This window comes from Mycetohabitans sp. B3, assembly GCF_021498065.1.
Lineage (GTDB): Bacteria > Pseudomonadota > Gammaproteobacteria > Burkholderiales > Burkholderiaceae > Mycetohabitans.
Genome location: NZ_JAHLKN010000010.1, coordinates 1 through 56,360, shown reverse-complemented (window position 1 = coordinate 56,360; position 56,360 = coordinate 1). Strand labels below are relative to the sequence as shown.

Here is a 56,360-nt window from a genome sequence, read left to right as displayed (position 1 = left end):
ATTCAAGTCACCGGCGTCGGACCGGCAAAGATTGCGCGGTTGCAGGCGGCCACGGAGATCGCACGACGCGCACTGGGCGAGCAGTCGCGCGAGCAGGCGACGCTGGATCGCCCCGAGATCGTCGAAGACTATCTGCGACTGATGATTGGCACCCGGCCCTATGAGGTGTTTGTTTGCTTGTTCCTCGACACCCGACTGCGTATGATCCATGCGGAAGAACTCTCTCGCGGCTCGTTGTCGCATGCTGCGGTCTATCCGCGCGAAGTCGTCAGACGCGCGCTGCAGACCAACGCCGCCGCGTTGATCATCGCGCATAACCATCCATCCGGCGCGGCGCAGCCCAGTGCGGCGGACCTGTCGATGACACGCACGCTCAAGGATGCGTTGTGCTTAATGGACGTCAAGCTGCTCGATCATTTCATCGTGACATCGGACACTATTTTGTCACTCGCGCGCCACGGACTGCTATAGCCGGGCGCGCGCGGCAGTCAGTGCGGATGACACAAACAGGTTGATTTTTCTTGTCTTTTTCTGCTAGGATTGCGGTTTGCCCGTACCACCCCTTTCGTATCACCCGAATTTAAGCGTATTAGGAGTGCTCTGATGGCACGCAAATGTCAAGTTACTGGGAAAGCGCCGATGGTCGGCAATAACGTTTCCCACGCGAACAACAAGACCAAGCGTCGCTTCCTCCCGAACTTGCAAAGCCGCCGGTTCTGGGTGGAAAGCGAAAATCGCTGGGTGCGACTGCGCGTTTCGAACGCGGGCCTGCGCCTGATCGACAAGAATGGCATCGATCCCGTGCTCGCAGACCTGCGTGCGCGCGGTGAAGCTTAAGGAGCTGCGACATGGCCAAAGGCGCTCGCGACAAGATCAAGCTGGAATCGACGGCCGGAACCGGTCACTTCTACACCACGACGAAGAACAAGCGCACGATGCCCGAAAAGATGGCGATCATGAAGTTCGACCCGGTCGCGCGCAAGCACGTCGAATACAAGGAAACGAAGATCAAATAATGGATCTATGGGGCCTCCGATTGGTCCGCCGATCGGAAGTTCAATGTCTCTCGAGACTGTAGAGCCTGACGAAGAGCAAAAGACCCCGAACTCCGGGGTCTTTTGCTTTTTGCACGTCGTGTCGCATCGGGGTATGCTCCTTCGTTTCGGCGTATGGGTCCGGACCCGTCACGTAGGGTATGAGGAGATTATCCCAATGAATTTCGACGTCGTCATCGTCGGTAGTGGACTGGCCGGGCTAAGTGTGGCGCTGAACCTGGCGCCCACTTGTCGGGTCGCCGTCATCGCAAAGCGAGCCCTGTCCGACGGTGCTAGCGACTGGGCGCAAGGTGGCATCGCAGCCGTGCTGGACTCGGCAGACAGCATCGACAGCCATGTCCGCGATACGCTAGTCGCCGGCGCAGGCCTATGCGACGAACCCGCGACGCGCTTCATCGTCGAGAACGCACGCGCGGCGATCGAATGGTTGATCGGCGAAGGCGTGCCGTTCACCCAGGACGATAACGCCGAATTGGGGTTTCACCTGACGCGCGAAGGCGGACACAGCCATCGGCGCATCATTCACGCGGCTGATGCCACCGGCCATGCGGTGCTGTCGACACTCATCGAACAAGCCCGTCAACGCCCGAACATTGCCCTGCTTGAGCATCACTGCGCGATTGACCTGGTCACGTCCGACCGGCTCGGGTTGCCGGGCCGGCATTGCTTCGGGCTGTACGTGCTCGACATTGACAGCGGCAAGACACTGACGATCGAGACACCGCACACCGTGCTAGCCACCGGCGGCGCCGGCAAAGTCTATTTATACACGACGAACCCAGATACCGCGACCGGCGACGGCATTGCGATGGCCTGGCGGGCTGGTGCACGGGTGGCGAACATGGAGTTCATCCAATTCCATCCGACCTGCCTGTACCATCCGTATGCCGGCTCATTTCTCATTTCCGAGGCGGTGCGCGGCGAAGGCGGATTGCTGAAGTTGCCGGACGGCACCCGCTTCATGCCGCAGTATGATGAGCGCGCGGAATTGGCACCACGCGACATCGTCGCCCGTGCAATTGACTTCGAAATCAAGAAGCGCGGTATCGATTGCGTCTATCTCGATATCAGTCACCAACCGGCTGCATTCCTGCGTGAGCACTTTCCGACAATCCTCGCCCGATGCCAGCAGTTCGGCATCGATATCACGCGTGCCCCGATCCCCGTCGTGCCGGCTGCCCACTACACGTGCGGCGGCGTCGTGACCGACCTGGCCGGCCGAACCGATCTCACCGGACTCTACGCAGTCGGCGAAACCGCCTATACGGGCTTGCATGGCGCCAACCGGCTTGCAAGCAATTCGCTGCTGGAGTGCCTGGTGATCGGCAGGGCCGCGGCGCGAGCCATCGAAAACGTGGGGTTTCATGCCGCGCACCCTCTCACATTGCCGCAGTGGGACGAGAGCCGCGTGTCCGATGCTGACGAAGAGGTCGTCGTGGCTCACAACTGGGACGAGGTGCGGCGGCTGATGTGGAACTATGTCGGCATCGTGCGAACCGACAAGCGGCTGGCACGGGCGAAGCACCGACTGGCGCTGCTGCGCGATGAGATCCACGAGTACTATGCGAATTTTCGTATCAGCCGTGACCTGCTCGAGTTGCGCAACCTGGTCGATGTTGCATTGCTGATCGTCGACAGCGCCCGCTCCCGGCTCGAAAGCCGCGGTTTGCATTTCAGCCGCGACTGGGAGCAGGCATTGCCTAAAGCGCTGCCAACGGTGCTGAGCCCGAAGCGATTCCGCCACCGCTCAATCTGATCGCCCGCGGCTACGTCCGCCGCAGTCCGGCGCCGAGTGCTACGCGCGATCGAGGATTCGCATCGAATAGTCGCTCGCGCGCACATCCTTGGTCAGTGCGCCAATCGATATTCGATCCACGCCGGTCGCCGCGATATCGCGCACCGTGTCCAAGCCGACGCCCCCAGAGACCTCAAGCAGAGCCCGATGATCGTTCAGTGCAACCGCATCACGCATCATGTCCAGCGTGAAGTTGTCCAGCAACACCGATTGAGCACGATGTGCCAGCGCCACCTGCAGCTGTTCGAGCGTCTCAACCTCGATCTGCACCGGCACACTCGCCTGCAACGCATGCGCGGCCTGCAACGCGGCGGCGACACCGCCCGCGGCTGCAATATGATTTTCCTTAATGAGGATGCCGTCATACAGCGCCAGCCGCTGGTTGTCGCCGCCGCCGACCCGAACGGCATATTTTTGCGCCAGCCGCAGGCCAGGCAGCGTCTTGCGCGTATCGAGAATCCGCGCCCGGGTGCCGGCTATCGCCTCGACATATCGACGCGTGGCCGTCGCGACGCCGGACAGCAACTGCAGAAAATTCAAGCCACTGCGCTCGGCCGTCAGCAGCGCGCGCGCGGGGCCTCGCAACGAGCACACTGGCGTATCGGCGTGCATCCATTCGCCTTCACGATAATGCCATGACAGTTCGATGCGGGCATCGACACTGCGCATCACTTCGACAAACCAAAGTACACCGCATAGCACGGCGGGCTCACGCACGATGATCCGGGCGTCGAACACGTCATTGGCGGGCACGAGCAAGCCCGTCCAGTCGCACGCGCCAACATCCTCGGCCAGCGCGTCTTGCACGTTTCGGCGCAGCGCGGCCGTGAACGCGTCGCCATAGTGCTGACGGATTGGCTCATAGCCGTCCCACTGCGGCGCCGCCACCGTGCGGATCTCGCGGCTTGTCCCGGTAACGCCCATCACGCCGCCCCCACATGTCGAAACAACGCATCATCGCTCGCCAGGTCGCCGCTCGCCCGTACATTGCGCTTTTTTTGCGCCGCGAAGTCCAGCATGCGGTCAATCGGCATCCGAGCACGCTGAGCGATGACCGGATCGACAAATATCTCGTTTGCACCGGACTGCAGCACGGCGGCGAGATTGGTCAGGCCGTTCATCGCCATCCATGGACAATGCGCACAGCTTTTACACGTTGCGCTGTTGCCCGCGGTCGGCGCGGCGATGAACGTCTTACCCGGCGCCGCCGCCTGCATTTTGTACAGGATGCCCAAGTCGGTGGCCACGATAAAGCGAGTCGCGTCAAGCGCCTTCGCCGCGTCGATCAGTTGCGTGGTTGAACCGACCACGTCGGCCTGCGCAACGACTGATTCTGGCGACTCCGGATGCACGAGTACCTTGGCGTCCGGATGCTCGGCGCGCAACAAGTCAAGCTCGATCCCCTTGAATTCGTCGTGCACGAGACACGAGCCTTGCCACATCAGCATATCGGCGCCAGTCTTGCGCTGGATGTAGCTGCCCAGATGGCGGTCCGGCGCCCATAAGATCTTCTCGCCGCGCGCATGCAGCGCGGCGACGATATCCAGCCCAATTGATGAAGTCACCATCCAGTGCGCACGGGCCTTGACCGCCGCGCTCGTGTTCGCGTACACGACGACGGTTCGGTCGGGATGAGCGTCGCAGAACGCGGCAAACTGGTCGGCAGGACAACCCAGATCGAGCGAGCACGTCGCATCCAGGTCCGGCATCAACACGCGCTTTTCGGGGCTCAGAATCTTCGCGGTCTCGCCCATGAAACGCACACCGGCCACGACCAGTGTACGGGCGTCGTGATCGCGGCCGAACCGGGCCATTTCCAGCGAATCGGCGACACACCCTCCGGTCTCCTCCGCGAGCGACTGCAGCTCCGGGTCGACATAATAATGAGCGACCAGCACGGCCTGCTGCTGCGCCAGCAACTCGCGGATACGCACACGTAACTCGGCGCGCTCGGCCACCGATAGGCTGTGCGGCACGCGCGCCCATGCTTGCCCGACGCTGCAAGCTCCGTCGGGCATCACCGGCTTGTCGAACTCGACCATCCTAATCGAACGCTGGTTCATTGTCATCCTCCCGCTGCTCAGTACTCAGTATGACCGCCCGCGCCACCACCCGCGAATCCCAATTGACGCACGCTGGTGGCCGCATCGTGCGCCGAAATAAAAAACCCCGCCTATGCGGGGTTTTTGCGGCAAGACGGACTCCAAGTGTAACGGAATTTACCGATGCCCGCCTTTACGCGTAGCGGCGCAGGCGCAGTGCGAACTCCTGCAATGCCTTGATGCCGCTTTGCTCCGCGCGATGGCACCAGTCCTGCAAGTGCGACAGCAACTGCTCGCGTGACGCGTTCGAGCGCTCCCATATCTGCGCCAACTCCGCCCGCAACTGGTAATACGTGCGCAGGCGCTGGCTGCTGGCGAAGATCTGCATCAGTTGCCTTTTTTGCGGCTCGTCCAGACCGGCCTCATCCTTGTGGATCCACTCGCGCGCGCCCTTGATCAGCGCGTACTTCTCACGCGCGCCCAATTCCTTCAAGTGCGCCAACTCCTGCCGGTACGCCCGCTTGACCGTTTTCGCGTAGCGCGCCATCACCTCATAACGATTGGCTAGCACCGCGTGCAATGTGTCCAGGTCGGGCACCGCCTTGCGCGCCGCCAGCTTCGGCGTCGGCGCAATTTTTTTCACCTTCGCGAGCCGGCATGCTGACATGAGTCGGATGTACATCCAGCCGATGTCGAACTCGTACCACTTGTTCGACAGCTTTGCCGACGTCGCATAGGTATGGTGATTGTTGTGCAGCTCCTCGCCCCCAATCAAAATGCCCCATGGGAACAGGTTCGTGCTTGCATCCGCACAGTTGAAATTGCGGTAGCCCCAGAAATGACCGAGGCCGTTGACCACGCCAGCGGCCCAGAACGGAATCCACACCATCTGGATAGCCCACACCGAAATGCCGACGATGCCGAACAGCGCCAGGTCGATCAACGCCATGATCGTCACGCCAAGCACCGCATGCTTCGCGTAGACATGCCGCTCGAGCCAATCGTCCGGCGTGCCGTGCCCGTATTTCTTCAGCGTTTGCTCGTTCTTCGCCTCGGCGCGGTACAGTTCGGCGCCTTCGAGCAGCACTTTCCATATCCCACGCGTCTGCGGACTGTGCGGATCCTCATCAGTCTCGCATTTCGCATGATGCTTGCGATGGATCGCCGCCCACTGACCCGTGACCATGCCCGTGGTCAGCCATAGCCAGAAGCGGAAGAAATGACTGGCGATCGGATGCAAGTCCAGCGCGCGATGCGCCTGGTGCCGATGCAGATAGACGGTGACACCAATGATCGTGATGTGCGTCATCACGAGCGTGTACAGCACGATTTGCCACCAAGACCAGTTCAACAGGCCATGGGCAACGAAATCAAGCGCGAAATTCAGCAAATTAATACCCGGAAAACAAAATCGGAAAAAAGCCCGATTGAAGTATCGGACGTGACCTGCCGCGGCGGCCGCGAAAGGGCTGAGTCAAGATTCTACCCGATCAGCCGCAATTGCCTGTCACAAAAATGATTCCCTGTTGCGCGGCACACAGTCGCAGCCTCTGACGCGCAACATACTCTAGTGCATGGCATAGGAAAAGGGGGAGGAATGCAGCTAATTTTCTCTTTTGACTGCGGCGACCGGCATCGGTTCAATAGCAGCGGACAACGGTTCGATGGCCGCGGCATTGAGGATCCGCACCTCGCGGCGCTGCGCGAGTGGAACGCGGATACCGTGCGCATTGAACCCGGCCCAGATATTGTAGTTGACGGCCGAGCGCACCGACGCGATACCGAGCGCCGCGTCGGCAATCCAGAAACCTAGCTCCAGGTCGATCCCGTTGGCACCGAATCCGGCAAAATAAGGGCGAGGCGCCGGATCCTGTAACACGCGTTCTACGCCCTGCGTAGCTTGGACGAGCACGCGCATCGCGAGGTCCACGTCCGTACTATACGCCACTTGGACCGACACCTTGGTCCAGCCGCGCGTGAGGAACGACGACTGGTTCTGCACAATGTCGGTGATTAACTTTTCGTTCGGCACCAGCGTCTCGACGCCATCCAGCCCGCGCACCACCGTGTAGCGGGTGCGGATCTGCGTGACCCGGCCTTGCAGACCACCCACGCAAATCGTATCCCCGAGCCGCAGCGAGCGGTCCAGCAGGATGATAAACCCCGACACGTAGTTGCTGGCAATCTTCTGCAATCCGAAGCCCAGCCCGACGCCGAGTGCGCCGCCGAATACGCCAAGCACGGTGATATCGATGCCAACGATCGACAGGCTCACGAGCACCGCGGCCAGGATCAACGCCGCACGACCGATGCGCGACAGCACGACCTGCAGGTTCGCATCGAGTGAGTTGGCCCGCAGCAGCCGCTCGTCCAGCGCGCGGCCCGCCCATAGCGCGCCGATCAATGCGATCATGACCCACAGCAGGCCGTTGCACAGCGACAATAGGCTCACGTGCGCGGTGGCCACGTGAAATTGCACGCTGGCCATCCAGTGCAGCACGTCGTCCTGAATGCCCATCACGGTCAGCACCATGCCGGCCCATACCAGCACGGTGACGATTTTCTCAACCAGGTACGCGAGCCCGTGCAAGTGCCCGTCCCGGGAAAACACCCGGCGCATCAGGTACAACGCCACATAGATCAGCGCAATACCGAACAGCGGTACCCGCGCGAGTTCCAATAGCGGCGTTTTCATCGCCTGGCCCAGCACAAGCCCCGTGCCGCCCACAATCAACCAGCCGAGGAACGGAAACAACGCCTTATTCAGTCCATCCGCGCCGAAGCGCACCGCCGCGTTGCGGGCGCGTCGATATGCATCCAGTCGCTGGCGGGCATAACCGGCGAGCCCCCATGCCAGCGCTAGCGCGCCGATCAGCGCAACGACTTGCCAGAGCATCGCCGGCTGGCCAAGGTCGCGCACCAAGTCGCCGAACCGGTGGGTCAGTATCCGATCCTGCATGTCACGCCACCCGTTGCATCACTGCCGCAAAGAAGCCGTCGGTGCTGTGCCGGTGCGGCCACAGCGTCAGGTCATCGCCGGTATCGAGCGCGATCTTTTGATCGGCCAGCACCCGGCTCGCCGGCACGCGTTCGAACATCGGGTGAGCCGCGATGAATGACTCGACAATGCCCTCGTTCTCGTCACCCAGCAAGCTGCACGTCGCGTAGACGAGCCGTCCGCCCGGCTTGAGCAGTCGCGCGGCGGCGGCGAGGATCGATGCCTGTTTCACCGTCAACTCAACGACCGATTGCGGCGTTTGACGCCACTTGAGATCCGGATTGCGGCGCAGCGTACCTAGGCCACTACAGGGCGCATCGACCAGCACGCGATCGATCTTGCCGGCCAACCGCTTGATCTTCACATCATGCTCGCTATCGATGACGACTGGGTGCACGTTCGACAAGCCGCTACGCGCGAGCCTGGGCTTGAGTTTGCCTAACCGCTTGTCGGACACATCGAACGCGTACAGCCGTCCGGATGAGCGCATCATCGCACCCAACGCGAGCGTCTTGCCGCCCGCTCCGGCGCAAAAATCGACAATCATCTCGCCGCGGCGCGGCGCGACCAGCTGGCACAACAGCTGGCTGCCCTCGTCCTGTACCTCGAACCAGCCTTGCTGGAAAGCGGCCAACGTATGGATCGCAGGCTTGCCGGCCACCCGGATACCCAGCGGCGCATACGGCGTCGGCTCCGCCTGCACGCCAGCCTCCGCCAGCGCGGCGAGCACCGTATCGCGATTGGCGCGGATCGGGTTGGCGCGCAGATCCAGCGGCGCCGGATAGTTCAGCGCCGCGGCGAGCCGCACCAGCTCCTGCGCCACCGCATCCGGCCCGGCATCGGTGGTGGCCAGACGGACGCCCAGCGCGGCCTCGATCCATGGCGGCAGGTTCGTGCGCACGCGCGCCGGCAAGCTCGCCGGATCGATCTTCGACACATGGTCGAGCCACGCGAATTCCTGTTGCGACACATGCGGGCGCAACGCGTTCAGGCCAGCGGTCTGCATCAAGCCAAGCAGCGCCAGCCGACGTGCTGGCGTGCCGCTGCCGCTCTCGGCCAAATGTCCATATTCCATCTTGCGGCGCAGCACCGCAAATACCGCCTCGGCAATCACCCCACGCTCGGCGTGGCCAAGCTTCGGATGCGCCCGAAAGAATCGGCTCGTGGCCGCGTCGGCCGGACCGGTAAACTTCAGTACGTCGGCGAGCAACGTCTCGGTCTGGCCGATCAAAAATCCATGTAGCTTCATACCGCGTCCCCGCCAAACAGCAGCCGTGGCTCGGCAGCCGCCAACTCCACCCGGCCGTCACGCACGCGCAGCCGGTCCTCGACAAACCAGCGCACCGCGCGCGGATAAAGCTCGTGTTCCAAGCGCAGCACCCGTGCAGCAAGCGCAGCGGCATCGTCGCCGGCGAGCACCGGCACCACGCCCTGCGCAATGATCGGGCCATGGTCCAGTGCGGCGGTCACGAAATGGACCGTGGCACCGTGCACCGCGACGCCCGCGTCCAATGCGCGCTGATGCGTATACAGACCCGTGAAGCTCGGTAGCAACGATGGATGCACATTCATCATGCGAGCCGCATAGCGCTCGACAAACGCCGGCGTTAGCACGCGCATGAAGCCGGCCAGCACGACGAGGTCCGGCTCATGCGCGTCCAGCACCTGCGCCAGCGCCGCATCGAATGCATCGCGCCCGTCGAACTGTGTGTGGTCGACGACCGCCGTGGCGATGCCGTGCGCAGCCGCGAACGCCAAGCCTGCGGCGTCGGGGCGATTGGACACCACTGCGGCAACGCGCGCCGGCCAGCGTTGCGCAGCGCACGCGCGTACGATCGCCTCCATGTTGGAGCCGCGTCCGGAAATCAGGATGACGAGTTTTTTCATCCATGGATTTTATCATCGGCGCCCTTGCTGCCTACGTCGATCCGCCGGTTCCCGCCGAAACCGGGTGCGAGCGTTTATAATCGTGGGCTTTGCGGCAACGTGCCGGCGCAATGCGTCGGCGCGGCGATCGAACGCCGCAGCCCGACCGGCCAATCATCGTGAGAGTCTTCAGGGGTCTTCCAAATGCCGAGAGCCGCGCGCCCTGCGCGTTGACGATCGGCAACTTCGACGGCGTGCATCGCGGCCACCAGGCGTTGCTGGCGCGGGTTCGCGCCGCCGCCAACGCGCGCGCGCTGCCGGTCTGCGTGATGACGTTCGAACCGCACCCCCGCGAGTTCTTCGACCCGGCCGGCGCACCGCCGCGCATCGCGATGCTGCGCGATAAGCTCGAAGCATTGCAGCGCAACGGCGTGGACCGGGTCGTGGTCGAGCATTTCAATCACACGTTCGCCAGCCAGTCGCCGGCCGCGTTCGTCGAGCACATCCTCGTCAACGGATTGCACGCGCGCTGGGTGATGATCGGCGACGACTTCCGGTACGGGGCAAAGCGCGCCGGTGACTTTCTGTCGCTGAAGGCAGCCGGCGCACAGTATGGCTTCGAGGTCGAGCAGATGCCCACTGTGGCGGACCCATCCGGCGCGCGCATCTCCAGCTCGGCCGTGCGCGCCTCGCTCGTTGCGGGCGACCTCGCGGCGGCTCGCACCGCGCTCGGCCGGGCGATTGTCATCAGCGGCCACGTCGTGCATGGCATGAAACTGGGACGCGACCTGGGCTTTCCGACGCTGAATCTGCCGATCTCGCACAAGCGCCCCGCGCTGGCCGGCATCTTTATTGTGCAGGTGCACGGCATTGAGGCGGGCCCGTTACCTGGCGTAGCCAGCCTGGGCTGGCGCCCGACCGTGGACGATTCCGGCCGCGTCCTATTGGAAGTGCATCTGCTGGACTGGCATGGCGACGCGTACAGCAAGCTGGTGCGGGTCGAATTTCTTGAGAAATTGCGCGACGAACAGAAGTTTGTGGACCTGGAGGCGCTCGGCCGAGCGATCGCGTGCGATGTTGCCGCCGCCCGTGAATACTTCGCCGCGCAAGGCGACCGGGCACCAGCCGACCCCGACCGGACGTCGGCGTCGGTCCACCCCGACTGGGCGGCGGTGCCGACCCATCCCGCCAAGCAGCCCGAGCAACGAGGCGGCCCCAGCCCGGGCGGCGATTTTGCGACGTCCGCCACCGACCGAATTAGATAGCGCTGGGTCGCTGCGTACCGGCAAGGTGCGCAGTGACGCGTGTTGGGGCTGACGATATGTGCCCCACGCCCGCGCGACATGCCGTGCTTCGCCGATGCGGCCTGCATGCGCAGTCAGCGGCCGCCGAACTTCTCTACCATCCCAATCATGAGTGACAAGAAAGCCGATTCCAAGCAGCCTTCCAAGTACCCCGTCAACTTGCTTGACACACCGTTTCCAATGCGCGGCGACCTGCCCAAGCGCGAACCGCAATGGGTCCAGCAATGGCAACAGAACAAGGTGTACGAAGCGATTCGAGAAGCCAGCCGGGGGCGGCCGAAGTTCGTACTGCACGACGGCCCGCCCTATGCGAACGGGGATATTCATATCGGACACGCCGTCAACAAGGTCCTGAAAGACATCATCGTCAAGGCACGCAATATGGCCGGCTTTGACGCGGACTATGTACCCGGATGGGATTGTCACGGCATGCCGATCGAAATCCAGATCGAAAAGCGCTTCGGCAAGTCGCTGCCGGTCGAGCAGGTGCAACGTAACGCACGCGAGTATGCGGCCGAGCAGATTGAGCGCCAGAAGGCCGATTTCCGCCGGCTTGGGTTGATCGGCAATTGGGACAACCCGTATCGCACGATGGACTTCGCGAACGAGGCGAATGAAATCCGTGCGCTCGCGCGCATCCTCGAGAAGGGCTATGTGTTCCGCGGCCTGAAGCCAGTGAACTGGTGCTTTGACTGCGGTTCGGCACTGGCCGAGGCAGAAGTCGAATATAAGGACCGTGTCGATCCCGCCGTAGACGTCGCGTTTCCCTTTGCCGAGCCTGACCGGATTGCCGAGGCGTTCGGGATGCCATCGTTGCCCGGTGCCGACGGCGCGATCGTGATCTGGACCACCACGCCGTGGACCATTCCCGCGAACCAGGCGCTGAACGTCAATCCAGAGCTGTCGTACAGCCTCGTGGACACGCGGCGCGGATTGCTGATCCTGGCTTCCGAGCGCGTCGAGCCGTGCCTAACCACATACGGTCTAGACGGCACGGTGATCGCGTCGGCGCCGGGTGCCGCGCTGGGCGGGATCCGCTTCCACCATCCGCTCGCCAACCTGCACCCGGGCTACAAGCGTACTGCGCCGGTCTATTTCGGCGACTACGTGACCCTCGACTCGGGCACCGGCGTCGTACATTCGTCGCCGGCCTACGGCATTGAGGACTTCCAGTCGTGCAAGGCGCATGGCATCGGCGATGACGACATCCTGAGCCCAGTCATGGGCGACGGCCGTTATATCGAATCGTTGCCGCTGTTCGGCGGCCTGTCGATCTGGGAGGCGAACCCGAAGATCGTCGACGCGTTGCGCGATGCTGGCTCGTTGCTACACACGAACCATTACGCGCACAGCTATATGCATTGCTGGCGGCACAAAACGCCAATCATCTACCGCGCGACGTCGCAATGGTTTGCCGGCATGGACCTGACACCCGTCGGTGGCGGCAAGACGCTGCGCGAAACCGCGCTCGACGGCATCGAAGCCACTGCGTTCTATCCAGCGTGGGGCAAGCAGCGACTGCACAACATGATCGCGCATCGACCCGACTGGACATTGTCGCGCCAGCGCCAGTGGGGCGTGCCGATGGCCTTCTTCGTGCACAAGGAGACGGGCCAGTTGCATCCTCGCACGCTGGAATTGCTCGAACACGTTGCGCAACGCGTCGAACAACATGGCATCGAAGCATGGCAATCGCTCGATGCGCGCGAGTTGCTCGGCGACGACGCCGACCTGTATGAAAAGAACCGCGACACGCTGGACGTCTGGTTTGACTCCGGTACGACGCACTGGCATGTGCTGCGCGGCTCGCACGCCCAGCAGCTGCAGTGGCCCGCCGACCTGTACCTCGAAGGCTCGGATCAGCACCGCGGATGGTTCCATTCGTCGCTGCTCACCGGCTCGATGCTCGATGGCCGGCCACCCTACAAGGCGCTGCTGACGCACGGCTTCACGGTCGACGGACAAGGCCGGAAGATGTCGAAATCAGTCGGCAACGTGATCGCGCCGCAGGAAGTCTCGAACAAGCTCGGCGCCGAGATCATTCGCCTGTGGGTGGCCTCGACCGACTACTCTGGCGAACTGTCGATCTCCGATGAGATCCTGAAGCGCGTGGTCGAAAGCTACCGCCGAATCCGCAACACGCTGCGCTTTCTGCTGGCGAATCTGTCGGACTTCGACCCGAGCCGGAACACGGTGCTGCCCGAACAGTGGCTCGAGATCGACCGCTACGCACTCGCACGCGCCGCAGCGCTGCAAAAGGAGGCGCTCGATCACTACGACGCGTACGAATTCCACCCAGTCGTGGCCAAGCTGCAGACCTTCTGCTCAGAAGATCTCGGTGGCTTCTATCTCGATGTGCTCAAGGACCGGTTGTACACGTCGGCAGTCGACTCGCACGCGCGGCGCAGCGCACAGTCGACGCTGTACCACATCACGCAAGGGTTGCTGCGGCTGATCGCGCCCTTCCTGTCGTTTACCGCGGAGGAAGCGTGGAAGATCTTCCAGCCGGGGCGCACGACGATCTTCACTGAAACGTACTACGTCTATCCGCTGCTGCCCGACGGCGCGGCGTTGTTAGATAAATGGGCGCTCGTGCGCCAATTGCGCGGCGATGTCACCAAGGCGCTCGAAGCGGCGCGCGAAGCCGGCCGGATCGGCTCGTCGCTGCAGGCCGAAGTCGAGATCCGCGCGCATGGCGCACGCTACGATACCCTTGCGAGCCTGGGTGACGACTTGAAATTCGTGCTGATCACCTCTGCGGCTCGGCTGATCAAGGTTGACAATGAGGCCGACGAGGCAATCGACGTGATCGCGTCCCGGTACCCGAAGTGCGAGCGCTGCTGGCATTATCGCGAGGAAGTGGGCACGAACACCGAGCATCCGACGCTGTGCGGGCGTTGCACGGCGAACCTATTCGGGGATGGCGAACACCGGAGCATGGCATAAATGGCGAAGACCTCATCTCACAACGCCGCCCGTTCGGCAACGCTGATGCCGTGGCTAGGCATGTCGTTGATCGTGATCCTGCTCGACCAATTGTCCAAAATCGCGGTGTCGCGCCTGTTCGTGTACGGTGACCCGCATCCGGTTGCGTCATTCTTCAATCTGCTGCTGATCTACAACCGTGGTGCCGCGTTCAGTTTTCTGGCGACTGCCGGTGGCTGGCAGCGCTGGGCGTTCACCGCATTGGGCATCGTCGCCGCGCTAGTGATCACCTGGTTACTCAAGCGCCACAGCGGGCAGAAACTGTTTTGCACCGCTCTGGCATTCATTCTCGGTGGCGCGCTGGGCAACGTCATTGACCGGCTGGTGCACGGCCATGTGATCGACTTCCTTGATTTTCACATTGGCGGCTGGCATTGGCCGGCGTTCAACATTGCCGACAGCGGCATCACGATCGGTGCGATGCTGCTAGTGCTCGACGAGCTTAGGCGCGTGCGCGCGGTGCGCTGAAAACCTAGATCGGGGGACAATCCCGGCACTGGACACACGCAATAGCGGAAGGAACGATATGGATCTTGCGGGCAAACATCTGGTGCTTGGACTGACAGGGGGCATCGCATGCTACAAGTCGGCCGAGCTTACGCGCATGCTGACCCAAGCCGGTGCCACCGTCCAAGTGGCGATGACGGAAGCGGCCACGCAATTTATCACGCCGGTTACGATGCAGGCACTGTCCGGCCATCCAGTCTACACCAGCCAGTGGGACACACGGATCGATAACAACATGCCACACATCGACCTGTCGCGCCGCGCGGACGCGATCGTGATCGCTCCCGCGTCGACTGACTTCATCGCCAAGCTAGCCAATGGGCTGTGCGACGATTTGTTGTCCACGCTGGTCGTGGCGCGTGATTGCCCGTTGCTGGTCGTGCCGGCGATGAACCGCCAGATGTGGCAAAACCCGGCGACACAACGCAACGTCGCCCAGTTGCGCGCAGATGGCATCACGGTGCTCGGTCCGGACGCCGGCCCGCAGGCGTGCGGCGAGATCGGCGACGGCCGCATGCTCGAACCCGCAGCGGTGTACGAGGCCATCGTCGCGTTCTTTCAGCCGAAGAAGCTGGCGGGACAGCGCGTACTGATCACGGCGGGTCCCACTTTTGAGCCGATCGATCCGGTCCGCGGCATCACCAATCGTTCGAGCGGCAAGATGGGATTCGCGCTCGCGCGCGCCGCGGCGCAGGCCGGTGCGCGCGTGCACCTGATCGCCGGCCCGGTCGCGCTCGCCACGCCATGGGGCGTGAGCCGGGAGGACGTACAAACCGCGCAGCAAATGTACGATGCGGTCATGGCGACCATCGCCGACACCGACATTTTCATCGCCGTTGCCGCGGTCGCCGACTGGCGTACCATTCAAGTGTCCGATCACAAGCTGAAGAAGGCCGCCGGTCAGCCGGCGCCACCGCTGGACTTCGTCGAGAACCCGGATATCCTTGCCAGTGTCGCCGCTTTGCCCTCGCCGCCTTACTGCGTCGGCTTCGCGGCGGAAAGCGGCGAGCTGGGCGCAAACGGTGAAGCGAAGCGGCGGCGCAAGAACGTCCCGCTGCTGATTGGCAACCTGGGGCCGAAGACATTCGGCAAGGATGACAACGAAGTCGTACTATTCGACACAACTGGCTCGACACCGTTGCCGCGCGCGGACAAACAATCACTCGCGCGCACATTGGTCGACGAGATTGCGCAGCGCGTGCCGGGCAGTCTTTTCGCGTAAATCACGTCCGCGCACACGGCGCCCCTCGGCTCGCCACACGTACGGCACGCTATCCGGTCCTCCTATGACTCGACTGTCAGTACTCGATCAAACGCCGGTGATTGACGGCCATTCGGTCGCCGACGCCATTGCCGCCACTGTCGAACTCGCGCAGCTTGCCGACCAACTGGGCTATACCCGCTTCTGGTGCGCGGAGCATCACGGCTTGCGCTCGGTGGCGAATCCCGCACCGGAAGTGATGCTCGCGCGCCTGGGCAGCGTTACGCAACGCATCCGAATCGGCTCGGGCGGCATCATGCTGCCCTACTATAGTGCGTTCAAGGTCGCTGAGCAGTTCATGATGCTCGAGGCGTTGTTCCCGGGGCGTGTCGATCTCGCTGTGGGCCGCGCGCCCGGCGGCGATATGCGCACCGCGCAGGCCGTCGCGTCCGGCTCGTATAATCGTGGCGAGCTTTTCCCGCAGCAAGTGACCGAACTGTCGGGACTGTTTCGCGGGCAACTCGCCGAGGACTCGCTCGCACAAGACGTGCTGCTACAACCCCATGTCGCAACGCGGCCGCAGTTGTGGGTACTCGGATCGAGCGACTTCGGCGGTGCGCTGGCCGCGCAACTCGGCATCCGGTTCGCGTTCGCGCACTTCATCAACGCGTTCTTCGGCCATACGGTTGCGCAAGCATACCGGACGCAATTCAAACCCGGGTTTGAAATTCACCCCTATTTGGCCGCCGCGGTTTTTGTGATTTGCGCGGATACCGAGCAACAGGCCAGCGCGCTGGAAAAGGCCGTTGATCTGCGCCGCTTACAAATGGCGTATGGCTTGAACGAACCGATCCCGACCGTTGAGCAAGCGTCCGAGCAGACATATGGCGAGCGCGAACAGCTTATCATTGAGCGCGAACGGCCGCGCAGCATCATCGGCACACCAGAGTCGGTGGTACCGCGTATGCTGGAGATTCAGCAACAGTTCAACGCCGACGAGTTGATTGTCCTGACCGTTGCGGCTAGCTACAAGGCGCGCCTGCGTTCATATGAATTGCTTGCGCAGGCATTCAATCTAGCCGCGTAAACGCCCAAGACGGCATAATCGAGCCTTTTACGGGCTTGTCGTGCCATCGCGTCGTACCGCCCCGGCACCGCGACGGCATGTCATAGAGCATGCCGCGATGCCAGCACGCCCCGCTATTCCCACTACCGACTGATTGATGAACATCGACCTGAAGATTCTCGACCCGCGCATGCAGGACGCCCTGCCCGCCTATGCCACTGCCGGCAGCGCCGGTCTGGACCTGCGCGCCTGCCTGGACGAACCGCTGGTTCTGCAACCTGGCGCGACCGCGCTGGTGCCGACCGGCCTGGCCATCCATATCGGTACGCCAGGTTATGCGGCATTGATCTTGCCGCGCTCCGGATTGGGCCACAAGCACGGCATCGTGCTCGGCAACCTGGTAGGATTGATCGATTCCGATTACCAGGGCCAGTTGATGATCTCCACATGGAACCGCGGCGGGAGCGCGTTCACGCTGAACCCGATGGAGCGGCTCGCGCAACTCGTGGTCGTACCGGTGGCGCATGTGCAATTCAACGTGGTTAACGATTTCTCGCACAGCGAACGCGGTGCCGGCGGCTTCGGCAGCACCGGCCGGCACTGAGCGACAAAAAAGCGCGGGGCGTCGCCCGCGCCTTGTTATGACGCGATCGCCGCGGTCACTCGACTTCGGCCGTTTCCGGGTTTGTCGGATTGCGCGGCGCCGCGTTCTCATCGAACGTGAGTTGCACGTTGCCGTTGTCGTCGACGTTGACTGTCACGCGCCCACCGTTCATCAGCTTGCCGAACAACAGTTCGTCCGCCAACGCGCGGCGGATTGTATCCTGGATCAGCCGCTGCATCGGCCGCGCGCCCATCAACGGGTCGAAACCGTGCTTGGCTAAATGCTTGCGCAACGCATCGGTAAATAACGCATCGACCTTCTTCTCGTGCAACTGATCCTCCAATTGCATTAGGAACTTGTCGACCACGCGCATAATGATTTCTTCATCGAGCGAGCGGAAGCTGATAATCGCGTCGAGCCGGTTGCGGAACTCCGGCGTGAACATCCGCTTGATGTCCGCCATCTCGTCGCCGGTCTCGCGACGCGTCGTAAATCCGATCGTCGCCTTATTCATCGCCTCGGCGCCCGCGTTCGTTGTCATGATGATGATAACGTTACGGAAATCCGACTTGCGGCCGTTGTTGTCCGTCAACGTGCCATGGTCCATCACTTGCAGCAGCACGTTAAAGATGTCCGGGTGCGCTTTTTCGATCTCGTCGAGCAGCAGCACACAATGCGGCTTCTTCGTGACCGCCTCCGTCAGCAGTCCGCCCTGGTCGAACCCGACATAGCCGGGCGGCGCACCGATCAGCCGGCTCACCGCGTGGCGCTCCATATATTCGGACATATCGAAGCGCACTAACTCGATGCCCAGCGTAAAGGCCAGTTGACGCGCCACCTCTGTCTTGCCGACGCCGGTCGGCCCGGAGAACAGGAATGCACCGATCGGTTTGTCCGTCTTGCCGAGCCCGGCCCGCGCCATCTTGATGGCCGCGGCCAACGCATCGATGGCCGGATCCTGCCCAAACACCACGCTCTTCAAATCACGGTCTAGCGTCTGCAGCTTGCTGCGGTCGTCCTGCGATACACTTTGCGCCGGCACCCGCGCGATCTTGGAAATAATGTCCTCGATCTCTGTCTTGCCGATCGTCTTCTTTTGCTTGGACTTGGGCAGGATCCGCTGTGCCGCCCCCGCCTCATCAATCACGTCGATCGCCTTGTCCGGCAAATGTCGGTCGGTGATGAACCGTGCGGACAACTCGGCCGCCGCCGACAGCGCGCCGGACGAGTACTTGACGCCGTGGTGCTCCTCGAAGCGGGACTTCAGGCCCCGCAGAATCGCCACCGTCTGCTCGACTGTCGGCTCGGTCACGTCGATTTTCTGGAAACGCCGCGACAACGCCGCATCCTTTTCGAAGATGCCCCGGAATTCGGTGAAGGTCGTGGCCCCGATGCACTTGAGTTGGCCAGAGGACAGCGCCGGCTTGAGCAGGTTCGACGCATCGAGCGTGCCGCCCGAGGCGGCGCCCGCGCCGATCAGCGTATGGATCTCATCGATGAACAGGATCGCGTGCGGACGGTCCTTCAACTCTTTGAGCACCGTCTTGAGTCGCTGCTCAAAGTCGCCCCGGTACTTCGTGCCCGCCAGCAGCGCCCCCATGTCGAGGGAATACACTTGCCCATCCGCCAAGATATCGGGCACCTCGCCGCGCACGATCCGCCATGCCAGCCCTTCAACGATGGCCGTCTTGCCCACGCCGGCCTCGCCCACCATCAAAGGATTGTTCTTACGGCGCCGGCACAGCACCTGCACCATCCGTTCGACCTCGGGTTCCCGCCCGATCAATGGGTCAATCTTGCCGTCGCGCGCCTGCTGATTCAGGTTTTGCGTGAATTGCGCCAGTGGCGTTTCCCGCTGCGCGCTGGCCTCGTCACCGTCGACCGGCGACTCACCAGCCTTCGCCCCATCCGGCCCCGCGGTCTTCGCGATGCCGTGCGAAATGAAGTTGACCACGTCCAACCGGGTCACGCCCTGCTGCTGCAGGTAGTACACCGCGTGCGAGTCCTTCTCGCCAAAGATCGCAACCAGCACGTTCGCGCCAGTCACCTCCTTCTTGCCGCTGGAGGTCGACTGCACATGCATGATCGCGCGCTGGATCACACGTTGGAAGCCCAACGTTGGCTGCGTGTCGACGTCGTCGGCCCCCGGCACGATCGGCGTGTTATCGTGAATAAAGTTGCGCAGGTTCTGGCGCAGATCCTCGATGTTCGCGGCGCACGCGCGAAGCACCTCCGCCGCCGTCGGGTTGTCCAACAGCGCGAGCAACAAGTGTTCGACGGTGATGAACTCATGCCTCGCCTGGCGCGCTTCCATGAACGCCATATGAAGGCTGACTTCCAGTTCCTGGGCAATCATGTTTCCTCCATCACACACTGCAGCGGGTGTCCCGCTTGCCGCGCGTGCGTTACAACCAGCTCAACCTTGGTCGACGCGATGTCCCGCGTATAGACCCCGCAAACTCCGCGCCCCTCGAGATGCACTTTCAACATAATCTGCGTCGCAGTATCGCGATCCTTGTTGAAGTATTGCTGTATTACCATCACGACAAATTCCATTGGCGTGAAATCGTCGTTCAGCAAAACCACGCGATACATCGACGGCGGCTTCGCCTTTTGCTCCTGCCGCTCCAGTACTGTACTGTCCTGCTTGTCCGGGATAATGGCCATATACCCATTCTAAACAACTCGGCCACGCAAGCAATCCCGCCAAAAACCCCAACGGGCACCCGATACGGCGCGGCACACATCCTTTCGTCACCAGAGCGCAACAGCCTCTCCGGCACCCTGCCAACAGTAATCGCCCGCCCTGCAGCGAGGCACACAACGTTGCGCTGACCTTGCTTACGCAAACATCGTTCCTTGGTTATCTCGGTGCATTATGCGACTTTTCAAGCCCCCGTGCTGCATGGGCATCGGACAGAGCATGTTGATATGACGTCAAGATGACTATCGCGCGTTGTGCAGCCCTGCATTGGGGGCTCATAGAATGGGTTTTCGAGCGTTTCAAAATTTTCTTGACACTAATTTTTAGACCACCAACAATCAAGCTGGCACTTTTTTCGGTCGTGCACGAAGAAAAATGCCGGGTGAGCTGGTGAGAGGGATCCGGCCGCATGGCATGGCGCTTTTCGAACGGGCTCGTGTAGCAAGGGCAAGAGTGACAGGGGAAGTAGAATGGCGACTGGTACGGTCAAATGGTTTAATGACGCCAAAGGTTACGGATTCATCACGCCGGACGAAGGCGGTGAGGATCTGTTCGCGCATTTTTCGGCTATCCAGATGAACGGCTTCAAGACCCTCAAGGAAGGTCAGAAAGTCAGCTTCGAAGTCGTGCAGGGACCGAAAGGCAAACAAGCTTCGAATATCCAGGCGGCAGCCTGATCGTTCGAATCGCTTGCTCGTGAAGCAGAAAAAACCCGGTTGCGAGCCGGGTTTTTTTCTCTTTTAGCGCTGTTACAGTTTAACGCCGAGACGCAACCACACCGTGCGGCCGGACTCCATCACCGGTGAATTGGCCGGGTAACCAAAACCCGCGTTGCCCGCCAGGTTCAGATGTTCGGTGTACGCGTTGTCGAACAGGTTGTCCACGCCCAGCGTCAGCGTGGCCGCCTTGCCGAACGCGTACTGCGCATGCAATGACGCGACGCCGAAGCCGGCGCTCGGCCCGAAATCCTTGCCCACCACGTTTCCTTCATTGGGCACGTACCGGCGCTGCGCCGCCACTACGCGCCACAGCGCCCCGACCGACCACGTCCCGTGCTGGTAGTGTGCGCCAACGCGCGCCTCCAGCGGTGGAATCTGCGGCAACGGCCCACCCGTGGCGTTGTTGCGCCCCCACGTGTACGCGAGCGCGGTCTCGAACCGCCACGCCGGCGTGACGCGCCATGCGGCCCCCAATTCGCCGCCGAGGATCCGTGCACCCACCTGCGTCGCGCGATTGGCCGGCCCCATCGGGCCGGACACGTAGTCAAATAGGATGAAATCCCGCACGCTGCCAGCATACGCCGAAACCCAGGCGTCAAGGCGCTCGTCGCTGTACTGCGTGCCAATATCCAGTTGTGTGGTCTTTTCGGGACGCAACGACGAAAACGCGTTAACTGAACCCTCCGGACCGAGTTTCGGCGAGAACAGCTCCCAGTAATCCGGGAAACGCTCGGCATGCCCAATTCCGATGTACCACATCGCGGGCAACATGGCGAGATCGTGCTCGTAACGCACGAAGCCGCTGGGCAAAGTGTGCTCGCGTTGCACGTTGGCCGTCGGATTCGGCGCTTGCATCGCGCCGGAGCCGACGTTGACGCGCCGGTCGCGTGCCGCAGCGCGGTCTACCCGCAGCCCCGTCACCATCCGCTCGGACTGCGTCGCGTACCAGGTCAGTTCGCCAAATCCGCCCATGCTCCACAAGGTTGCGGACGGCTTCCATGAACCGTTGCCGTTGACGGTGGCCCGCTGCAACGATCGATTGTCGAGCGCATGGTGTTGCCCATCCACCCCGGCCACTAACTTGAACCGGTCTGTAAATCGCAGCGTCGCGGCGCTGCGAGCACCGAACGTGCGCCGCCGCACCTCGGATGCCATCGGCATGGACCTGCCGCCACCTGCCGGCGAGCGCAGCGTGAAGTTATCCATCACATGGTCGAAATCATTGTAGTAGACCTGTGCCTCGACGCGGTCCAGAACCTCGCCCAAATGCGAGCGCTCGGCACGCAAACCATAGCTTTCACGACGAAACCGTGCACCATCCATGCCGCGGCCGGCGTAGCGTGCATAGCCGTCGCCGGTACCGGCACTCGCTTCGATGCGGGTATGCTCGTTCGGTGTCCAGCCCAGTGACGTATCGACGTTCCATTTGTCCCACTGCGATGGCACCGTCTTGCCGTTGCCGTCGCGATAGTCTTGTTGATGCGCGTGATTCGCCATCACGCGCGCATAGCCTTCGCGCACGCCCGCGCTTAAATCGACATTCTGGTCGTTGCGGCCGAATGAACCGCCAACCAGGCTCCCATCGAAGCGCATGCCCGGCGCGTCGAAGCGGCGGGTCGTGCGCTCGAACAGCACCGTGCCGGCCGATGCGCCCGGCCCGTAGAGTACCGATTGCGGCCCCTTGACGACGGTCACCTTATCGTAGCTCTCCGGCGCGATATACGAGGTTGGAGCGTCCATGCGGCCCGGACAGGCACCCAGCATCGGCGCGCCATTGCTCAACAGGCTCAGCCGCGATCCGGACATGCCGCGAAACACCGTGTCTGCATTGGTGCCGCCGCTGCGGATCGCCGAAAAGCCCGGCACCGTCTTTAGATAGTCGGCGCCGTCGCTCGCAGGCAGCGGCTGGCGCGGCTGCTTCGGATCGGTCACTACGACCAGCGGATTCTTCGGCGCATTGGCGATGACCTCGATCGGCACGAGCACCGACGCGGCGCCCGCCGGGGGCGCGTCAGGCGGCGACGCATCAGCTTGCGCGTGAGCGCTCACTGTTCCCAACAGGCCCGCCACTGCGGCAAACACCGAAGGCGCCCAACGCCGACAGCGGTTGCTTTTCAATACAAGATACGCGTTGAACAGGCGACGCGACGCCGCCTGATCCAGGAAGGTGAATTTCATGCATACAACCCATGGCATGCCGTCCAGGTCGGCTGTGGATGGCCGGCCCGGCAGGCGTCGGTTACGAAACGAGCAAATGAACAGCCGTCAAACCGCGCCCGGAGGAGCCCGCGGGTAGGAAACAAGATGCCGCAACGCGGGCCGGGGTACGCCATCAATCACCGGCAGCGCGGCCGCACGCTGGCACTGCAGCATGAGCGTCGCGACCTGTGGTGCGCCGATTGCCGGACTGTGGGCGAGCAAGCTGCAATAGCCGCATGCATCCAGGTGCCCACCCACGTACGCCGCTCCGTGGGCCGGGGCCCGTTCGCCCATCGTGGCCGCACTGCATAGTACCGTGTCGATGCCGCCCCTAGCGTGGCTGAGCCACTGCGAGGCGAGCGGCATCGCGACGATCAGCCAGATCGCCGTCAGGCCGAGCCAGGCGGTCAGTTTTCGGGTGCGACGATCGGACATCGGACAACAGCGACACAAGCGTCGCAGACGCGACGGTGAAGAACGGACCGGTCGGCATTATCCGTCGCCCACGCCATTCTTTCAATTAAGTTTCAGCCACCGCCATGGATCAGTGGCGAATTGCCACAGCCCGCCATGCCTTCGGTGCCACGCCGTGAAAGGCTGGCGAATGACCGGCGCCACACCGTGAAAGGTCGACGCGAATGGCTGGCGCTATACCGTGACGGGCCGACGCGAATGGTTGGCGCTGCGCCGTGAAAGGCCGATGAATGGTCGGCGCAGCGCCGACGTAAAAACCCCCTGTGGCACATCACCTGCGCCACAGGGGTCCTGTCTTCCGGCGCGATACGCCGGCCCGTGCGAAGTGCCGTTACATATTTTCGATCAATACCTGACCGAAGCCGGAGCACGATACCTGCGTCGCACCTTCCATCAGGCGCGCGAAGTCATACGTAACGCGCTTTTGCAAGATCGACTTCTCCATCGCGGAAATGATCACGTCAGCCGCGTCGGTCCAGCCCAGGTGGCGCAGCATCATCTCGGCCGACAGGATTTCCGAACCCGGGTTCACGTAGTCCTTGCCAGCGTATTTCGGCGCGGTCCCGTGGGTCGCCTCGAACATCGCCACCGAATCCGACAGGTTGGCGCCCGGCGCGATGCCGATGCCGCCGACCTGCGCCGCTAACGCGTCCGAAATGTAGTCGCCGTTCAAATTCAACGTCGCGATCACGTCGTATTCGGCCGGACGCAGCAAGATTTGCTGCAGGAACGCGTCGGCGATCACATCCTTGATCACGATCTCGGCACCGCTCTTCGGATGCTTGATCTTCATCCACGGGCCACCGTCGATCAGCTCCGCGCCGAACTCCTTCTGGGCGAGCGCATAGCCGAAGTCGCGGAACGCGCCTTCGGTGAACTTCATGATGTTGCCCTTGTGCACCAGCGTGACCGACTTGCGGTTATTGTCGATCGCGTACTGGATGGCCTTGCGCACCAGCCGCTCCGTGCCTTCGCGCGACACCGGCTTGATGCCGATCCCTGATGTTTCCGGGAAACGGATCTTCTTGACACCCATTTCCTCACGCAGGAACTGGATCACCTTCTTGGCCTGCTCAGACTGGGCGGCCCATTCGATGCCCGCATAGATATCTTCCGAATTCTCGCGGAAGATCACCATGTTGGTCTTCTCGGGCTCGCGCACCGGCGAAGGTACGCCCTTGAAATACTGCACCGGACGCAGGCACACGTACAGGTCCAACTCCTGGCGCAGCGCCACGTTCAGCGAGCGGATGCCGCCGCCAACCGGCGTGGTCAGCGGCCCCTTGATCGAGACGACGTACTCCTTCAGGATCTGCAGCGTTTCTTCCGGAAGCCACACATCCGGCCCGTAGACTTTGGTCGCCTTTTCGCCAGCGAAGATCTCCATCCATGCGATCTTCTTCTTGCCGCCATAGGCCTTCTCGACCGCCGCGTCGACCACCTTGATCATCACCGGCGTAATGTCGAAGCCGATGCCATCGCCTTCGATGTACGGAATGATCGGCTGATCCGGGACGTTGAGCGAAAAGTCCGGGTTAACGGTGATCTTCTCACCGGCCGGAACCTTGATGTGCTGATACGGCATGTTCGACTCCAATGGTATGGACAGGCTGAAAGTATGCTGCGCGGCGACGCGCCAACATGCGCTATTCCTGCGTCGACTGCTAAGGCAACTCGCGGCGGCTCACCCGAGACTCGCGGGTCGCGGGTCGCGGGTCGCGGGTCGCGGGTCGCGGGTCGCGGGTCGCGGGTCGCTCGTAGCGAAGCACTATTCTAGCGCGCCGGCAAGACATCACGGCGTCGCAGCAATAGCCTTACTCTTATATAAGACACAAGACTAGTGTTTCGTATTATGCGCTAATATTCCGCCATTTGCCATAGGAAACGGGTCCTGGCGCCCGCGCATCGCCCATGCGACTGATTGCATTGAACAAACCATATGGCACGATTTGCCAGTTCTCCGCCCACGAGACGCGCGCATCGCTGGCCACATGGGTCGACGTGCCCGATGTCTATCCGGCAGGCCGGCTCGATGCGGACAGCGAGGGCCTGCTATTGCTGACCGACGACGGCGCGCTGCAGGCGCGCATCGCCGAGCCACGTCACAAGCTGATCAAGCGCTACTGGGCACAACTGGACGGCGCTGCACCCGCTTCGGCACTGGCCGCCCTGGAGCGCGGCGTAGACCTTGGGGACTACGTGAGCCGGCCCTGTCGCGCCCGTTTCATCGAGCCGCCCGCCGGCCTGTGGCAGCGCGATCCGCCGGTACGCTATCGCGCCGCGATTCCGACCACGTGGATCGAGTTGGCCCTTAGCGAGGGCCGTAATCGCCAAGTGCGACGAATGACCGCAGCGGTAGGCTTTCCGACGTTGCGCCTGATTCGCGTCGGTATCGGCGCGCTAGATGTGTTCGCGCTCGGCCTGGCGCCCGGCCAATGGCGCGCGCTGCCGCCGTCGGCGCCGTGGCACGGCACGCGCTGACGCGCACATTGTGCCACCTGCCCCTGGCGCTGCCCTCGCACCGAACTCTGCCCTGTGCCGCTTGCCGGCATCGGTTTTCATCAATTCGCAAAAAGCGCGTCAACCGGACCAACCGGCACCGCGTTATTGCTCCGGATGCCGCACAACGCATGCGCCGGCATCGGCCGACGTCGCCACCCCGCCGAACGCAGGGTGACACGAACGCAGCGGGCCCGAGCGAATTGTCGAACGGACCTGTCAACCGAAAGGTGGATCCCGCGTTGATTGACATGACTCATCAAAGCGGGTCATTGGTTAATTAACTAAGTTTGAGGAAACAACATGAACAAACTGATCGCTGCCCTCATCGCTGGCCTGTTCGCCACCGCTGCTTTCGCGCAATCGTCGGCTCCGGAAGTCGCCTCGGCCCCGGCTGCTGCTTCGAAGACCGAAGCGCACAAGAAGGCTCACAAGTCGCACAAGAAGGCAGTGAAGAAGGCTGCTGCTTCGGAAGCAGCTTCGAACTAAGGTTTTCGTCTCCCCAAACGACAAGAACGACGCTGCACTGCCGTTGCGACGGCATTCAAAGGCAGGTTGCCGCAAGGCGATCTGCCTTTTTGTTGACCTGTACTGCCCAGCGATTCGCGTAACATGCGCGTATTCACATTATGAGGAGTCTGCCGTGGTTGTTCCGGTGCGATCCGCGCTGCCTGTGTCCCGCCTGTTCCGCGTGCCCGCCCGGCGAGCGCGCCGCGCCTCACCGCAGCTTTGCATCGGTACCTCAAGGCCAGCGCCGCTGGCCCGTGTCGTCGCCACCCTGGTGGTCGGCGTCACGCTCGCGCTGGCTGCGTGCGGCGCGCTGGCGCAGCCGCTGCCGGGCGCACTGAAGCGCCCCGAACCATTGCCGCGTGCCTCGTTGACGATCGGCATGTACGTGGTTGACGCAGCTATTGCCGCGAACCCGGCCGATCGCGAGCAAGGACTGATGTTCCGCCAGTCGCTGGCGCCGAACGAAGGCATGTTGTTCGTCTTCGACGAAAACGCAGTCCATTGTTTCTGGATGAAAAATACGCCGTTGCCGCTGTCGATCGCCTTCATCCGCGCCGATGGCACGATCACGGATCTGGACGAGATGCAGGCGCAAACCCAAGATAACCACTGTCCGACCCACAATGGTGTCTACGCGCTCGAGATGAGCAAGGGGTGGTTCGCCTCAAAGGGCATCAAGCCGGGCATGCGCGTGCTCGGCTTGCCGCCCGCGCCCTGATCGCGTCCCACGACCGCGACGCCCGACCCGCTGCCCGCCCAACCCGCCCATCAGGCAACGCGTTTGCTCATCGGATCAAGCAAAACAGCCCGCGCAGCGCTATCCTATATCTCTTAGCGTGCGCGCTATTGAGCGCCCGCTCAGGCCGTTTTTCCCGGTTTGTCGGGCGGACGCGGTGTCCGATGCCTGCCGGACCGGCCATCCCATCGCGAAGGAGATTCAAGTGGCCCGCAAAACTCCCATCGAGCGCTACCGGAACATAGGCATCAGCGCTCATATTGACGCCGGCAAGACGACGACCACCGAGCGCATTCTCTTCTACACCGGCGTGAGCCACAAGATGGGTGAAGTGCACGAGGGCGCCGCGACGATGGACTGGATGGAGCAAGAGCAGGAACGCGGCATCACCATCACGTCAGCGGCGACCACGGCGTTCTGGAAAGGCATGGCGGGCAACTACCCGGAACACCGGATCAATATTATCGACACCCCCGGGCACGTGGACTTCACGATCGAGGTCGAACGCTCGATGCGCGTGCTCGATGGCGCATGCATGGTGTACGACTCGGTCGGCGGTGTTCAGCCGCAATCGGAAACGGTGTGGCGCCAGGCTAATAAGTACAAAGTACCGCGCATCGCGTTCGTCAATAAAATGGACCGTGTCGGCGCGGACTTTTTCCGCGTGCAGCGGCAGATCAGCGAACGGCTGCGCGGCGTCGCGGTGCCGATCCAGATTCCGATCGGCGCGGAAGACCATTTCCAGGGCGTCATCGATCTGGTCAAAATGAAGGCGATTATTTGGGACGAGGACAGTCTCGGTGTGAAATTCGAGTACCGGGACATCCCGGCCGATCTGGCCAAGCTCGCGCAAGAATGGCACGACAAGATGGTCGAGGCAGCAGCGGAAGCCAGCGAGGCGCTGCTCGAAAAATACCTCAACGACCATCATTCGCTGACCGAACAAGAGATTAAGGATGCACTGCGCAAGCGCACGATCGCCAATGAGATCGTGCCGATGCTATGCGGCAGTGCGTTCAAGAATAAAGGCGTGCAGGCAATGCTCGACGCGGTCATCGATTACCTACCCTCACCGGTCGACGTGCCGGCGATCCTCGGCCACACGCCGGACGACGAACAGGCCGAGCGGCATCCGGCCGACAACGAGCCGTTCTCCGCGCTGGCGTTTAAAATTATGACGGACCCGTTCGTCGGCCAGCTGATCTTCTTCCGCGTGTACTCAGGGGTCGTCAACTCGGGCGACACCGTGCTCAATTCGACCAAAAACAAGCGGGAGCGGATCGGCCGTATCCTACAAATGCACGCGAACGAGCGAACCGAGATCAAGGAGGTGCGCGCCGGCGACATCGCCGCCGCAGTCGGCCTGAAAGAGGCGACCACCGGCGATACGCTGTGCGACCCGAACAACGTAATCATCTTGGAGCGGATGATCTTCCCGGAGCCGGTGATCTCGCAGGCCGTCGAGCCGAAGACAAAGGCTGACCAGGAAAAGATGGGTATCGCATTGAACCGCCTCGCGCAAGAGGATCCGTCGTTCCGTGTCAAGACCGACGAGGAGTCAGGCCAGACGATCATCTCTGGCATGGGCGAGTTGCACCTGGAAATCCTGGTCGATCGGATGAGGCGCGAATTCAACGTCGAGGCGACGGTTGGCAAGCCCCAGGTGGCCTATCGCGAGACGGTACGCAACGCGGTGCAGGACGTCGAGGGTAAGTTCGTCAAGCAGTCCGGCGGCCGCGGCCAATACGGGCACGCGGTGATCACACTGGAGCCGCAGCCGCACGGCAAGGGCTATGAATTCGTCGATGCGATCAAGGGCGGCGTGATTCCGCGCGAGTTCATCCCGGCAGTGGACCGGGGCATTCGTGAAGCCATGCAGGCCGGCGTGCTGGCGGGCTATCCAGTCGTGGACATCAAAGTGACGCTGACGTTCGGCTCATACCACGACGTAGACTCGAACGAAAACGCGTTCCGAATGGCCGGCTCGATCGCGTTCAAGGAAGGCATGCGGCGCGCGCGGCCCGTGCTGCTCGAGCCGATGGTGGCGGTCGAGGTCGAAACGCCAGAGGATTTCATGGGCAACGTAATGGGCGATTTGTCCAGCCGCCGCGGTATCGTCCAGGGCATGGAGGACCTCGCGGGGGGAGGCGGCAAGGTGGTGCGCGCCGAAGTGCCGCTGGCCGAAATGTTCGGCTATTCGACCACGTTGCGCTCGCTAACACAGGGGCGCGCGACCTATACGATGGAGTTCAAGCACTACGCGGAAAGTCCGCAGAATGTCGCCGACGCTGTCATCAACGCGAAGTCGGCACGCTGAGCCCTGCCCCCCATGACGCATGCCCCTGTCCGCGCCGCGGCGCTGTCGGGCATGCTGCGCGCCGCGGCGTGCGGCCCGCTGCGGCGCCATGCGAGCGCCGGACCAAAGCCGTCTAAAATAGCGGCTTGTGTTGCGAAACCGTCCGATTGCCCATGTCCGGATCCTCGTCCCGGCCCATCCGCCACACCGTTACACCGGAGCGCAAGCTAACCATCATGCTGTGGCTGGTCGCGACGGGATTCTTCATGCAGGCGCTAGACACGACGATCGTCAATACCGCGCTGCCGGCCATGGCACACAGCCTCGGCGAATCGGCATTGCGGATGCAGTCCGTGGTGATTGCGTACTCGCTGACGATGGCGTTGATGATTCCGATTTCTGGCTTCTTGGCCGACCGATTCGGCACGCGACGCGTGTTCTTTAGCGCCATCCTCGTTTTTACCCTCGGCTCACTAATGTGCGCGAACGCGTCGGCCCTGTGGCAACTCGTCGCCTCGCGTGTGGTGCAGGGGATAGGCGGTGCGATGCTGCTGCCCGTCGGACGGCTTGCCGTGCTGCGCAGCTTTCCACGCGAGCGCTACCTGCCAGCCCTGAGCTTTGTGGCGATTCCCGGACTGGTCGGGCCATTGATCGGGCCAACGCTAGGCGGCTGGCTGACCGACGTCGCGTCATGGCATTGGATATTCTTGATCAACGTGCCGGTCGGCCTGGCGGGCTGCATCGCGACGGCGCTGTTCATGCTCGGTGAACCGCTGGACAAAGTCGGGCGCTTCGACGTGAAGGGCTACTTGTTGCTCGCCGTGGCCATGCTGGCATTGACGCTGGCATTGGACGGGCTGGCCGAGTTGCGGCTGACGCACGCGCTCGTGCTGATATTGCTGGTGCTGGCCTTCGCGTGCCTGTCGGCGTACGGACTGCACGCGACGCGTAGCCCGCACCCACTGTTCTCGCTCGAGTTGTTCCGTATTCACACGTTCAGCGTCGGCCTGCTGGGTAATCTATTTGCGCGCATCGGCAGCGGCGCGATGCCCTATCTGTTGCCGCTGCTGCTGCAGGTGAGCCTCGGCTACGCGCCGTTTCATGCGGGTCTAATGATGCTGCCAGTGGCCGCGGCCGGCATGGTGTCCAAGCGCATTGTCACGGCGTTGATCATGCGCCACGGCTACCGCCACGTGCTACTGACTAACACCGTCCTGCTCGGGGCAACCATGGCCAGCTTTGCACTGATGTCGCCGGATCAACCGCTGTGGGTCCGGCTCGTACAACTGGCGATCTTCGGCGGCGTGAATTCGATGCAATTTACCGCGATGAATACGTTGACGCTGAAAGACCTTGGACGTGAAGGGGCAAGCAGCGGCAACAGCTTGTTTTCCCTTGTGCAAATGCTGTCGATGAGCCTGGGGGTCACCATCGCCGGCGCGCTGCTCGCCACATTCACGGCGCTGTTCGGACACATCGCGCCATCGCAGACGCTGCCGGCATTTCATGCGACATTCGTCTGCATCAGCGTGATCACCGCGTTATCCGCGTGGATCTTCGGACAGTTAGCGCCGGACGTGCGCAGCACGGGAAGGCACGATAGCGATGCCAGGACCCTCTGAGCAGCACACTGCAGATTGGCGGGGTGACCGCATCGATTGCGGTACAGGTGGCGGGACACCTAATGGTGCTGTGTGCGGGCATCGACTGGAATGGCGCGTCGCTCGCGTAGGAGCGACGCGTTGCGGGTACGCGCACGGCGATGCCGCGCGCGAGCTTCACACGCCGAAGTTCTTGGCGGCGAAATCCCAGTTCACGACGTTCCAGAACGCCTCGACAAACTTCGGACGTGCGTTGCGATAGTCGATGTAATACGCATGCTCCCAGACGTCCAACGTCAGTAGCGGCGTGGCGTCGGTCGTCAACGGCGTAGCGGCGTTGCTGGTCGAGACGATGTCCAGCGAGCCATCGGCCTTCTTCACGAGCCAGGCCCAGCCCGAGCCGAACGTGCCGACCGCCACCTTTGTGAAAGCTTCCTTGAATGCGTCGTACGAGCCCCACTTCGCGTTAATCGCGTCACCGAGCTTGCCGGTCGGCGCGCCGCCGCCCTGCGGCGACAGACTGTTCCAGAAAAATGTGTGGTTCCACACTTGTGCTGCGTTGTTAAAGATGCCGCCCGACGATTTCTTGACGATCTCTTCCAGCGACAGGTTCTCGAACGCCGTACCCGGGATCAGGTTGTTCAGGTTCGTCACATAGGCCTGGTGGTGTTTGCCGTAGTGGAATTCCAGCGTCTCTTCCGAGATGTGCGGAGCCAGCGCATTCTTCGCGAACGGCAGGGGGGGGAGTGTATGTTGTGCCATCGTGCAAACTTCCTTTATAACGGATTGGGGACCAGGGAGAGTCATGCTGCCGAGCATTCGATTCTAGGTGAGTTGGAATAACCTCGCAAATCGTCGGCCCTTTATGCGCAGCATTGCTTTGCTTGTTCCTATAAATGAGTCAGAACTGCTCGGCAGTGCGCGATCCTGCGCGACAGCCAGCGCCGATATCGCCAACGCCGCCCTAGAATTCCTCATCCAGGCGAGGCTGTACTTGCGCAATGCCGAGATCCGCGCTGCCGTGCGCGAGGTGCACCGTTACGCGGCGACCGGGTTTGAGCGCGTCCGGCGCGCGCACCGCCGCGCCGCTGTGTGGGTCGATCAGCGCCGCATAACCGCGCTCAAGCGTGCGCCGCGGACTGAGCAACTCGGTGCGAGCGGCCAGCTCGGATACCTGCGCGCGTCGACGCTCGTGCTGCCTGCGCAGTGCATCGCCCAGGCGCTGCTCGAGCCGCTGCACACGTTCGGCCGCCCGCTCCATGTCGGGTCGACTGCGCCGCCAGCGCAACTGAACCATCGTCAGCTGCGCGCGCGCATCCCGCACCGGACGCGCGCCGGCCGAGCACAACCGCAGCGACAGTTGCCGCAGGTGCTGGCGCTGCCTGGCGATCCGCTCGGATGGACTCACAAGCCGGCGCGCGAGCCAGTCCAACTGCTGCGCGCGCCGCTCCATCATCCGGCCGAAGCCACGCGCCAGCGCCGCGTGGCGCTGGTCCAACTCGCGCAATAACACGGCGCGCTGTTCACTGACCAGTTCCGCTGCCGCCGTCGGCGTCGGCGCGCGGACATCAGCGGCGAAGTCGGCAATCGTGAAATCGGTTTCGTGCCCGACGCCGGACACGATCGGCAACACACTAGAGGCGATTGCCCGCGCGAGCGATTCGTCGTTGAACGCCCACAAGTCCTCGATCGAACCACCGCCGCGGCACACGATCAGCACATCGACTTCGGCACGGCGGTTGGCCGTGCCGATCATCGCCGCGACGCGCGCGGCCGCCTCAGCGCCCTGCACCGGCGCCGGGTAGACGATGACCGGCACATGCGGGGCGCGCCGCGCAAGCGTGGTCAACACGTCGCGCAGCGCCGCAGCTTGCAGCGACGTGACGATACCGATGGTGCGCGGGTGCGACGGCAACGCGCGCTTGCGCTCAGCGGCGAACAGACCCTCGGCCTCAAGCTGCGCTTTCAGCTTCAGAAACGCTTCGTACAGTCGGCCTTGCCCGGTGCGTCGGACCGCCTCCACGTTCAGTTGCAACTCGCCGCGCGGCTCGTACATCGTCACCGTGGCGCGAACCTCGATCCGGTCGCCCTCGCGCGGCGTAAACTGTGCATATTGGGCACGGCCACGGAACATCACGCAACGAATCTGCGCACAATCGTCCTTGATCGAGAAATACCAATGGCCGCTGGCTGCCCGCGTAAAGTTCGAGACTTCGCCGGCGATCCAGGCGAGCGCAAACGCACGCTCGAGCAGGGTGCCGATCGCGCGATTCAAGGCGGACACGGAAATCACCGCGTCGCCGCCGACAAAGGGGGCCGAGGGAGAAAATTCTGCTGTCATCGGGCGGTATTGGGGAACGGGAGGCTCCGCTACGGCCCGGCGGGGCCGCAGCTGTCCACACAGTCGATTCTACCGGTCTTTGCGCCGCACCGGCCGGCCGTCTCCGTGCGGCAGCGTCAAACCTTTGCCACGCAAGACTTTGCACACTGCCCCAGTTGGCAGCAAATCACTGAAAAACTTTTCGCCCCATGGGCTTACCGGCGATAACCTCGAGATTCCCACAAAGTTATCCACAATAATTGGGGATAGTATGCCGGCATCGAACCCATTATGGACAAATGATCAGCGTCCCCGTGCGGGCATCGGTCCGGTCTGGCCTTTCAGCCGGCTTGCCGCGCACGCCTGTGCCACGTTAGAGTTGTGGCCTGCCGTGCCGTTGTCCGACGCCCTACCCCATTTGCGTACCACCGCGCCATGCTTATGCCACTGTCCCGTGCCATCATCGCCCGTTTCGAGCCTATGTTCTCGCGTGAATGGCAGCGCCGTGGCGTGCTCGCGTACACGCTATGGCCCTTGTCTCAGTTGTTTGCCGCCGTCTGCGCGCTGCGCCGGCTCGCGTATGCGCGCGGCTGGTGCAAGACGTGGCGCATCAGCGTACCGGTCGTGGTGGTGGGCAACGTGACGGTCGGCGGCACCGGCAAGACGCCAACCGTCATTGCGCTGATCGAGGCGTTGCGCGATGCAGGCTTCACGCCTGGCGTGGTGTCGCGCGGCTATGGCGCGCGCATCGTGCGGCCCACCGCAGTCAGCCCCGCGGCGTCGCCTGCGCTGGCGGGCGATGAGCCGCTGCTGATCGCCCGCCGCACCGGGGTGCCCGTGTGGGTCTGCCCGGACCGAGTCGCGGCCGCCAGCGCGCTGGTGCAAGCCCATTGGGAAGTGGATGTCATCGTCAGCGACGACGGCCTGCAACACTATCGGCTCGCGCGCGACGTCGAGCTGGTGGTTTTCGATCACCGGCTAGGGGGCAACGGGTTCCTGCTGCCCGCCGGGCCGCTGCGCGAACCGCTGAGTCGCGTCCGCGACGCAACGTTGATCAACAACCCTGACGGGCGCAGTCTGCCGCCGTGGCCGTCGACTTTCGCGCTGACGCTGCAGCCCGCCGACGCCTGGCACCTGGATAATCCACACCTGCGCCGGCCGCTAGCGCAGTTCGCCGGCGAGCGTGTGCTGGCCGCTGCCGGCATCGGCGCACCGGAGCGTTTCTTCGCGACACTGCGTGCGAGCGGCCTTGTGCCCGCGACACGCGCGCTGCCCGACCACTATCCTTTCGATGAGAACCCGTTCGTGACCGATACAGCCGATGCGATCCTGATCACCGAAAAGGATGCGGTAAAATGCACGGCTTGGCGTGACTCACGTCTATGGGCGGTGCCCGTCGACGCCACGCTCGACCCTCGCCTAATTGCGCTCGTTGTGGAGAAACTTCGTGGACGCTCGCCTGCTTGAAATCCTCGTCTGCCCGCTGTGCAAGGGGCCTCTGCACCATGATCGCAACGCGCAGGAGCTCATTTGCCATGCCGACAAGCTCGCGTATCCGATCCGCGACGGCATTCCAGTGATGTTGGTCGATGAGGCACGCCAGACGGTCGAAGGCACGCCGGTCGAGCCCGCCAGCAACTGATCCGATGCACGCCGCCGTTCCATTCATCGTCGTCGTTCCGGCCCGCCTCGCGTCCACCCGTCTGCCGGGCAAGCCGCTCGCCGACCTAGCCGGCAAACCCATGGTGGTACGCGTGGCCGAGCAGGCCCGCGCGTCAGGCGCGAGCCGCGTGTTGATCGCCACCGACGCCGAAGTCGTGCTCAATGCGTGCCGAGCGCATGGCATCGAGGCACTGCTGACCCGCACCGACCATTCGACCGGCACCGACCGGCTGGCCGAAGTGGTCCACACATGCCGCCTGCCGGACGACGCGCTGGTGGTCAATGTGCAAGGCGATGAACCACTGATCGAGCCGCGGCTAGTCGCCGGCGTCGCCGCGCACCTGGCCGCCAATCCCGATTGTGCGATTGCCACCGCCGCCCATCCGATCGCCGAGCCGGCAGAGGTCTTCAATCCGAACATTGTGAAGGTGGTCCTCGATGCCCGCGGTATCGCATTGTATTTTTCCCGCGCGCCGATCCCGTGGTCCCGCGATGCGTATCAGCCGCAATGGAGCCCGGAGGATGGCACGGCGCCCGTGGTCGACATCGCGCGGCTGCCGGCGCCAAGTATTGCGGTGCATCGTCACATCGGCCTATACGCATACCGGGCTGGCTTCCTGCGCCGCTACCCCGAGCTTTCGCAGGCGCCGGTCGAAATCGCCGAGGCACTCGAGCAACTGCGGGCGGTGTGGCATGGGGAACGGATCACGGTGTTGCTGACGCCACACGTGCCGTCGCCCGGTGTCGACACGCCGGCGGACCTAGAGCGAGTTCGCGCGATTCTCGCCCAACGAGGCTGAGGATCGCGCGCCGCGTGGCATAATCGGACGCTTATGCTACGCCCCCAATAGCGACAGGCGGCATGTACGGCGCCCATTGGCGACGAGTTGTCCGCCGCGCTACGCACCGTGCGTCAGGCTACAGTCAGATTCGCGTGCGACGCTGATGGCCTGCCCGCTCACAGCATTCACAAGCAATCTCGGAGATAATCATCATGCGTTTGATCCTGTTAGGCGCCCCTGGCGCGGGCAAGGGCACCCAGGCAAACTTCATCAAGGACAAGTTTGCAATCCCGCAAATTTCGACCGGTGACATGCTGCGCGCGGCCGTGAAGGCTGGCACGCCGCTCGGCGTGGAGGCCAAGCGCTACATGGACGCGGGCGAGCTCGTTCCGGATACGCTGATCATCGGACTCGTCAAGGAACGGCTTCAGCAGGCCGATTGCAAGAACGGCTACCTGTTTGACGGCTTTCCGCGTACGATCCCGCAGGCCGACGCGATGAAGCAGGCTGGCGTGGCGATCGACTACGTGCTGGAGATTGACGTACCGTTTGACGAGATCATCGAGCGCATGAGCGGGCGCCGCACGCACCCGACATCGGGACGCACATATCACATCAAGTTCAATCCGCCGAAGGTCGACATGGTCGACGACGTGACCGGCGAGCCCCTGATTCAGCGCGACGACGACAAGGAAGAAACAGTCCGCAAGCGCCTGGACGTCTACGTCGCGCAAACGTGCCCGTTGATCGACTACTATATGCAATGGGCGCAGCGCGGTGACGAGAATGGACTGCAGGCCCCCCGATACCGGAAAATCTCCGGGCTCGGCACCGTTGACGAGATCCGCCAACGCGTGTTCGACGCACTGCAGTAACCGGCACAGAACGGCGCGATCCAAGACACAACGATCCAGGACATAACGATCTAGGATCGCCACGATCGTGGCGCCGCCCATGCGGCACGGCTCACGAGGCTGCACGCGTATCGACAGCAGGAGACCATCGACATGCAGATCCGCGACAACGTTTTTGTCATCACGGGTGGCGCCTCAGGCTTGGGCGCGGGCACAGCCCGGATGCTGGCCGAGCACGGCGGCAAGCCGGTCATCGCCGACCTGAACAAGGCGGCGGGCGAGGCGCTCGCCGACCAACTCGATGGCCGCTTCGTCAAGTGCGACGTGTCGCGCGAGGACGACGCACGCACCGTGATCGAGACCGCCATGCGGCTTGGAAAGTTGCGCGGCCTGGTCAATTGCGCGGGCATCGCGCCGGCGGTCAAGACCGTTGGCAAAGACGGCCCGCATCCGCTCGATCTGTTCGCCAAGACGATTGGCGTGAACCTGATCGGCACGTTTAACATGATCCGGCTCGCGGCGGCCGCGATGTCGGCCAACCCGCCCAATGAGCATGGCGAGCGCGGGGTCATCGTGAACACCGCATCGGTCGCCGCTTTCGATGGACAGATCGGCCAGGCCGCCTATGCGGCATCCAAGGGCGGCGTCGTCGGGATGACGCTGCCGGTTGCTCGCGACCTGTCGCGCAGCGCAATCCGTGTCATGACGATCGCCCCCGGCATCTTCGAGACGCCGATGTTGTTAGGCATGTCCGAAGAACTCCAGCATGCGCTCGGCGCGATGGTGCCATTCCCGCCCCGGCTCGGTAAGCCATCCGAATATGCGATGCTGGTCAAGCAGATTCTGGACAATCCCATGCTCAACGGTGAAGTGATCCGGCTTGACGGCGCGATCCGGATGCAACCGAAATAACCGGTGCAGCCGGAGTAACCTGGGCAACCGCAGTCGCCTGCGCGCGACCGAGGCCGGACCGGTTGCTACCGTGTCGGAACGTCAATCGCCGCGACGCGTACGCTGGCGCAACTCCTGCAATTGCGACTCGATGACAGTCGCATCGGCCGCGTCGGGTTCTTGCTCCAGATAGCGCTCCAAATCCTCCAGGGCAGGTCGCAGATAGTCCAGCCGCGCATACGCGAAGCCGCGATCGCGGATTTCCTCGATGCTCTCCGGCAGCAGGATGACGAGTCGTTGTTGGACGGCCAGCAGCCGTTGCCAGCGTTCGGTCTGCAGGTAGATCGTTTTCAGGTTACGCAACATCCGCGCGACGATCTCCCGCTCGGTGGCCGGTTGCAGCAGCGCGTGCAGCGTGCCGGCGATCGATTGCCCGCCTTTGTCCAAATACGGCTCGAGCATCTCGACCATGCGCGACTCGGTCAGCGACTCACCGGTCGTCGGATCCAGCATCACTTCGCCTTCTGCAATAGTCGCCCGCAACAGGAAGTGACCCGGAAACGACACGCCCTTGACGGGTAATCCGAGCTGCCCGGCCATCTCCAAGTAGATCACGGCGAGCGAAATCGGAATGCCGCGTCGCTTCTTGAGCACCATGTTCAGATGGCTATTGTCCGGATCATAGTAGTCGTTTAAGTTCGCGCAAAACCCCAACTCCCGGAAGAAGAAGCGGTTCAACTCCGACAACTTCTGCGTCACGTCGGCGCCCTGCGGCAAACGTCGACGCAGCCGCACCACCAACGCGTCGATATCCGTGAGGGCACCCTGCACGTCCAGGTCCGGATAGGCATCCTGTGCTAACGACAAGACGGCTTCGGTCAGCGGCAGGCTCTCGTCCTGCGCAACCAATGCGGTGAAAAAATCGAGTATTCGGGAAGTCGTCATTAGCTCGTTATTTCACGCGGCGGCGGAAGTAGGCATATTTGAAGCCCATCAGAAACAATATGGCAAAATATAGCGCGGCAAGGATGACCAGCGTCGCGCCCAATGCTGCAATGCGCATACCCGGATGGTGCCCCAGTGCCACCCAATCGAACGACTGGTTAAACCAGCGCATCACGCCGGCGAGCACAAGGCACGCGCCGACCAACTGCACGAAAAACAGCCCCCATCCGGCCGATGGCACATAGATCGAGCGCCGACGCAAGCCGGCGAACAGCAGCAGCGCATTCACGCATGCACCGATGCCGATGCTCAGCGACAAGCCCGCATGTGCAAGGTGGGGCACGAACACGACATTGCACAATTGCGTGACAACTAGTACCGCCAACGCGATCTTCACCGGTGTCTTGATGTCCTGTTTAGCATAAAAACCGGGCGCGAGGATCTTGATCAGGATCAGCCCGAGCAAGCCCACCCCATAGGCAGCCAGGGCACGCGACACCATCACGACGTCATGGCCCGAGAACCGTCCATAATTGAACAACGTGGCTGTTAAGGGTTCAGCGTAGACGAACAGCGCGACAGCACTGGGGGCGGCCAACAGGAAAGTGAGCCGCAAGCCCCAGTCGAGCAGCGCTGAGTATTCCGCCGCATCGGCATCCGCGTGCGCCTTAGATAAACTGGGCAACAGAATCGTGCCGAGCGCGACACCCAGCAACGCGGTCGGGAACTCCATTAGCCGATCCGCGTACGATAACCACGATACGCTGCCGGGCGCCAGGTGCGAAGCGATATTGGTATTGACGATCAGTGATAGCTGGGCGACCGATACCGCGAAGCTGGCAGGCATCATTTTCCACAGGACCCGCTTGACCCCGGGATGGGCCAGCGCGCGAACCGGATTAAGTCCGATCCGGGGCATCATCTGGACGCGTTTCAGCCCTGGCAGTTGCACGAGCAGCTGCAGCACGCCGCCGGCCAACACCGCGAAAGCGAGCGCGTAGATCGGGGTGTCCAAGCGCGGCGCAACGACCAACGCCGCGACGATGAAGCTAACATTGAGCAGGACAGGCGCAAATGCCGGCAGCGAAAAATTCCGATAAGTATTCAAGACGCCGGACGCCAGCGAAGTCAGCGAGATCAGTGCGATGTACGGAAACATGATCCGCGTCATCGTCACCGCGAGTCCGAACGCTTGAGCGTCGTGACGCAACCCCGATGCGACCACCCACACGACGAACCCGGAGCCAGCGATGCCCAGCACCGACAAGCCGACCAGCACCCAGGCCAGCACGGTGGCGGTCGCGTCGACCAGCGTACGCGTCGCCTCGTGCCCCTTCTGGCTCTTAAACTCGGCCAGGATCGGCACGAACGCCTGCGAAAACGCACCCTCGGCGGACAGTCGCCGCAACAGATTCGGGATACGGAACGCGACATTGAACGCGTCGGTGTACGAGCTGGCGCCAAAAGCGCGGGCAATCAGCGTTTCACGCGCCAATCCGGTGATCCGGGAAAGCAAGGTGAAGCCACTGACGGTGACGAGGGCGCGGAGTAGATTCATGCGGCGGCATTATACGGACCCTATGCGACGAACACGACCACGGCACGCTGCGGTAGCCGCGCTTACCGATGACAGCGCGGCGTGGCACTCGTCTCCGGGATCCATGGCAGCGGTCCCGTGTCAGCAGCCCATGTCAGCAGCCCGTGTCAGCAGCCCGTGTCAGCAGCCCGTGTCAGCAGCCCGTGTCAGCAGTCCGTGTCAGCAGTCCGTGTCAGCAGTCTGTGTCAGCAGTCCGTGTCAGCAGTCCGTGTCAGCAGTCCGTGTCAGCAGTCCGTGGCGGCGGTCCCGGGGCGAGGGTAAATGGACCGCCCGCGCCCGTCGCCACTGCAGCTAACCAGACACTTCTACCTAGTTCGATCCGGAAGGGGGACGCCAATTGCGCATCCCGTTGTTTTATTGTTATAATCCGCCGTTTCGATAGTCCGCCGGGCAACCGTTCCCCGCGGCTCATACTCCAATACCGCTGGAAACAGGATAAGGAACCGTCATGGCTAACTCCGCACAAGCTCGCAAGCGTGCCCGTCAGGCCGCGAAAGCCAATTCACACAATTCTGCGCTGCGCTCCAAAATGCGTACCGCGATCAAGGCCGTGCGCAAGGCGATCGAATCCGGTGACAAGGCAAAGGCTGCCGAGGTGCTGAAGCAATCGTCGAAGACGCTGGACATCATCGCTGACAAGAAGATCATCCATAAGAACAAGGCCGCTCGCCACAAGAGCCGCCTGGCCGCTGCCATCAAGGGTCTGGCGCAGGCTGCAGCGTAAAACCCCACGCGCCGGTTGATCGCCCGCGGCGCGGCCCGCCAAGCGGGCGCGTCGTGTGAAGACCCGGTTTCGTCAAAACACACCGAGTCGGCCCAGCGCAACACTGGTGGCGCAGCGATGGAGTAGAGTAGTCGAAGCAAAAGCCCGCAATCGCGGGCTTTTTGCGCTGAGATGGCAGCCCAAACCGCAGGGCGCTACGCGGCCACGCCAATTCGGCGGCAGGCGCCGCCCGCAACCGTCGCTCGCCATCGCCGTTTAGCCGACCTCACGTTTGGGCGCGGCGCGTTGCACTGGATGTTCGATCGGCAGCTCGCAGGCTTCGGTCACCACCAGATCATTGTCCCGGGCGAAATTCATCACGAAATCGAAAGCCATCGGCTCAATGTCGCGCAGCCGCGAATCGACGATCACCGTCTTGATGTCACCGAGCATCACAGGCCGCACGTATAGCGAATACTTCAGCTTCGCGTTCGGCCCCGTCGCCCCAGGACCAAACGACGACATCACACCACACAGCCGCTCCGACCAATCACTCGGCCGAAACTTCTTTCCGTTCTTGGTAATGCCTTGAATGAAGTATTCGGTTGAGGATGAGTCGCCCATGTGGAACACCTGAAAGACAGCCCCGCCAGCACCGGCTCGACGGCACCCGCGAATAGGGCAAATGAGGCTCCGCGACGCACGGACGTGTTTTCCCACGCCGTACTGCCGCGCGACACCACGGCGGCAGGCTCGTCGCGAAAGTCATTCATTATAGCGCACGCGGTCCCTTGCCGCAGCGCACTACCCTGCCCGGGATACCGAATCCGCGCTTCCCCATCGTTCTCGCTACCGTCGCACTGAGCCTGCCTGCGCGCTGAATAGTCGTCGAGCCGAACCGGGAGCGCGCAACGCACAAGCTGGCGCGCGCCGCCTTTGTTATCCGCCGGTGACCCGGCCGTTCGCCCGCAAATGAGAACCGTCCGGTGCAGTGCAAAGTAAAGCGATGCCCGGTCCGGCGCGGCAGCGGGCGTAGGCCGGCTCGTCAAAGGCACCGAAATCCTTTATGCTGGATGGAGTGATCCACATGGCAAGCAGCGGCGCCCGGCGTACTGACCGGCTTAGTCCGCCATATTTGTTTTTATGACCTCCACCAAAACGATTCGCCACTACCTGCAGTTCCGGGATTTTTCTGCCGACGATTACGATTACGTGCTGGAGCGCGCCCGGATTCTGAAACAGAAGTTCAAGAATTACGAAACCTATCACCCGTTGCACGATCGCACGCTGGCCATGATCTTCGAGAAAAACTCGACGCGCACGCGGCTCTCGTTTGAAGCCGGGATCTTCCAACTGGGCGGCCACGCGGTCTTCATGAGCACGCGCGACACACAACTGGGTCGCGGCGAACCGATCGAGGATGCGGCGCAGGTCATATCGCGAATGGTCGACATCATTATGATTCGCACGTTCGGTCAGGACATCCTGCGGCGCTTTGCACAGAATTCGCGCGTTCCGGTCATCAATGGGCTGACCAACGAGTATCACCCGTGCCAAGTGCTGGCAGACGTGTTCACGTTCCATGAGCACCGGGAACCGATCCGTGGCAAAACCGTCGCGTGGGTAGGCGACGCGAATAACATGGCCTATACATGGATCGAGGCCGCGCACATCCTCGGTTTCAAGCTTCGCGTGTCGACACCACCGGGATACAGGCTCAATCACGCCTTGATCGACCCGGCACACCTGGCATCGGTTGAGGAAACCGACGATCCGCGCGCCGCCTGCGAAGGCGCCCACCTGGTCACGACCGATGTGTGGACCAGCATGGGCTTCGAACAAGAAAACGACGCGCGCAAGACCGCGTTCGCGGATTGGTGCGTCGATGCGGAACTGATGGCGCTCGCGCAGCCTGACGCGCTGTTCATGCATTGCCTGCCCGCACATCGCGGCGAGGAAGTGAGCGCCGACGTCATCGACGGTCGGCAGAGCGTCGTGTGGGACGAGGCCGAGAACCGGCTACACGTGCAAAAGGCGCTGATGGAGTTCTTGATGCTCGGCCGCCTGAATCATTAAGTCCTATCGTCGGCCGTGCACCGCGACGGCGGAACGAACCGTCGAGCCGGCCGTTGCAGGACGCCGCACAAATCCAGCACAACACGCCGCTCGCCCATATCGCGGCGCATGGCTGACGCGAGTCGGGATCGGCGCGACACGCCGTGCCTAGCACCCGATGCGCAACAGCCGCCCCGCAGTTCCGGCGGACAGCCGCAGGCTCGCCAGTACCAACGCTGGGGGATGCGCGGATTCAGACGACGAGCGGCTCCATGTCGAGTTCCACGCCGAAGCGCTGGCTGACATCGGCGCGGATCGCCTGCGCCAACGCCAATACCTGTTCGCCGGTCGCGCCACCGCGATTGACCAGTACCAGGGCTTGGCGTTCGTGCACGGCGGCCGCGCCGATTGAGCGCCCTTTCCACCCGCAGCGATCGATCATCCAACCGGCGGCCAGCTTGACGCGGCCATCGTGCTGCATGTAGTACACGATATCCGGCTCCTTCGCGCGCAGCGCCGCAAACTGCTCGGCGTCGACAATCGGATTCTTGAAAAAACTGCCTGCGTTACCCAGGATCGCCGGGTCAGGCAGCTTTTCATGCCGGATCGCGGTAACCGCGTCGAAGATCTGTCGCGCCGTCGGCTTGCCAATCCCGCTCGCGGCGAGCCGGCTTGCCACGTCCGCGTACGAAGCACGGGCACGCCATCGCTTCGGCAAGCGAAACGCAACGGACAGGATGATCAGCCGGTCACGCGCAGCATGCTTGAATACGCTGTCGCGATAGCCGAACGCGCAGGCTTGTGCATCGAGGTCCACGATACGCCCGTCAACCATGTCGAGCGCGCGCAATCGTTCAAAGCGCTCGGCAAGCTCGAGGCCATATGCACCGATATTCTGCACCGGCGCGGCGCCGACCGTACCGGGAATCAGCGCAAGATTCTCCAATCCGGCCATGCCTTGTTGCAGCGTCCAGTCAACGAAGTCGTGCCAGCGCTCGCCGGCAGCGGCCTCGACAATGTAAGCATCGTCGGTCTGCGCGACGACGCGCTTGCCGCGCAAGTCGATCACGAGCGCCAAACCATCGAAGTCGCGCGTGAACACAACGTTGCTGCCCGCGCCCAGCACCAGGCGCGGCATGCCGGCGATCCGCTGATTGGCACGCAGCACAGCGAGGGCGGCTTCCGAGCGGATCGCACCGCCCAGTCGCGCGCGCACGTTAAAGCCAAACGTATTGTGATCTCGCAGTGAATAGTCCGCCTGCAGCGCATTGGGCGCCAGGTCAGCGTCAGTCAATCGGGACATCGCAAAGGCCATCATGGGTCAACGCCGCCGACGCGCATACGATCCGCTTTGGCGCGGCAGGCATGGCGCGCGATTGGCAAAACGCAGGCCATCGGTAAAATGACAAAATGTGTCGCATTATAGCGGCTCGTCACGATTGTCCCGGCATCGCGCACTGGGCGTCGCGCAGCCGTGCTGGCAATTCTTTCGGGAGAAAATGCAATGCCGTCGTTCGATGTAGTCGTGGAAGCCAACATGGTTGAGGTCAAGAACGCGGTCGAACAGTCGAACAAGGAAATCTCGACGCGCTTCGACTTCAAGGGATCGGATGCGCGCGTCGAGCAAAAGGAGCGGGAGCTGACGCTGTTCGCCGACGATAATTTCAAGCTGGGCCAGGTCAAGGACGTGTTGCTGCAGAAAATGGCTAAGCGCCAGGTCGACGTACGCTTTCTCGACTACGGCAAAATCGAGAAAATCGGCGGCGACAAAGTCAAGCAACTCGTCACCGTTAAAAAAGGCGTGGCGGGCGATCTCGCGAAAAAGATCGTCAAGCTAGTCAAAGACAGCAAGACCAAAGTGCAAGCTAGCATACAGGGCGACGCGGTGCGCGTGAGCGGCGCCAAGCGCGACGATCTGCAATCCGTCATTGCGATGCTGCGCAAAGAGGTGAGCGACGCCCCGCTCGACTTCAATAATTTTCGCGACTGAGCGGCGCGTTGCTTAGCGGCCCCGGCCGTCACCGCCGTGCATCGGATGCGCCTTTTTTGTCGCCAATCCGGCTCTCCTGTCCGGCCAGGAGCTTGCTGATATTCGCGCGGTGCCGCCACACCAACAACACGCTCATCGCGATAATGGCCCCGGCGATCGGGTTGCCACCAAACATGAAAAGGTCGAACAACGGCGCGAACAGCGCCGAGATCAGTGCGGCCAACGATGAATAGCGGAAAAAGAAAGCAATGATCAGCCACGTGGCGGCAGTCGCGATGCCGAGTACCGGGTCGATTCCGAGCAGCACGCCAGCCGCGGTGGCCACGCCCTTACCACCCTTGAAACGGAAGAACACCGGATACAAGTGGCCGAGGAATACGGCGATCGATGCCAACGCCACCGAGAATGCGTCGAGCCCGTATGCGGCGCCGACATGCTTGACGAGCCACACGGCAAGCCATCCTTTGAAAGCGTCGCCAAACAGCGTCAGAACCGCCGCCGCCTTGTTGCCGCTGCGCAGCACATTGGTCGCGCCGGGGTTCTTCGAGCCATAGGTGCGCGGGTCGGATAGTCCCATTGCGGCGCTGACGATCACCGCGAACGATATCGAGCCGATTAGGTACGCCGCGACGGCGACAAGCAGGTTAGCCATGGAGGAGGATGTGCAACTCGTTCAAAGCGCGTCATTCTACCTAACCCCGGTCGTGCCCAGGCGCGCGCGAAAACTTGCTGCGCCGACGCATAACGCATAACGCATAACGCATGGCGCACGAAGCACGAAGCATGGCACATGACGCAAGACAGCGCGCTGCATGTCGCAATCCCACGCGTTCAGTCAGGGCTCGCGCAGTCTACTGGCGTGGCGGCCAGCAGTGTCGTGAGTACCGCCGGAGCAAGGCTCACAAGGTAACCGCGACGCCCGCCGTTCAGGTAAATCCGTTCGAGCAACAGGATCGTGCGCTCCACGTACACTGGCAGCGGCTTGCGCGTGCCGAATGGTGACGTGCCGCCGACCAAGTAGCCCGAATGCCGGTTCGCGACGTCGGGCCTGCACGGCTCGATACGCTTGGCACCGATTTGACGCGCCAGGTTCTTGGTCGACACCGTGCGATCGCCGTGCATCAGCACGATCAGCGGTTTCGCGTGCTCATCCTCCATCACCAGCGTCTTGATCACACAATGCTCGGGTACACCGAGCTGCCGCGCGGATTCGGCGGTGCCGCCGTGCTCCACGTACTCGTAGAGATGCTCGCCGAACTCGACATGGTGATGTCGCAGTAGTTGGGTGGCCGGCGTTTGTGAAACGTGTTTGTTCTTCGCCATAAAGATCCGTCTTGACATCCTCCCCCGCTTAAATTCTGGGGATTCCTACGGCGCTCGCCTCGGCATTGAGCCGCAGTGAGTCGCTTCGGTGGGTTCCTATTGCTGGTGGCATGACTGCAACGCTCACTTCACAGGCAAGGCGGGCATGTCCCGCCCTTAAAATGTTAATCGCGCCAGCCATTTTCGGCCACGAGTGCGATTGAGATTGTGCGCATCATCGACGCACAGCAGGGCTATCCAAAGGGGAAGCGAAAATGAGGACGCTGTGCGCGCTCATCTTCGTGGGCGCGGTTTTCTACATTCTCATCCGGTATTCAAAGCGGCGTGCGCCGATGCATCCGTGACGTTTGCTTGTTGCGGCCTGAAATTGAAACGAGTCGACCCCACTGACGCACGCGCGAACCAGGATTATCCGTGACCAGCCGAAAACCAAGGTGGCCGTCTCATGCGCGGCTCACTTGGTCGATTCGATAAACGCGCCAAGCTTGTCGAGATCGTGTGACCAGAACAGGGAAAGCCCGCGCGCTTGCGCTTGTTCGAGGTTAAGAACCTTGAAAACGCCCGCCAGCGCGGCGGCCGGTACGACCTGCGCGGTGCCGAACTGTTTGATCCAGTATTCGGCCTTCACGGCGGCATCGTTGTTCAGGCGCTTCACGCTATTGGTGGCGCTGTTCGACACCTTGCACTCGATCGCCATGAGTCGCGTGTCGTGCAAGCGCACGACGACATCGGCCTTGCGCTCACCGAGCTGGCACTCGGCGCAGAACTGCATGGCCTGCGGACCCTTGACAATCGTATTGATCGCTACGGCTGGGGCCTCGGTGAAGCCCAGGCTGCGAAGGTAGCCCTTAACCTTGTTTTCTTGGTTTTCCTTGCCCTCGTTGCGGCGCTCGGTGGCGATGCGCTGCGCGGCCAAGAGCACGGAGGAGGCCAGCAATGCCGCCTCACGCTGTTGCTCGGTGGGTGCGCCACCGGCGTCTATCCACGGGAACCGATGCGGGTCGATCACCCGCTCAATGACCTTGAACACCTTGCGCAGCGCCTCAGGGTTCTTCTTCAAGACGCCCGGAGCAATCGAGTCGACATCGGCAATCACCTGCAAGTCGTCGTCCGAGATCGGCGGGCCGGCTAGGTAGCGCAGCGCTTCACCAAGACCCAGGTTGTAGGCTTCGGCTAGGTTGTCGTCGGTGATCGCGCCTGGGTTGAGGTCGCTCAACTTCTTAAAAAGCAGCTCGAACTTGCTGCGCGCCTGGGTGTAGTGCGTTTCCCAGGAGTCAGAGACAGCCAAGCGCTCGGCCCGGAACTGGCCAGCAGAGGTAGCAGCGTCTTCGGCAAGTTCGGCTATGGTCCATCGAGGTGGTGCGCTGGTCATGCAAGAAGTGTTTCCAGGCTTGGGATGCGCAGGCGCTCGATCTCCTTGGGCTCGAACTTGGTCAAACCGCCGGCATACGTTCTACCGCTCCCCGTGTTGATGTTCTTGTTAAGCCACGTCACCAGCCGAGCCATCACGCCATCGGCCAGCGGCTCACGCGGGTAAAGGCCGTGCGCGACGTTGATGTGCCGCGCGTCGCAGGCGTTGAGCGTGAATTGCGGCGGCCGGCGAGCCATGTAGGTGCAAAGGATCGGGGCCGGAGCCTTGAGCCCCACCGACCACCAGACTTTGCGGTGTCGCGCAATGTAGCTCTGATCGGCACCGTTCAACTTCGCCCACGAGAGGAAGGCGCTGATGCGGCAACACTCTTCCTTAGTAAAATTATCCAGCTCGGCAGGAAGATCAATCACACGCCGTAGAGCCTCTGCCGACTGCAGTTGAGCGCCGGCCAGGATTAAATCCTTGGCCTTAGTGACTGCCGGCAGCTTGACGCGCTCGGGCAGATCCTTTGCGTGCTCGCCTGCAATCCAGATATCGTTTGCGCCTGTGACCTGACCTCGGTGCACGCGGAACAGCTCGCCAAGCTCGATGTCACCGGCCGTAGCAGGCTCAGACGGTCGAACAATGATCGACCAGCGCGGAGCGGCTTGTAGCCGCTCACGCGGAATCTCGGTTCCCTTGGTCAAGCCGTTAAGTTGTTCTAGCTTGCTGACGTCGCGAACGCGCACTGGCTCATCCATCTCCCCGACGCGAAAACATGTGATCGCAGCAGTCGTCGCCGTACCAGGGAAGGCTTCGACGGTTGGCTCAAGCACGTGCAGAGCAATGCCGCCCAGTTCCTCAAGTAGCAGCCGGCGCAGCGCTGAACCGTAGTTCACGTCCATCCACTCAGCCGAGGTAATGAACGCGCCCATGTCGCCCGGATTCGCGAGTAGCCGAGTTTGCAGGAAAAAGTGCAAGTGCAGACCAGCAAGAGCGCTGGCCTTGATGCCGAATTCGGCGAAGTTCGAGGCGTACCAAGCTTTCCAATTTTCAGCGATGTCGTGATGTCGCACATAAGGCGGATTGCCGATGAAGGCCGTCATCCCGGTGCAGCGAGGAAGCTTGATCTCGCGATAGTCGTTGACCAACACGGTCGCCCGGTCAGTCCAGCCGCGTGCGCTCAGATTGGCTCGCAGCATCAGCGCGGCCAGGGGGTCCATCTCGACGGCGACGAGCTGGGTATCCGGAAAAGTTTCGCCTGCGGCGAGGATGAAGCGACCCGAGCCCGCACCCGGATCGACGATGCGGCTCGGTGTGCTTTGAGCAGATAACCAAGCCATCATCGAGCGGACGATTGGCAGGGGCGTGTAAACGGCCCCGGTCGCACGACGCTCGGTGGCAGAGCGGATAGCGGCAAACGCATTACCTAGCGGATCGTTTCCGGCGAGGATGTCGTCGCGAATAGTGCCCAAGAAGGCCGGCTCAATAGCTCGCCTGGAGACTTTCTTTTGAAGCGCCTTTTCGCCCGGAGAGAGCACGATCGAAGGCTCGATCAATGCCGCGGCGACGGCGATCAGGTCATTTTCCGTTTGGATGCTATTCATGACTGGACACGGTGCTTGCGGTTTTCCCACAGCTCAGCGAAGAGAACTTTCAGCGTAATGCCGCGCTTAGTAGCTTCCATCTTGACTTCCTGCGCGAGCGCCGGGGTCATACGGATGCCGACGATCTGCGTCTTGTCGTCGTTCTTGGCATTTTTGCGGACTGTTTTTGCCGTGGTCATACTCAAGCCCTCCCTTCTCTGGCCGTCGACTAGTCGACAGTCTAGCTGATTGATCGAAAGATCGGGGACGAGCCAAATGGTTGCTGAACCGCTACTCAATCTTGCACCTTACCCGTTACCGGTGACATGATAGGCTCCGGCCAGCAGAAGGCGGCTAGCCATACAGGTGATGAGCGTCGTCGGCGAACCATCGTCGATTAGATAAGAGCGCAAATGGGCCGTCGATAATATAACGACAGCCGATCACCTTCGAGAGTATGAAGGCACGTGAGGTTGACGCAGTCCTGTTAAGCCGCCCTCTCTACGCTCAGGTCCAGCGAGTAGAGCAAAGCTTTGATGTCGTGACAACAATCATCGAGCAAGCTGTCTTTGACTTCAACGCAGTTCTGCCGCTGAGATCCGGTGGCTCGCTATCTTACCCTATCGCGTTGATGCGACAAAACCAGGATAACCGACTTTGCACATGCCTTACCAGCAATGGTTCGGGAATTGCATTGGCTGAACAGCGCTGTACGGCCGACACGCCTGCGCGGACCGCTCACGATAAAGGCATAGAGCTGCAGGCCATCAAACTGCCCGAGGCAAAAAGGGCTTCGTGCTGTTGCCCCGCCGCTGGGTGGTCGAGCGCAACTTCGCCTAGCTGAACCGACTCAGGTAACTGGCACGTAACAGCGAGCGCCTGTCCAAAACCCGTGGCCGGCATGCATTTCGTCATCTTCGCTATGCTCATGCTCGTTCATACTGTACTCGTTATAAAAAGTGCACAATACGCTCTAGGCTTTTTAATTACCGCCCCCTTCCTTTTCCGCATCACCTTTCTTATAACTTTCCCTCGCCTTTTTAAATGAATTGTCGAACGGTTTTATTCTTAGCATATGCGCTCGACTTGAATAGCCCCCCACAGCAGCCAAAAATAAACCACCCCCTAACAACAGCATTGAATGAACATAACAGGCACTTATATATACGATAACCGCCCCGATCAGGCACAATACTGTACGAAGCCATCCACTCAAATTCCCATCTTGAATAAATTTGATATTTTTCATTTCCAATTATCGGGATCTTTCGCCCTTTCCAACCAATATGATTCTTTAACAAAATTCCCAACTTCGTTTATGACTGGCCCCAAAGAGGATACTTATCCGCAGATCGGAACAGTAATAGATCAACAGCGCTATTTACGCCAAACGCAACCGGATTCGGCCTGAACACTTGCTCCACGGCACTAGCTCCCAAACCAACCATTGCCGCACTGAGTGTAAGTGTCGTAGCAGCAGGAGCATACGGCGAAGGTATGGCCGCAATCGCACCCGTTGCCGCACCAAATCGGCCAGCTGCTGTCGATAAAGCAGCAGCAGTATCCGCAATCTGCTCCTTCGGCAAATCCGGCGGATAATAAAGCATTCCCGCTGGCGCTAGTTCCGCTGCACACTCTGCCGTCGCACAGGGCTTCGCCGGGGGCTTGAGCGCATACCTTCGCGGTCCTAGCTCTGGTTGCATGGGCGCCGCGGTGTAGCTGGTCGTGCTTGGCACATCGCTGCTGCTCATCGCATCCACGATATACCGCTGCAGCTCAGCATTATTCGTTACCGTCGCCTGAGTTAGGATTGGCTTACCGTCCGCAGTCTCACCTGCATATACCCACTTGGCCTCTGCATCCGCCGGACGCTGTTCACCGATCAAGGTGTCGGGACTTCCGGCATAAGTTTGGCCACCTTCTGTCATCGACATCTGCCGCATCTGGTCTTCGATCTGCTGCTGGCTGTATTTGTCACCACTCTTTTCCGCAAGCTGTTAATCTAAGGTCTTTTTCTGCGGATGCAACTGCCGATTGGAGCGGTTGGAGAACACTCGTTATAATTTAGATTTAATAGATTGTATTCGCTTCTCTTCTTGCACAAAGCGTTCAACAAGTCTCGAAACTCTCTGCGGAAAGAGTTTCAGTAAATATTTTTCGTAGCTAGGTAAGCGTATCTCCTTTTCATAAACGGCCCAAGCAGCATCCCTTGCTGGGACAACGATACTCAGCACATAAGAACCATCCGCATCTTCGAAAAGCGTATAAGCCCAGTTTACTTGAGAAATAATTTTCATTGTGGCGGCCGTTCGACAGGTATTGGCTTAACTTGTTTAATCGGAATTGGATCAACGATGATTTCTGGCGCACCACCAGTGGTATAGCCACCACGTGTAAAATGACTATTTGCACCTGCCTCAAGCCCTGTAGGCAACCTCGGATTGTTTTGAAGAGGGTTCGGAATATCAACTCTGAACAAGGGACCATTCCAATACTGGGGCTCAATTCCCAATCGTTGTTTGATAAGTGCGTTATCTCCTCCTGTTTGCCTGAGCAATGACGCTATGTAGTCTGGCGTCGATACAAACAAGCCATCTGGACGACCCATCATTGGATATTTCCCAAAGCTCTCTACTGGTGTCAGTAAAGATGCCCCATCTGCAAAGCGCCCAAAGTGCTCCCCAATATCTACGATACTGCCATCTCGGTAGAAATTTCCTTCTGCCCGCGCGGCATCAGTAAATTTATTTGCCTCTGCTGCCACTGCGTTCGCACTACGGATATTGTTTATTGCCCCCGTCGTCTTTGAGACAGCGAAATTAAAAGTAACCCCCGTCGTTGTACCAACTACTGTGCTTCCAAGCTGCTGCCCTACCTGTCGCCCCGCCGGAGCATAATCTCCTCCACCCGCCTGAATAATTACATGACGCGTCGCCGCCTGCATTTGCTGCGCCGTGTCTTGAGGATCCGTGATGAGCCCATACGCGCCTTTAACCCCGCCCCACAGCGTATCTAACGGATGCCCGATCGTGTCAGCCAACCCTTGCTCCATCCCGGCCAAGTATCCTCCAACCGCACCCAATCCCAGTTGAGGCGGCGGGTCCGTCGTCTGCGGCGCCGCACTGAAGATCGTACTGTCGTTGCGCTGATATCCAGACGCCGTGCCAAACAACGGCACCGCATTGCCCCACTGGTCTTTTCCGATCGTCTCGCCAGGATGGGCCGCCGCATACGCATTCAAATAATTCGATGCATCCTGATCCCAACCGCCCTGGCTCGCCGCTGTCGTGTCCACCTGACGCAATAACTGGGCCGCGAGCCTATCGGTAGCTTCCTCTACCGTCATTCCAGCATGCGCCGCCGCGTACGCAGGTGCGATGTCTTGTTCGATGCGCTTTCTTTCGTCTTTGCGCGGATTCGCATCCTGATGCAACTGCCGGTTGATGCGACTGTTATCCGAAACCACCCTTGACCTAAGATGTGTACGAGGTAAGCTTAGTTAAGCCTCGTATCTATTTTGTCCTGTCCTTCTCAGTATCCCCCCCTTTTCTTTATAGCTCTCCCGAGCTTTATGATAAGAGCTGTCGAGCGGCTTAATATTGAGCATGGCCGCTCGACTAGAATACCCTGCTATCGCAGCAAAAAACAGACCTAATGTAAAAAGTAGTGCTGAGTGCCAGTACTCCAAACTTATGTATCCAAGCCCTACACCGATTGCGTAAAATCCAATGCGGACGCTCCTAGTTAGGTTGCCGTTGTCAATAATCTTAAATCTTTTCATTTTTTCAGAATTTCTGAATTTTTTTGCTTGATTACCCAGTCCGATCCTTTTATGTAATTTCCTAGCTCGTTGATCACTGGCCCCCAAAGCGGATACTTCTCTGTTGCAGTGAAAGTTCCAAGATCGATAAAACTATCAACCCCAAACGCAACCGGATTCGGCCTGAACACTTGCTCCACGGCACTAGCGCCCAAACCAACCATTGCCGCACTGAGTGTAAGTGTCGTAGCAGCAGGAGCATACGGCGAAGGTATGGCCGCAATCGCACCCGTTGTCGCACCAAACCGGCCAGCTGCTGCCGATAAAGCAGCAGCAGTATCCGCAATCTGCTCCTTCCTTTTCCAACTATCTCACCGGGATGAGCCGTCGCGTAAGCATTCAAATAGTTCGATGCGTCCTGGTCCCAACCGTCCTGGCTCGCTGCTGTCGTATCCACCTGACGCAACAACTGGGCCGCAAGAATATCGGTGGCTTCCTCCACCGTCATATTATTAAATATTTTTAATTAACAGAATTATTTCTTGCAACAACGCATTACTCACTCTATTACGCGGCTCAATAGATAAACCTTGCGGCCAGTCTTCGTAAACAATTCTAAATTTCCCAAATTTGTACGCAAATTCCCACCATTTTGTATCAACAGAAACCGCCTCATCGTTTGCAATTGGAAAAATATCCGTAGCACCAATTTGAATCATGATTTTATGAATTAATACAGTCGAACTTTGCCAATCCACAGTTTCAGATACTGCAATGTACTTGTAACCCGTTGGAGACACTTCAATCTTCGCTTTCATTCCTTACTAAACCCCATATCTTTCCCCCCAGGACTAGCTGCTGAATCAGCAATCTGCCTCCAGCTTAACCCCTTAGATCTGAGTTGATCCACTGTAGGACCAAGCGGGTTACCATATTTTTCCATATTCCTCGCCTCAGCAGCTTTCACAAATTCAGGTGGCGATATATCACGATATCTGATCTTTAAATTATTTCTCTGATCAACTGCCCACTTAGCAATTGCTTCTTCTTTAATACCTGTGGCTCTCATCCCACTAACGGCATCATTAATCCTTTTGGCATCCGCTTCATACGCGATCCGACGAATATCATACGGAATTCCATCCCGATAAAAATTATTGCGAACCTGTGCATCGCCGATTGCATGGCTTTTGCTTGTTTTACTTTCCTTAACCGTGCCAATGCTTTCGTCCGCTGCTGTAATTTTAGCTGTAGTTAAAGCACGCCTTCCTTCGATCCCAGCAACAGCTTTCCCTGCTCCAACACCTACCACTGTACCTATAACCGTCGAGCCAACCTGCTGCCCCACCTGCTGCCCTGCCGGTACGAAGTTCCCATCTCCCGCTTGAACGAGGACGTCACGCGTCGCCGCCTGCATCTGCTGCGCCGTGCCTTGAGGATCCATGATGAACCCATAGGCGCCTTTAACCCCGCCCCACAGCGTATCTAACGGATGCCCGATCGTGTCAGCCAACCCTTGCTCCATCCCGGCCAAGTATCCTCCAACCGCACCCAATCCCAGTTGAGGCGGCGGGTCCGTCGTCTGCGGCGCCGCACTGAAGATCGTACTGTCGTTGCGCTGATATCCAGACGCCGTGCCAAACAACGGCACCGCATTGCCCCACTGGTCTTTTCCGATCGTCTCGCCAGGATGGGCCGCCGCATACGCATTCAAATAATTCGATGCATCCTGATCCCAACCGCCCTGGCTCGCCGCTGTCGTGTCCACCTGACGCAATAACTGGGCCGCGAGCCTATCGGTAGCTTCCTCTACCGTCATTCCAGCATGCGCCGCCGCGTACGCAGGTGCGATGTCTTGTTCGATGCGCTTTCTTTCGTCTTTGCGCGGATTCGCATCCTGATGCAACTGCCGGTTGAACCGATCGACGTTGTACGCCGCCTGCGCGCCCTGCGTTCCCCCAATCACGCCCCCCGCCACGCTCGACATCACATTCGCCACCAAGTTGCCCAGCGTCTTGTCCAAGTCCGCATTACCGGTCGGCTTCTGATCCGCAATCTGCCGGCTCACCGCATCAAGCTTATTCGCCAGCAACGCCGACACCAACGACCCCGCGCCACTTTGCGCCGCCCCCAACAGCCCTCCACCAATGCCTCCCACCAGCGAGCCGCCCGCACTCTGCAGACCAACACGGTAGCGCCCGCTCTCATCCCATTGCTCCGCTTCAGCCAAATACTGCTGTTTCTGTTGCGGATCGTCGCTCTCGCTAGCCGCCTGGAGCAAGGCGTCGCGCTTGGCATCCGCCACGTCCCCGATCCGCCGCGCAACCGCCTCGCCGGCGTCACGCATCGCGCTCATCAGCTCGCCCTGATTCTGCAAGCTCTGCTGGATGTCCGGCGTCTTGTCCACCCGACCGTTCAGATTCGTCGCATCGCGGCTCAGCTCCGCGACAGCCTGCTTTTGTTGATCAGGGTTCGTGATCTCGATCTCAGCAGCGCTGATCGCGCTCTGCGTGCGGGCACGACTGCTGCCGCTCTCGCTCAGATACAACGGCGACGCTCCCCCGGCATTCTTGCCCGAGCTCGATCCGGTCGGCTGGTATACATTGCCGCCGTCGCCTGTCGTCGCGCCACCACTGATGCCCAAGGTGCTTGCCTGGTAATCCGAGTGGTTCTCAATCGCCGAGTAGCTCAGCGTGCCAGTCTTCAGACGATTCTGCGCTTTCACCGCCTCACTCGCAATAAACGCCCCCTTTAGATCGGTGTTGCCCTTCACGGCAATGTCAAAACCGCCTTCGCCAGCCTCGATCCCCGCCTGCTCGGTAACGCTCGCGTAGTTGCCGCGTGCGTTGCCGTTCTGCACGTTGAAACTGGCACTGCCCCCGCCCTGGCTCACGTTCAGCCCGACGCCCGCGCTATGCTGGCGCGCCGCACTTACGCTGGTGTCCTGGACGCTCGCCACATTCAGGTCGCCCTGCACGTCGGCGACCACCCGATTGCCCTTCACGTTCGCGCCCACAACGTTCGTATCGCCACCGCTCTTAATCGTCACGCTCTCGCGTGCGCGAACGTGCGTGTTGTTCTGCATCGCCCCGTCCGAGTTGCCGTCGCCGTTGGCACGCGCGGCCGACGCCGACACGCCAAGCCCCTTCGTGCCGATCGATACGCCGACGCTGCCGCTTGTCGAGCCATTGTCGTGACGCACACGCTCAGTGTCGGTGCTGTTGAGCAGATCGACCCGATCGGTGGCCGCAAGGTGCACGTTTTTCGCATCAATCTGCGAGCCGCGAATGATTACGTTCCCCTGGCCTGGGTCCTTCTCGCCCGTTGCCTGGAATTTTGTGAGCCCGCCTGCCTGCACGCGATTGCCGCGCGCCTGCGTA

General features: G+C 61.4%; 53 protein-coding genes and 2 pseudogenes (1 of these 55 running past the window's edge). 25 read left to right on the top strand and 30 right to left on the bottom strand.

Annotation, left to right across the window (positions count from 1 at the left end; genetic code table 11):
• The 4 genes from radC to nadB all read left to right on the top strand — a co-directional run.
• Positions 1–471, top strand: the 3' portion of a protein-coding gene (gene radC, locus KQH55_RS01815) for a DNA repair protein RadC (RefSeq protein ID WP_076785372.1). The gene continues 249 nt to the left of window position 1, outside the view; the window shows 471 of its 720 coding nt (coding positions 250–720); its start codon lies beyond the left edge, outside the window; it ends in the stop codon at positions 469–471.
• 132 nt (positions 472–603) lie between these two features.
• Positions 604–837: a 50S ribosomal protein L28 gene (rpmB, locus tag KQH55_RS01810; protein ID WP_041753083.1), complete on the top strand. Its 234-nt coding sequence runs from the start codon at positions 604–606 to the stop codon at positions 835–837.
• A gap of 11 nt (positions 838–848) precedes the next feature.
• Positions 849–1,016 carry a 50S ribosomal protein L33 gene (rpmG, locus tag KQH55_RS01805; protein WP_013434320.1) on the top strand — a complete coding sequence of 56 codons (168 nt, stop codon included), beginning with the start codon at positions 849–851 and terminating at the stop codon, positions 1,014–1,016.
• A 196-nt stretch (positions 1,017–1,212) separates the two neighbouring features.
• The gene (nadB, locus tag KQH55_RS01800) at positions 1,213–2,811 is read left to right on the top strand and encodes an L-aspartate oxidase (protein WP_076796999.1); all 1,599 of its coding nucleotides are present in this window, start codon (positions 1,213–1,215) and stop codon (positions 2,809–2,811) included.
• A gap of 39 nt (positions 2,812–2,850) precedes the next feature.
• On the opposite strand, the gene nadC is transcribed toward nadB, so the two are convergent.
• The 6 genes from nadC to purN all read right to left on the bottom strand — a co-directional run bounded on the left by nadC (position 2,851) and on the right by purN (position 9,777).
• Positions 2,851–3,774, bottom strand: coding sequence for a carboxylating nicotinate-nucleotide diphosphorylase (nadC, locus tag KQH55_RS01795; protein ID WP_175972458.1), 924 nt, complete (start codon positions 3,772–3,774; stop codon positions 2,851–2,853).
• Positions 3,774–4,913: a quinolinate synthase NadA gene (gene nadA / locus KQH55_RS01790; protein ID WP_235090091.1), complete on the bottom strand. Its 1,140-nt coding sequence runs from the start codon at positions 4,911–4,913 to the stop codon at positions 3,774–3,776. The genes nadC and nadA overlap by 1 nt, the downstream gene beginning before the upstream one ends.
• 172 nt (positions 4,914–5,085) lie before the next feature.
• Positions 5,086–6,282 carry a fatty acid desaturase gene (locus KQH55_RS01785; RefSeq protein WP_076785375.1) on the bottom strand — a complete coding sequence of 399 codons (1,197 nt, stop codon included), beginning with the start codon at positions 6,280–6,282 and terminating at the stop codon, positions 5,086–5,088.
• Positions 6,283–6,495: 213 nt separating this feature from the next.
• Positions 6,496–7,851 carry a mechanosensitive ion channel family protein gene (locus KQH55_RS01780; RefSeq protein WP_235090090.1) on the bottom strand — a complete coding sequence of 452 codons (1,356 nt, stop codon included), beginning with the start codon at positions 7,849–7,851 and terminating at the stop codon, positions 6,496–6,498.
• Between the two features lies 1 nt (position 7,852).
• Positions 7,853–9,139 (bottom strand): RsmB/NOP family class I SAM-dependent RNA methyltransferase, encoded by a 1,287-nt coding sequence (locus tag KQH55_RS01775; RefSeq protein WP_076796996.1) that lies wholly within the window; start codon positions 9,137–9,139, stop codon positions 7,853–7,855.
• Entirely contained in the window at positions 9,136–9,777 is a 642-nt protein-coding gene (gene purN, locus KQH55_RS01770) for a phosphoribosylglycinamide formyltransferase (RefSeq protein ID WP_076796995.1), read from the bottom strand. Before purN ends, KQH55_RS01775 begins: the two co-directional genes overlap by 4 nt.
• 110 nt (positions 9,778–9,887) lie before the next feature.
• On the opposite strand from purN, the gene KQH55_RS01765 reads away from it, so the two are divergent.
• From KQH55_RS01765 to dut, 6 genes are all read left to right on the top strand, one after another.
• Complete coding sequence (locus tag KQH55_RS01765) at positions 9,888–11,021, top strand: bifunctional riboflavin kinase/FAD synthetase (protein WP_139336994.1); 1,134 nt, start codon at positions 9,888–9,890, stop codon at positions 11,019–11,021.
• Positions 11,022–11,168: 147 nt separating this feature from the next.
• Positions 11,169–14,006 (top strand): isoleucine--tRNA ligase, encoded by a 2,838-nt coding sequence (gene ileS / locus KQH55_RS01760; RefSeq protein WP_235090089.1) that lies wholly within the window; start codon positions 11,169–11,171, stop codon positions 14,004–14,006.
• On the top strand, positions 14,007–14,513 hold the full coding sequence (lspA, locus tag KQH55_RS01755) for a signal peptidase II (protein ID WP_076785380.1): 507 nt from the start codon (positions 14,007–14,009) through the stop codon (positions 14,511–14,513). It begins immediately after the preceding gene.
• A gap of 58 nt (positions 14,514–14,571) precedes the next feature.
• Complete coding sequence (coaBC, locus tag KQH55_RS01750; RefSeq protein ID WP_235090088.1) at positions 14,572–15,774, top strand: bifunctional phosphopantothenoylcysteine decarboxylase/phosphopantothenate--cysteine ligase CoaBC; 1,203 nt, start codon at positions 14,572–14,574, stop codon at positions 15,772–15,774.
• A gap of 64 nt (positions 15,775–15,838) precedes the next feature.
• Positions 15,839–16,840: an LLM class flavin-dependent oxidoreductase gene (locus tag KQH55_RS01745; RefSeq protein ID WP_076796993.1), complete on the top strand. Its 1,002-nt coding sequence runs from the start codon at positions 15,839–15,841 to the stop codon at positions 16,838–16,840.
• Between the two features lie 136 nt (positions 16,841–16,976).
• Entirely contained in the window at positions 16,977–17,423 is a 447-nt protein-coding gene (gene dut / locus KQH55_RS01740) for a dUTP diphosphatase (protein WP_076796992.1), read from the top strand.
• A gap of 55 nt (positions 17,424–17,478) precedes the next feature.
• On the opposite strand, the gene clpA is transcribed toward dut, so the two are convergent.
• Positions 17,479–19,779: an ATP-dependent Clp protease ATP-binding subunit ClpA gene (gene clpA, locus KQH55_RS01735; protein ID WP_076785384.1), complete on the bottom strand. Its 2,301-nt coding sequence runs from the start codon at positions 19,777–19,779 to the stop codon at positions 17,479–17,481.
• On the bottom strand, positions 19,776–20,090 hold the full coding sequence (gene clpS, locus KQH55_RS01730) for an ATP-dependent Clp protease adapter ClpS (protein ID WP_076785385.1): 315 nt from the start codon (positions 20,088–20,090) through the stop codon (positions 19,776–19,778). The genes clpA and clpS overlap by 4 nt, the downstream gene beginning before the upstream one ends.
• Positions 20,091–20,597: 507 nt before the next feature.
• Between clpS and cspD the strand changes: the two genes are divergently transcribed.
• Complete coding sequence (gene cspD / locus KQH55_RS01725) at positions 20,598–20,804, top strand: cold shock domain-containing protein CspD (RefSeq protein ID WP_041753073.1); 207 nt, start codon at positions 20,598–20,600, stop codon at positions 20,802–20,804.
• Between the two features lie 72 nt (positions 20,805–20,876).
• Here the strand turns inward: cspD and KQH55_RS01720 are convergent, their stop codons facing one another.
• The 3 genes from KQH55_RS01720 to icd all read right to left on the bottom strand — a co-directional run bounded on the left by KQH55_RS01720 (position 20,877) and on the right by icd (position 25,104).
• A complete protein-coding gene (locus KQH55_RS01720) occupies positions 20,877–23,024 on the bottom strand; it encodes a TonB-dependent copper receptor (RefSeq protein ID WP_235090087.1) in 2,148 nt (715 codons plus the stop codon).
• Between the two features lie 87 nt (positions 23,025–23,111).
• Positions 23,112–23,480 carry a DUF2946 domain-containing protein gene (locus KQH55_RS01715; protein WP_076785386.1) on the bottom strand — a complete coding sequence of 123 codons (369 nt, stop codon included), beginning with the start codon at positions 23,478–23,480 and terminating at the stop codon, positions 23,112–23,114.
• Positions 23,481–23,850: 370 nt separating this feature from the next.
• A complete protein-coding gene (gene icd, locus KQH55_RS01710; protein WP_076797366.1) occupies positions 23,851–25,104 on the bottom strand; it encodes an NADP-dependent isocitrate dehydrogenase in 1,254 nt (417 codons plus the stop codon).
• 326 nt (positions 25,105–25,430) lie between these two features.
• On the opposite strand from icd, the gene KQH55_RS01705 reads away from it, so the two are divergent.
• The 5 genes from KQH55_RS01705 (at position 25,431) to mdtD (ending at position 31,182) form a co-directional block, all read left to right on the top strand.
• The gene (locus tag KQH55_RS01705) at positions 25,431–26,000 is read left to right on the top strand and encodes a pseudouridine synthase (protein ID WP_076785388.1); all 570 of its coding nucleotides are present in this window, start codon (positions 25,431–25,433) and stop codon (positions 25,998–26,000) included.
• Between the two features lie 321 nt (positions 26,001–26,321).
• Positions 26,322–26,507, top strand: a complete 186-nt coding sequence (locus KQH55_RS01700; protein WP_076785390.1) for a hypothetical protein — start codon at positions 26,322–26,324, stop codon at positions 26,505–26,507.
• Positions 26,508–26,751: 244 nt separating this feature from the next.
• Complete coding sequence (locus tag KQH55_RS01695) at positions 26,752–27,246, top strand: DUF192 domain-containing protein (RefSeq protein ID WP_076787385.1); 495 nt, start codon at positions 26,752–26,754, stop codon at positions 27,244–27,246.
• A gap of 223 nt (positions 27,247–27,469) precedes the next feature.
• Entirely contained in the window at positions 27,470–29,581 is a 2,112-nt protein-coding gene (gene fusA / locus KQH55_RS01690; protein ID WP_076797365.1) for an elongation factor G, read from the top strand.
• A gap of 152 nt (positions 29,582–29,733) precedes the next feature.
• Positions 29,734–31,182 carry a multidrug transporter subunit MdtD gene (gene mdtD, locus KQH55_RS01685; protein WP_235090086.1) on the top strand — a complete coding sequence of 483 codons (1,449 nt, stop codon included), beginning with the start codon at positions 29,734–29,736 and terminating at the stop codon, positions 31,180–31,182.
• Between the two features lie 156 nt (positions 31,183–31,338).
• Here the strand turns inward: mdtD and sodB are convergent, their stop codons facing one another.
• Both sodB and xseA read right to left on the bottom strand, forming a co-directional pair.
• Positions 31,339–31,923, bottom strand: coding sequence for a superoxide dismutase [Fe] (sodB, locus tag KQH55_RS01680; protein WP_076785393.1), 585 nt, complete (start codon positions 31,921–31,923; stop codon positions 31,339–31,341).
• 202 nt (positions 31,924–32,125) lie between these two features.
• On the bottom strand, positions 32,126–33,502 hold the full coding sequence (gene xseA / locus KQH55_RS01675; protein ID WP_235090085.1) for an exodeoxyribonuclease VII large subunit: 1,377 nt from the start codon (positions 33,500–33,502) through the stop codon (positions 32,126–32,128).
• 414 nt (positions 33,503–33,916) lie between these two features.
• Here xseA and lpxK point away from each other — a divergent pair, with 414 nt between their 5' ends.
• The 5 genes from lpxK (at position 33,917) to KQH55_RS01650 (ending at position 37,691) form a co-directional block, all read left to right on the top strand.
• A complete protein-coding gene (gene lpxK / locus KQH55_RS01670) occupies positions 33,917–34,948 on the top strand; it encodes a tetraacyldisaccharide 4'-kinase (RefSeq protein WP_373566346.1) in 1,032 nt (343 codons plus the stop codon).
• Complete coding sequence (locus tag KQH55_RS01665; protein ID WP_076785396.1) at positions 34,929–35,123, top strand: Trm112 family protein; 195 nt, start codon at positions 34,929–34,931, stop codon at positions 35,121–35,123. Before lpxK ends, KQH55_RS01665 begins: the two co-directional genes overlap by 20 nt.
• A gap of 4 nt (positions 35,124–35,127) precedes the next feature.
• Entirely contained in the window at positions 35,128–35,943 is an 816-nt protein-coding gene (gene kdsB / locus KQH55_RS01660) for a 3-deoxy-manno-octulosonate cytidylyltransferase (protein ID WP_235090083.1), read from the top strand.
• A 194-nt stretch (positions 35,944–36,137) separates the two neighbouring features.
• Positions 36,138–36,800, top strand: coding sequence for an adenylate kinase (adk, locus tag KQH55_RS01655; protein ID WP_076785398.1), 663 nt, complete (start codon positions 36,138–36,140; stop codon positions 36,798–36,800).
• 132 nt (positions 36,801–36,932) lie between these two features.
• Entirely contained in the window at positions 36,933–37,691 is a 759-nt protein-coding gene (locus KQH55_RS01650) for a 3-hydroxyacyl-CoA dehydrogenase (protein ID WP_235090082.1), read from the top strand.
• 81 nt (positions 37,692–37,772) lie between these two features.
• On the opposite strand, the gene KQH55_RS01645 is transcribed toward KQH55_RS01650, so the two are convergent.
• Together KQH55_RS01645 and murJ are read right to left on the bottom strand one after the other, a co-directional pair.
• On the bottom strand, positions 37,773–38,615 hold the full coding sequence (locus KQH55_RS01645; RefSeq protein WP_235090081.1) for a SirB1 family protein: 843 nt from the start codon (positions 38,613–38,615) through the stop codon (positions 37,773–37,775).
• Between the two features lie 7 nt (positions 38,616–38,622).
• Positions 38,623–40,173: a murein biosynthesis integral membrane protein MurJ gene (gene murJ, locus KQH55_RS01640; protein ID WP_235090080.1), complete on the bottom strand. Its 1,551-nt coding sequence runs from the start codon at positions 40,171–40,173 to the stop codon at positions 38,623–38,625.
• A gap of 487 nt (positions 40,174–40,660) precedes the next feature.
• On the opposite strand from murJ, the gene rpsT reads away from it, so the two are divergent.
• Positions 40,661–40,936 carry a 30S ribosomal protein S20 gene (gene rpsT, locus KQH55_RS01635; protein WP_013434237.1) on the top strand — a complete coding sequence of 92 codons (276 nt, stop codon included), beginning with the start codon at positions 40,661–40,663 and terminating at the stop codon, positions 40,934–40,936.
• 255 nt (positions 40,937–41,191) lie between these two features.
• On the opposite strand, the gene KQH55_RS01630 is transcribed toward rpsT, so the two are convergent.
• A complete protein-coding gene (locus KQH55_RS01630) occupies positions 41,192–41,539 on the bottom strand; it encodes a DUF3579 domain-containing protein (RefSeq protein WP_076785401.1) in 348 nt (115 codons plus the stop codon).
• Between the two features lie 519 nt (positions 41,540–42,058).
• Between KQH55_RS01630 and argF the strand changes: the two genes are divergently transcribed.
• A complete protein-coding gene (gene argF, locus KQH55_RS01625; RefSeq protein ID WP_076796983.1) occupies positions 42,059–42,991 on the top strand; it encodes an ornithine carbamoyltransferase in 933 nt (310 codons plus the stop codon).
• 232 nt (positions 42,992–43,223) lie between these two features.
• Here argF and murB read toward each other — a convergent pair whose 3' ends face one another.
• The gene (murB, locus tag KQH55_RS01620) at positions 43,224–44,273 is read right to left on the bottom strand and encodes a UDP-N-acetylmuramate dehydrogenase (protein WP_235090079.1); all 1,050 of its coding nucleotides are present in this window, start codon (positions 44,271–44,273) and stop codon (positions 43,224–43,226) included.
• 201 nt (positions 44,274–44,474) lie between these two features.
• Between murB and KQH55_RS01615 the strand changes: the two genes are divergently transcribed.
• A complete protein-coding gene (locus KQH55_RS01615; protein WP_235090078.1) occupies positions 44,475–44,960 on the top strand; it encodes a YajQ family cyclic di-GMP-binding protein in 486 nt (161 codons plus the stop codon).
• 28 nt (positions 44,961–44,988) lie between these two features.
• On the opposite strand, the gene plsY is transcribed toward KQH55_RS01615, so the two are convergent.
• The 5 genes from plsY to KQH55_RS01590 all read right to left on the bottom strand — a co-directional run bounded on the left by plsY (position 44,989) and on the right by KQH55_RS01590 (position 49,420).
• On the bottom strand, positions 44,989–45,612 hold the full coding sequence (gene plsY, locus KQH55_RS01610; protein WP_235090077.1) for a glycerol-3-phosphate 1-O-acyltransferase PlsY: 624 nt from the start codon (positions 45,610–45,612) through the stop codon (positions 44,989–44,991).
• A 179-nt stretch (positions 45,613–45,791) separates the two neighbouring features.
• The gene (locus tag KQH55_RS01605) at positions 45,792–46,283 is read right to left on the bottom strand and encodes an aminoacyl-tRNA deacylase (RefSeq protein WP_076796980.1); all 492 of its coding nucleotides are present in this window, start codon (positions 46,281–46,283) and stop codon (positions 45,792–45,794) included.
• A 454-nt stretch (positions 46,284–46,737) separates the two neighbouring features.
• On the bottom strand, positions 46,738–47,655 hold the full coding sequence (locus KQH55_RS01600; protein ID WP_235090076.1) for a XamI family restriction endonuclease: 918 nt from the start codon (positions 47,653–47,655) through the stop codon (positions 46,738–46,740).
• Positions 47,652–49,241 (bottom strand): Eco57I restriction-modification methylase domain-containing protein, encoded by a 1,590-nt coding sequence (locus tag KQH55_RS01595; protein ID WP_235090075.1) that lies wholly within the window; start codon positions 49,239–49,241, stop codon positions 47,652–47,654. Before KQH55_RS01595 ends, KQH55_RS01600 begins: the two co-directional genes overlap by 4 nt.
• A complete protein-coding gene (locus KQH55_RS01590; protein ID WP_235090074.1) occupies positions 49,238–49,420 on the bottom strand; it encodes a hypothetical protein in 183 nt (60 codons plus the stop codon). Before KQH55_RS01590 ends, KQH55_RS01595 begins: the two co-directional genes overlap by 4 nt.
• A 542-nt stretch (positions 49,421–49,962) precedes the next feature.
• Here KQH55_RS01590 and KQH55_RS16765 point away from each other — a divergent pair.
• Positions 49,963–50,057 (top strand): annotated as a pseudogene (locus KQH55_RS16765) (IS5/IS1182 family transposase); the annotation flags it as partial.
• 145 nt (positions 50,058–50,202) lie between these two features.
• On the opposite strand, the gene KQH55_RS01585 reads toward KQH55_RS16765, so the two are convergent.
• The 8 genes and pseudogenes from KQH55_RS01585 to KQH55_RS16760 form a co-directional block, all read right to left on the bottom strand.
• The gene (locus KQH55_RS01585; protein WP_235090073.1) at positions 50,203–50,469 is read right to left on the bottom strand and encodes a hypothetical protein; all 267 of its coding nucleotides are present in this window, start codon (positions 50,467–50,469) and stop codon (positions 50,203–50,205) included.
• Positions 50,470–50,536: 67 nt separating this feature from the next.
• Complete coding sequence (locus KQH55_RS01580) at positions 50,537–51,163, bottom strand: hypothetical protein (protein WP_235090072.1); 627 nt, start codon at positions 51,161–51,163, stop codon at positions 50,537–50,539.
• A 114-nt stretch (positions 51,164–51,277) separates the two neighbouring features.
• Positions 51,278–51,517, bottom strand: coding sequence for a hypothetical protein (locus tag KQH55_RS01575; RefSeq protein ID WP_235090071.1), 240 nt, complete (start codon positions 51,515–51,517; stop codon positions 51,278–51,280).
• Positions 51,514–52,686: a hypothetical protein gene (locus tag KQH55_RS01570; protein WP_235090070.1), complete on the bottom strand. Its 1,173-nt coding sequence runs from the start codon at positions 52,684–52,686 to the stop codon at positions 51,514–51,516. The genes KQH55_RS01575 and KQH55_RS01570 overlap by 4 nt, the downstream gene beginning before the upstream one ends.
• Before the next feature lie 311 nt (positions 52,687–52,997).
• The gene (locus KQH55_RS01565) at positions 52,998–53,204 is read right to left on the bottom strand and encodes a hypothetical protein (protein WP_235090069.1); all 207 of its coding nucleotides are present in this window, start codon (positions 53,202–53,204) and stop codon (positions 52,998–53,000) included.
• A 288-nt stretch (positions 53,205–53,492) separates the two neighbouring features.
• Entirely contained in the window at positions 53,493–53,798 is a 306-nt protein-coding gene (locus KQH55_RS01560; RefSeq protein ID WP_235090068.1) for a hypothetical protein, read from the bottom strand.
• Positions 53,795–55,873: a hypothetical protein gene (locus tag KQH55_RS01555; protein ID WP_235090107.1), complete on the bottom strand. Its 2,079-nt coding sequence runs from the start codon at positions 55,871–55,873 to the stop codon at positions 53,795–53,797. The genes KQH55_RS01560 and KQH55_RS01555 overlap by 4 nt, the downstream gene beginning before the upstream one ends.
• Positions 55,874–55,948: 75 nt before the next feature.
• A pseudogene (locus KQH55_RS16760) lies at positions 55,949–56,338 on the bottom strand (hemagglutinin repeat-containing protein); the annotation flags it as partial.
• Positions 56,339–56,360: the final 22 nt, after the last annotated feature.

What these genes read in the sequence shown, in the direction of transcription:
- rpmB (WP_041753083.1), top strand. Translation starts at nt 604, where the DNA reads ATGGCACGCAAATGTCAAGTTACTGGGAAAGCGCCGATGGTCGGCAAT.
- rpmG (WP_013434320.1), top strand. Translation starts at nt 849, where the DNA reads ATGGCCAAAGGCGCTCGCGACAAGATCAAGCTGGAATCGACGGCCGGA.
- nadB (WP_076796999.1), top strand. Translation starts at nt 1,213, where the DNA reads ATGAATTTCGACGTCGTCATCGTCGGTAGTGGACTGGCCGGGCTAAGT.
- nadC (WP_175972458.1), bottom strand. Translation starts at nt 3,774, where the DNA reads ATGGGCGTTACCGGGACAAGCCGCGAGATCCGCACGGTGGCGGCGCCG.
- nadA (WP_235090091.1), bottom strand. Translation starts at nt 4,913, where the DNA reads ATGAACCAGCGTTCGATTAGGATGGTCGAGTTCGACAAGCCGGTGATG.
- KQH55_RS01780 (WP_235090090.1), bottom strand. Translation starts at nt 7,851, where the DNA reads ATGCAGGATCGGATACTGACCCACCGGTTCGGCGACTTGGTGCGCGAC.
- KQH55_RS01775 (WP_076796996.1), bottom strand. Translation starts at nt 9,139, where the DNA reads ATGAAGCTACATGGATTTTTGATCGGCCAGACCGAGACGTTGCTCGCC.
- purN (WP_076796995.1), bottom strand. Translation starts at nt 9,777, where the DNA reads ATGAAAAAACTCGTCATCCTGATTTCCGGACGCGGCTCCAACATGGAG.
- KQH55_RS01765 (WP_139336994.1), top strand. Translation starts at nt 9,888, where the DNA reads ATGCGTCGGCGCGGCGATCGAACGCCGCAGCCCGACCGGCCAATCATC.
- ileS (WP_235090089.1), top strand. Translation starts at nt 11,169, where the DNA reads ATGAGTGACAAGAAAGCCGATTCCAAGCAGCCTTCCAAGTACCCCGTC.
- lspA (WP_076785380.1), top strand. Translation starts at nt 14,007, where the DNA reads ATGGCGAAGACCTCATCTCACAACGCCGCCCGTTCGGCAACGCTGATG.
- coaBC (WP_235090088.1), top strand. Translation starts at nt 14,572, where the DNA reads ATGGATCTTGCGGGCAAACATCTGGTGCTTGGACTGACAGGGGGCATC.
- KQH55_RS01745 (WP_076796993.1), top strand. Translation starts at nt 15,839, where the DNA reads ATGACTCGACTGTCAGTACTCGATCAAACGCCGGTGATTGACGGCCAT.
- dut (WP_076796992.1), top strand. Translation starts at nt 16,977, where the DNA reads ATGAACATCGACCTGAAGATTCTCGACCCGCGCATGCAGGACGCCCTG.
- clpA (WP_076785384.1), bottom strand. Translation starts at nt 19,779, where the DNA reads ATGATTGCCCAGGAACTGGAAGTCAGCCTTCATATGGCGTTCATGGAA.
- clpS (WP_076785385.1), bottom strand. Translation starts at nt 20,090, where the DNA reads ATGGCCATTATCCCGGACAAGCAGGACAGTACAGTACTGGAGCGGCAG.
- cspD (WP_041753073.1), top strand. Translation starts at nt 20,598, where the DNA reads ATGGCGACTGGTACGGTCAAATGGTTTAATGACGCCAAAGGTTACGGA.
- KQH55_RS01720 (WP_235090087.1), bottom strand. Translation starts at nt 23,024, where the DNA reads ATGAAATTCACCTTCCTGGATCAGGCGGCGTCGCGTCGCCTGTTCAAC.
- KQH55_RS01715 (WP_076785386.1), bottom strand. Translation starts at nt 23,480, where the DNA reads ATGTCCGATCGTCGCACCCGAAAACTGACCGCCTGGCTCGGCCTGACG.
- icd (WP_076797366.1), bottom strand. Translation starts at nt 25,104, where the DNA reads ATGCCGTATCAGCACATCAAGGTTCCGGCCGGTGAGAAGATCACCGTT.
- KQH55_RS01705 (WP_076785388.1), top strand. Translation starts at nt 25,431, where the DNA reads ATGCGACTGATTGCATTGAACAAACCATATGGCACGATTTGCCAGTTC.
- KQH55_RS01700 (WP_076785390.1), top strand. Translation starts at nt 26,322, where the DNA reads ATGAACAAACTGATCGCTGCCCTCATCGCTGGCCTGTTCGCCACCGCT.
- mdtD (WP_235090086.1), top strand. Translation starts at nt 29,734, where the DNA reads ATGTCCGGATCCTCGTCCCGGCCCATCCGCCACACCGTTACACCGGAG.
- sodB (WP_076785393.1), bottom strand. Translation starts at nt 31,923, where the DNA reads ATGGCACAACATACACTCCCCCCCCTGCCGTTCGCGAAGAATGCGCTG.
- xseA (WP_235090085.1), bottom strand. Translation starts at nt 33,502, where the DNA reads ATGACAGCAGAATTTTCTCCCTCGGCCCCCTTTGTCGGCGGCGACGCG.
- lpxK (WP_373566346.1), top strand. Translation starts at nt 33,917, where the DNA reads ATGCTTATGCCACTGTCCCGTGCCATCATCGCCCGTTTCGAGCCTATG.
- kdsB (WP_235090083.1), top strand. Translation starts at nt 35,128, where the DNA reads ATGCACGCCGCCGTTCCATTCATCGTCGTCGTTCCGGCCCGCCTCGCG.
- adk (WP_076785398.1), top strand. Translation starts at nt 36,138, where the DNA reads ATGCGTTTGATCCTGTTAGGCGCCCCTGGCGCGGGCAAGGGCACCCAG.
- KQH55_RS01650 (WP_235090082.1), top strand. Translation starts at nt 36,933, where the DNA reads ATGCAGATCCGCGACAACGTTTTTGTCATCACGGGTGGCGCCTCAGGC.
- KQH55_RS01645 (WP_235090081.1), bottom strand. Translation starts at nt 38,615, where the DNA reads ATGACGACTTCCCGAATACTCGATTTTTTCACCGCATTGGTTGCGCAG.
- murJ (WP_235090080.1), bottom strand. Translation starts at nt 40,173, where the DNA reads ATGAATCTACTCCGCGCCCTCGTCACCGTCAGTGGCTTCACCTTGCTT.
- rpsT (WP_013434237.1), top strand. Translation starts at nt 40,661, where the DNA reads ATGGCTAACTCCGCACAAGCTCGCAAGCGTGCCCGTCAGGCCGCGAAA.
- KQH55_RS01630 (WP_076785401.1), bottom strand. Translation starts at nt 41,539, where the DNA reads ATGGGCGACTCATCCTCAACCGAATACTTCATTCAAGGCATTACCAAG.
- argF (WP_076796983.1), top strand. Translation starts at nt 42,059, where the DNA reads ATGACCTCCACCAAAACGATTCGCCACTACCTGCAGTTCCGGGATTTT.
- murB (WP_235090079.1), bottom strand. Translation starts at nt 44,273, where the DNA reads ATGTCCCGATTGACTGACGCTGACCTGGCGCCCAATGCGCTGCAGGCG.
- KQH55_RS01615 (WP_235090078.1), top strand. Translation starts at nt 44,475, where the DNA reads ATGCCGTCGTTCGATGTAGTCGTGGAAGCCAACATGGTTGAGGTCAAG.
- plsY (WP_235090077.1), bottom strand. Translation starts at nt 45,612, where the DNA reads ATGGCTAACCTGCTTGTCGCCGTCGCGGCGTACCTAATCGGCTCGATA.
- KQH55_RS01605 (WP_076796980.1), bottom strand. Translation starts at nt 46,283, where the DNA reads ATGGCGAAGAACAAACACGTTTCACAAACGCCGGCCACCCAACTACTG.
- KQH55_RS01600 (WP_235090076.1), bottom strand. Translation starts at nt 47,655, where the DNA reads ATGACCAGCGCACCACCTCGATGGACCATAGCCGAACTTGCCGAAGAC.
- KQH55_RS01595 (WP_235090075.1), bottom strand. Translation starts at nt 49,241, where the DNA reads ATGAATAGCATCCAAACGGAAAATGACCTGATCGCCGTCGCCGCGGCA.
- KQH55_RS01590 (WP_235090074.1), bottom strand. Translation starts at nt 49,420, where the DNA reads ATGACCACGGCAAAAACAGTCCGCAAAAATGCCAAGAACGACGACAAG.
- KQH55_RS01585 (WP_235090073.1), bottom strand. Translation starts at nt 50,469, where the DNA reads ATGAAAAATATCAAATTTATTCAAGATGGGAATTTGAGTGGATGGCTT.
- KQH55_RS01580 (WP_235090072.1), bottom strand. Translation starts at nt 51,163, where the DNA reads ATGCGGCAGATGTCGATGACAGAAGGTGGCCAAACTTATGCCGGAAGT.
- KQH55_RS01575 (WP_235090071.1), bottom strand. Translation starts at nt 51,517, where the DNA reads ATGAAAATTATTTCTCAAGTAAACTGGGCTTATACGCTTTTCGAAGAT.
- KQH55_RS01565 (WP_235090069.1), bottom strand. Translation starts at nt 53,204, where the DNA reads ATGGTTGGTTTGGGCGCTAGTGCCGTGGAGCAAGTGTTCAGGCCGAAT.
- KQH55_RS01560 (WP_235090068.1), bottom strand. Translation starts at nt 53,798, where the DNA reads ATGAAAGCGAAGATTGAAGTGTCTCCAACGGGTTACAAGTACATTGCA.